57 protein-coding genes and 9 pseudogenes (1 of these 66 cut by a window edge) are annotated in these 54,889 nt (G+C 61.8%); 25 read left to right on the top strand and 41 right to left on the bottom strand.

What is annotated here, in order from left to right; all coding sequences use genetic code 11:
• The 13 genes and pseudogenes from QNO18_RS24290 to QNO18_RS25875 all read right to left on the bottom strand — a co-directional run.
• Window positions 1-320 carry the 5' portion of an ABC transporter ATP-binding protein gene (locus tag QNO18_RS24290; protein ID WP_283180028.1) on the bottom strand. The gene continues 478 nt to the left of window position 1, outside the view, so the window shows 320 of its 798 coding nt (coding positions 1-320); it begins with the start codon at window positions 318-320; its stop codon lies beyond the left edge, outside the window.
• Window positions 317-892, bottom strand: coding sequence for an ABC transporter ATP-binding protein (locus QNO18_RS24285; RefSeq protein ID WP_283180027.1), 576 nt, complete (start codon window positions 890-892; stop codon window positions 317-319). Before QNO18_RS24285 ends, QNO18_RS24290 begins: the two co-directional genes overlap by 4 nt.
• Complete coding sequence (locus QNO18_RS24280) at window positions 846-1,346, bottom strand: ATP-binding cassette domain-containing protein (protein WP_283180026.1); 501 nt, start codon at window positions 1,344-1,346, stop codon at window positions 846-848. The genes QNO18_RS24285 and QNO18_RS24280 overlap by 47 nt, the downstream gene beginning before the upstream one ends.
• The gene (locus QNO18_RS24275) at window positions 1,321-1,806 is read right to left on the bottom strand and encodes an ABC transporter permease (protein ID WP_283180025.1); all 486 of its coding nucleotides are present in this window, start codon (window positions 1,804-1,806) and stop codon (window positions 1,321-1,323) included. Before QNO18_RS24275 ends, QNO18_RS24280 begins: the two co-directional genes overlap by 26 nt.
• 8 nt (window positions 1,807-1,814) lie before the next feature.
• Complete coding sequence (locus QNO18_RS24270) at window positions 1,815-2,204, bottom strand: hypothetical protein (protein ID WP_283180024.1); 390 nt, start codon at window positions 2,202-2,204, stop codon at window positions 1,815-1,817.
• The gene (locus QNO18_RS24265) at window positions 2,188-2,595 is read right to left on the bottom strand and encodes an ABC transporter permease (protein WP_349293951.1); all 408 of its coding nucleotides are present in this window, start codon (window positions 2,593-2,595) and stop codon (window positions 2,188-2,190) included. Before QNO18_RS24265 ends, QNO18_RS24270 begins: the two co-directional genes overlap by 17 nt.
• Window positions 2,520-3,131 carry an ABC transporter permease gene (locus tag QNO18_RS24260; RefSeq protein ID WP_283180023.1) on the bottom strand — a complete coding sequence of 204 codons (612 nt, stop codon included), beginning with the start codon at window positions 3,129-3,131 and terminating at the stop codon, window positions 2,520-2,522. Before QNO18_RS24260 ends, QNO18_RS24265 begins: the two co-directional genes overlap by 76 nt.
• 9 nt (window positions 3,132-3,140) lie before the next feature.
• Window positions 3,141-3,386: a hypothetical protein gene (locus QNO18_RS24255; protein WP_283180022.1), complete on the bottom strand. Its 246-nt coding sequence runs from the start codon at window positions 3,384-3,386 to the stop codon at window positions 3,141-3,143.
• Window positions 3,335-4,717, bottom strand: a complete 1,383-nt coding sequence (locus QNO18_RS24250; protein ID WP_283180021.1) for an ABC transporter substrate-binding protein — start codon at window positions 4,715-4,717, stop codon at window positions 3,335-3,337. Before QNO18_RS24250 ends, QNO18_RS24255 begins: the two co-directional genes overlap by 52 nt.
• A gap of 41 nt (window positions 4,718-4,758) precedes the next feature.
• Complete coding sequence (locus tag QNO18_RS25890) at window positions 4,759-5,208, bottom strand: hypothetical protein (RefSeq protein ID WP_349293947.1); 450 nt, start codon at window positions 5,206-5,208, stop codon at window positions 4,759-4,761.
• Window positions 5,209-5,270: 62 nt separating this feature from the next.
• Window positions 5,271-5,315, bottom strand: a pseudogene (locus QNO18_RS25885) (hypothetical protein); the annotation flags it as partial.
• Between the two features lie 112 nt (window positions 5,316-5,427).
• Window positions 5,428-5,553 carry a CocE/NonD family hydrolase C-terminal non-catalytic domain-containing protein gene (locus tag QNO18_RS25880; protein ID WP_349293946.1) on the bottom strand — a complete coding sequence of 42 codons (126 nt, stop codon included), beginning with the start codon at window positions 5,551-5,553 and terminating at the stop codon, window positions 5,428-5,430.
• Window positions 5,547-6,749 (bottom strand): CocE/NonD family hydrolase, encoded by a 1,203-nt coding sequence (locus tag QNO18_RS25875; protein WP_349293945.1) that lies wholly within the window; start codon window positions 6,747-6,749, stop codon window positions 5,547-5,549. The genes QNO18_RS25880 and QNO18_RS25875 overlap by 7 nt, the downstream gene beginning before the upstream one ends.
• A gap of 139 nt (window positions 6,750-6,888) precedes the next feature.
• Between QNO18_RS25875 and QNO18_RS24240 the strand changes: the two genes are divergently transcribed.
• On the top strand, window positions 6,889-7,683 hold the full coding sequence (locus tag QNO18_RS24240) for an XRE family transcriptional regulator (RefSeq protein WP_283180020.1): 795 nt from the start codon (window positions 6,889-6,891) through the stop codon (window positions 7,681-7,683).
• Window positions 7,684-7,796: 113 nt separating this feature from the next.
• Here the strand turns inward: QNO18_RS24240 and QNO18_RS24235 are convergent.
• Both QNO18_RS24235 and QNO18_RS24230 read right to left on the bottom strand, forming a co-directional pair.
• Window positions 7,797-8,554 (bottom strand): IS5 family transposase gene (locus QNO18_RS24235; RefSeq protein ID WP_283180019.1). Its coding sequence is split into 2 segments (ribosomal slippage): window positions 7,797-8,230 and window positions 8,230-8,554, totalling 759 coding nucleotides; the frame shifts between segments, so codons are not numbered across the junction.
• A gap of 103 nt (window positions 8,555-8,657) precedes the next feature.
• Window positions 8,658-9,394, bottom strand: a pseudogene (locus tag QNO18_RS24230) (IS5 family transposase).
• A gap of 98 nt (window positions 9,395-9,492) precedes the next feature.
• On the opposite strand from QNO18_RS24230, the gene QNO18_RS24225 reads away from it, so the two are divergent.
• The 3 genes from QNO18_RS24225 (at window position 9,493) to QNO18_RS24215 (ending at window position 11,101) form a co-directional block, all read left to right on the top strand.
• Entirely contained in the window at window positions 9,493-9,828 is a 336-nt protein-coding gene (locus QNO18_RS24225; protein WP_283180018.1) for an FAD-dependent oxidoreductase, read from the top strand.
• Entirely contained in the window at window positions 9,786-10,553 is a 768-nt protein-coding gene (locus QNO18_RS24220; protein WP_283180017.1) for an FAD-dependent oxidoreductase, read from the top strand. Before QNO18_RS24225 ends, QNO18_RS24220 begins: the two co-directional genes overlap by 43 nt.
• A 188-nt stretch (window positions 10,554-10,741) precedes the next feature.
• On the top strand, window positions 10,742-11,101 hold the full coding sequence (locus QNO18_RS24215) for a hypothetical protein (RefSeq protein ID WP_283180016.1): 360 nt from the start codon (window positions 10,742-10,744) through the stop codon (window positions 11,099-11,101).
• Between the two features lie 73 nt (window positions 11,102-11,174).
• Here the strand turns inward: QNO18_RS24215 and QNO18_RS24210 are convergent, their stop codons facing one another.
• A complete protein-coding gene (locus QNO18_RS24210) occupies window positions 11,175-11,465 on the bottom strand; it encodes a hypothetical protein (RefSeq protein ID WP_283180015.1) in 291 nt (96 codons plus the stop codon).
• Window positions 11,466-11,593: 128 nt separating this feature from the next.
• On the opposite strand from QNO18_RS24210, the gene QNO18_RS24205 reads away from it, so the two are divergent.
• Both QNO18_RS24205 and ligD read left to right on the top strand, forming a co-directional pair.
• Window positions 11,594-12,442: a Ku protein gene (locus tag QNO18_RS24205; protein ID WP_283180014.1), complete on the top strand. Its 849-nt coding sequence runs from the start codon at window positions 11,594-11,596 to the stop codon at window positions 12,440-12,442.
• Between the two features lie 3 nt (window positions 12,443-12,445).
• Window positions 12,446-14,875 carry a DNA ligase D gene (ligD, locus tag QNO18_RS24200; RefSeq protein ID WP_283180013.1) on the top strand — a complete coding sequence of 810 codons (2,430 nt, stop codon included), beginning with the start codon at window positions 12,446-12,448 and terminating at the stop codon, window positions 14,873-14,875.
• Between the two features lie 92 nt (window positions 14,876-14,967).
• Here ligD and QNO18_RS24195 read toward each other — a convergent pair whose 3' ends face one another.
• The 5 genes and pseudogenes from QNO18_RS24195 to QNO18_RS24175 all read right to left on the bottom strand — a co-directional run bounded on the left by QNO18_RS24195 (window position 14,968) and on the right by QNO18_RS24175 (window position 20,464).
• On the bottom strand, window positions 14,968-15,765 hold the full coding sequence (locus QNO18_RS24195) for a Ku protein (protein WP_283180012.1): 798 nt from the start codon (window positions 15,763-15,765) through the stop codon (window positions 14,968-14,970).
• A gap of 10 nt (window positions 15,766-15,775) precedes the next feature.
• Window positions 15,776-16,081, bottom strand: a complete 306-nt coding sequence (locus QNO18_RS24190; RefSeq protein ID WP_283180011.1) for a hypothetical protein — start codon at window positions 16,079-16,081, stop codon at window positions 15,776-15,778.
• Between the two features lie 413 nt (window positions 16,082-16,494).
• Window positions 16,495-17,181, bottom strand: a complete 687-nt coding sequence (locus QNO18_RS24185; protein ID WP_283180010.1) for a YetF domain-containing protein — start codon at window positions 17,179-17,181, stop codon at window positions 16,495-16,497.
• Between the two features lie 333 nt (window positions 17,182-17,514).
• Window positions 17,515-18,174: pseudogene (locus tag QNO18_RS24180) on the bottom strand (formate/nitrite transporter family protein).
• Window positions 18,167-20,464, bottom strand: coding sequence for an FdhF/YdeP family oxidoreductase (locus QNO18_RS24175; protein WP_283180009.1), 2,298 nt, complete (start codon window positions 20,462-20,464; stop codon window positions 18,167-18,169). Before QNO18_RS24175 ends, QNO18_RS24180 begins: the two are co-directional and overlap by 8 nt.
• Before the next feature lie 437 nt (window positions 20,465-20,901).
• On the opposite strand from QNO18_RS24175, the gene QNO18_RS24170 reads away from it, so the two are divergent.
• Window positions 20,902-21,453, top strand: coding sequence for a DNA-3-methyladenine glycosylase (locus QNO18_RS24170; protein WP_283180008.1), 552 nt, complete (start codon window positions 20,902-20,904; stop codon window positions 21,451-21,453).
• Window positions 21,454-21,580: 127 nt separating this feature from the next.
• Here QNO18_RS24170 and QNO18_RS24165 read toward each other — a convergent pair whose 3' ends face one another.
• From QNO18_RS24165 to QNO18_RS24120, 10 genes are all read right to left on the bottom strand, one after another.
• A complete protein-coding gene (locus QNO18_RS24165) occupies window positions 21,581-22,192 on the bottom strand; it encodes a cysteine hydrolase (protein ID WP_283180007.1) in 612 nt (203 codons plus the stop codon).
• Window positions 22,193-22,197: 5 nt separating this feature from the next.
• A complete protein-coding gene (locus QNO18_RS24160) occupies window positions 22,198-24,285 on the bottom strand; it encodes a catalase (protein WP_283180006.1) in 2,088 nt (695 codons plus the stop codon).
• Window positions 24,286-24,931: 646 nt separating this feature from the next.
• A complete protein-coding gene (locus QNO18_RS24155) occupies window positions 24,932-25,651 on the bottom strand; it encodes a hypothetical protein (RefSeq protein WP_283180005.1) in 720 nt (239 codons plus the stop codon).
• Window positions 25,615-26,133, bottom strand: a complete 519-nt coding sequence (locus QNO18_RS24150; RefSeq protein WP_283180103.1) for a hypothetical protein — start codon at window positions 26,131-26,133, stop codon at window positions 25,615-25,617. Before QNO18_RS24150 ends, QNO18_RS24155 begins: the two co-directional genes overlap by 37 nt.
• 22 nt (window positions 26,134-26,155) lie before the next feature.
• Window positions 26,156-26,926 (bottom strand): glycosyltransferase family 4 protein, encoded by a 771-nt coding sequence (locus QNO18_RS24145; protein WP_283180004.1) that lies wholly within the window; start codon window positions 26,924-26,926, stop codon window positions 26,156-26,158.
• Between the two features lie 157 nt (window positions 26,927-27,083).
• Complete coding sequence (locus QNO18_RS24140) at window positions 27,084-27,386, bottom strand: hypothetical protein (RefSeq protein ID WP_283180003.1); 303 nt, start codon at window positions 27,384-27,386, stop codon at window positions 27,084-27,086.
• Between the two features lie 61 nt (window positions 27,387-27,447).
• Window positions 27,448-28,188, bottom strand: coding sequence for a hypothetical protein (locus QNO18_RS24135; protein WP_283180002.1), 741 nt, complete (start codon window positions 28,186-28,188; stop codon window positions 27,448-27,450).
• 1 nt (window position 28,189) lies between these two features.
• On the bottom strand, window positions 28,190-30,265 hold the full coding sequence (locus QNO18_RS24130; protein ID WP_283180001.1) for a glycosyltransferase: 2,076 nt from the start codon (window positions 30,263-30,265) through the stop codon (window positions 28,190-28,192).
• Window positions 30,266-30,268: 3 nt separating this feature from the next.
• Window positions 30,269-31,462: a glycosyltransferase gene (locus QNO18_RS24125; RefSeq protein WP_283180000.1), complete on the bottom strand. Its 1,194-nt coding sequence runs from the start codon at window positions 31,460-31,462 to the stop codon at window positions 30,269-30,271.
• Between the two features lie 34 nt (window positions 31,463-31,496).
• Window positions 31,497-32,597: a glycosyltransferase gene (locus tag QNO18_RS24120; RefSeq protein ID WP_283179999.1), complete on the bottom strand. Its 1,101-nt coding sequence runs from the start codon at window positions 32,595-32,597 to the stop codon at window positions 31,497-31,499.
• Window positions 32,598-32,777: 180 nt separating this feature from the next.
• Between QNO18_RS24120 and glf the strand changes: the two are divergent.
• Window positions 32,778-33,953 (top strand): annotated as a pseudogene (glf, locus tag QNO18_RS24115) (UDP-galactopyranose mutase).
• A 40-nt stretch (window positions 33,954-33,993) separates the two neighbouring features.
• Here the strand turns inward: glf and QNO18_RS24110 are convergent.
• Window positions 33,994-35,100, bottom strand: coding sequence for a PHB depolymerase family esterase (locus QNO18_RS24110; protein ID WP_283179998.1), 1,107 nt, complete (start codon window positions 35,098-35,100; stop codon window positions 33,994-33,996).
• Window positions 35,101-35,120: 20 nt separating this feature from the next.
• Window positions 35,121-35,543, bottom strand: a complete 423-nt coding sequence (locus QNO18_RS24105) for a CopG family transcriptional regulator (RefSeq protein WP_283179997.1) — start codon at window positions 35,541-35,543, stop codon at window positions 35,121-35,123.
• A 203-nt stretch (window positions 35,544-35,746) separates the two neighbouring features.
• Between QNO18_RS24105 and QNO18_RS24100 the strand changes: the two genes are divergently transcribed.
• Complete coding sequence (locus tag QNO18_RS24100; protein WP_283179996.1) at window positions 35,747-36,328, top strand: PRC-barrel domain-containing protein; 582 nt, start codon at window positions 35,747-35,749, stop codon at window positions 36,326-36,328.
• A 160-nt stretch (window positions 36,329-36,488) separates the two neighbouring features.
• On the opposite strand, the gene QNO18_RS24095 is transcribed toward QNO18_RS24100, so the two are convergent.
• Window positions 36,489-36,914 carry a VOC family protein gene (locus QNO18_RS24095; RefSeq protein ID WP_283179995.1) on the bottom strand — a complete coding sequence of 142 codons (426 nt, stop codon included), beginning with the start codon at window positions 36,912-36,914 and terminating at the stop codon, window positions 36,489-36,491.
• Window positions 36,915-37,290: 376 nt separating this feature from the next.
• Here QNO18_RS24095 and QNO18_RS24090 point away from each other — a divergent pair.
• Window positions 37,291-37,628: pseudogene (locus QNO18_RS24090) on the top strand (integrase core domain-containing protein); the annotation flags it as partial.
• 124 nt (window positions 37,629-37,752) lie between these two features.
• Here QNO18_RS24090 and QNO18_RS24085 read toward each other — a convergent pair.
• Both QNO18_RS24085 and QNO18_RS24080 read right to left on the bottom strand, forming a co-directional pair.
• Window positions 37,753-38,112 (bottom strand): response regulator, encoded by a 360-nt coding sequence (locus QNO18_RS24085; RefSeq protein ID WP_283179994.1) that lies wholly within the window; start codon window positions 38,110-38,112, stop codon window positions 37,753-37,755.
• Window positions 38,113-38,123: 11 nt separating this feature from the next.
• On the bottom strand, window positions 38,124-39,125 hold the full coding sequence (locus QNO18_RS24080) for a PAS domain-containing sensor histidine kinase (RefSeq protein ID WP_283179993.1): 1,002 nt from the start codon (window positions 39,123-39,125) through the stop codon (window positions 38,124-38,126).
• 185 nt (window positions 39,126-39,310) lie between these two features.
• Here QNO18_RS24080 and QNO18_RS24075 point away from each other — a divergent pair, with 185 nt between their 5' ends.
• The 3 genes from QNO18_RS24075 to QNO18_RS24065 all read left to right on the top strand — a co-directional run bounded on the left by QNO18_RS24075 (window position 39,311) and on the right by QNO18_RS24065 (window position 40,472).
• Window positions 39,311-39,535: a hypothetical protein gene (locus QNO18_RS24075; protein WP_283179992.1), complete on the top strand. Its 225-nt coding sequence runs from the start codon at window positions 39,311-39,313 to the stop codon at window positions 39,533-39,535.
• A gap of 281 nt (window positions 39,536-39,816) precedes the next feature.
• On the top strand, window positions 39,817-40,056 hold the full coding sequence (locus tag QNO18_RS24070) for a type II toxin-antitoxin system VapB family antitoxin (RefSeq protein ID WP_283179991.1): 240 nt from the start codon (window positions 39,817-39,819) through the stop codon (window positions 40,054-40,056).
• On the top strand, window positions 40,056-40,472 hold the full coding sequence (locus tag QNO18_RS24065) for a type II toxin-antitoxin system VapC family toxin (protein ID WP_283179990.1): 417 nt from the start codon (window positions 40,056-40,058) through the stop codon (window positions 40,470-40,472). Before QNO18_RS24070 ends, QNO18_RS24065 begins: the two co-directional genes overlap by 1 nt.
• 749 nt (window positions 40,473-41,221) lie before the next feature.
• Here QNO18_RS24065 and QNO18_RS24060 read toward each other — a convergent pair.
• Window positions 41,222-41,725 carry a hypothetical protein gene (locus QNO18_RS24060; protein ID WP_283179989.1) on the bottom strand — a complete coding sequence of 168 codons (504 nt, stop codon included), beginning with the start codon at window positions 41,723-41,725 and terminating at the stop codon, window positions 41,222-41,224.
• Window positions 41,726-41,764: 39 nt separating this feature from the next.
• Entirely contained in the window at window positions 41,765-42,697 is a 933-nt protein-coding gene (locus QNO18_RS24055) for an IS5 family transposase (protein ID WP_283179988.1), read from the bottom strand.
• Window positions 42,698-42,718: 21 nt separating this feature from the next.
• Between QNO18_RS24055 and QNO18_RS24050 the strand changes: the two are divergent.
• The 5 genes and pseudogenes from QNO18_RS24050 to QNO18_RS24030 all read left to right on the top strand — a co-directional run bounded on the left by QNO18_RS24050 (window position 42,719) and on the right by QNO18_RS24030 (window position 45,725).
• Window positions 42,719-43,634, top strand: a pseudogene (locus tag QNO18_RS24050) (IS5 family transposase).
• A 519-nt stretch (window positions 43,635-44,153) separates the two neighbouring features.
• Entirely contained in the window at window positions 44,154-44,504 is a 351-nt protein-coding gene (locus QNO18_RS24045; protein ID WP_283179987.1) for a hypothetical protein, read from the top strand.
• Complete coding sequence (locus QNO18_RS24040; protein ID WP_283179986.1) at window positions 44,468-44,920, top strand: hypothetical protein; 453 nt, start codon at window positions 44,468-44,470, stop codon at window positions 44,918-44,920. Before QNO18_RS24045 ends, QNO18_RS24040 begins: the two co-directional genes overlap by 37 nt.
• Window positions 44,917-45,363, top strand: a complete 447-nt coding sequence (locus QNO18_RS24035; RefSeq protein ID WP_283179985.1) for a sulfotransferase — start codon at window positions 44,917-44,919, stop codon at window positions 45,361-45,363. The genes QNO18_RS24040 and QNO18_RS24035 overlap by 4 nt, the downstream gene beginning before the upstream one ends.
• The gene (locus QNO18_RS24030) at window positions 45,360-45,725 is read left to right on the top strand and encodes a hypothetical protein (RefSeq protein WP_283179984.1); all 366 of its coding nucleotides are present in this window, start codon (window positions 45,360-45,362) and stop codon (window positions 45,723-45,725) included. Before QNO18_RS24035 ends, QNO18_RS24030 begins: the two co-directional genes overlap by 4 nt.
• A 567-nt stretch (window positions 45,726-46,292) precedes the next feature.
• Here the strand turns inward: QNO18_RS24030 and QNO18_RS24025 are convergent.
• Window positions 46,293-46,741: pseudogene (locus QNO18_RS24025) on the bottom strand (transposase); the annotation flags it as partial.
• A 331-nt stretch (window positions 46,742-47,072) separates the two neighbouring features.
• On the opposite strand from QNO18_RS24025, the gene QNO18_RS24020 reads away from it, so the two are divergent.
• Both QNO18_RS24020 and QNO18_RS24015 read left to right on the top strand, forming a co-directional pair.
• The gene (locus QNO18_RS24020; RefSeq protein WP_283176386.1) at window positions 47,073-47,390 is read left to right on the top strand and encodes a transposase; all 318 of its coding nucleotides are present in this window, start codon (window positions 47,073-47,075) and stop codon (window positions 47,388-47,390) included.
• The gene (locus QNO18_RS24015) at window positions 47,387-48,208 is read left to right on the top strand and encodes an IS3 family transposase (RefSeq protein WP_283176385.1); all 822 of its coding nucleotides are present in this window, start codon (window positions 47,387-47,389) and stop codon (window positions 48,206-48,208) included. Before QNO18_RS24020 ends, QNO18_RS24015 begins: the two co-directional genes overlap by 4 nt.
• Before the next feature lie 35 nt (window positions 48,209-48,243).
• Here QNO18_RS24015 and QNO18_RS24010 read toward each other — a convergent pair.
• A pseudogene (locus tag QNO18_RS24010) lies at window positions 48,244-48,943 on the bottom strand (DDE-type integrase/transposase/recombinase); the annotation flags it as partial.
• A gap of 57 nt (window positions 48,944-49,000) precedes the next feature.
• On the opposite strand from QNO18_RS24010, the pseudogene QNO18_RS24005 reads away from it, so the two are divergent.
• Window positions 49,001-49,326: pseudogene (locus QNO18_RS24005) on the top strand (transposase); the annotation flags it as partial.
• A 784-nt stretch (window positions 49,327-50,110) separates the two neighbouring features.
• Here the strand turns inward: QNO18_RS24005 and QNO18_RS24000 are convergent.
• Window positions 50,111-51,163, bottom strand: a complete 1,053-nt coding sequence (locus QNO18_RS24000; RefSeq protein ID WP_283179983.1) for an acyltransferase — start codon at window positions 51,161-51,163, stop codon at window positions 50,111-50,113.
• A gap of 367 nt (window positions 51,164-51,530) precedes the next feature.
• Here QNO18_RS24000 and QNO18_RS23995 point away from each other — a divergent pair, with 367 nt between their 5' ends.
• Genes QNO18_RS23995 through QNO18_RS23980 form a run of 4 tightly spaced genes read left to right on the top strand, consistent with a single transcriptional unit; the run spans window position 51,531 to window position 54,173 of the window.
• The gene (locus tag QNO18_RS23995) at window positions 51,531-52,457 is read left to right on the top strand and encodes a condensation domain-containing protein (protein WP_283179982.1); all 927 of its coding nucleotides are present in this window, start codon (window positions 51,531-51,533) and stop codon (window positions 52,455-52,457) included.
• Window positions 52,447-53,802, top strand: coding sequence for a condensation domain-containing protein (locus QNO18_RS23990; RefSeq protein ID WP_283179981.1), 1,356 nt, complete (start codon window positions 52,447-52,449; stop codon window positions 53,800-53,802). The genes QNO18_RS23995 and QNO18_RS23990 overlap by 11 nt, the downstream gene beginning before the upstream one ends.
• Before the next feature lie 13 nt (window positions 53,803-53,815).
• Window positions 53,816-54,004, top strand: a complete 189-nt coding sequence (locus QNO18_RS23985) for a hypothetical protein (RefSeq protein WP_283179980.1) — start codon at window positions 53,816-53,818, stop codon at window positions 54,002-54,004.
• A 4-nt stretch (window positions 54,005-54,008) separates the two neighbouring features.
• Complete coding sequence (locus QNO18_RS23980) at window positions 54,009-54,173, top strand: hypothetical protein (protein ID WP_283179979.1); 165 nt, start codon at window positions 54,009-54,011, stop codon at window positions 54,171-54,173.
• Window positions 54,174-54,889: the final 716 nt, after the last annotated feature.

Genomic DNA, 54,889 nt, shown 5'->3' with positions numbered 1-54,889 from the left:
GTCAGGCGCGGGCTGAGCGAGCTGACCGCGTCCTGAAAGATGAATGCGATATCGCGGCGGATCTGCCGTCCGGAGGTGTTGAGGGGGGCTCCGTCAAAACGGATTTCGCCCGAGACGAGGCCGCCCAGCCCGGCAATCGCGCGGGCCAGTGTGGTCTTGCCAGAACCGCTTTCGCCGACAAGCGCCATGGTTTCGCCCCGGGCGAGGTCAAAGCTGACCCCGGCGACGATCTGCAACTGGCCTGCGCCGCGCAATTTAGCCATCAGCCCGCCGACCGGGTAAGAAACATCGAGATTGCGCACGGAAAGAAGCGGGGTCATGTGGAAATCTCCAGCCTTGGGGCCAGCGGGTAATGGCAGCGCACCAGGTCGGACTGGCCGGCCTTATGATCGGCGGGATGGCCGGTCGTGCAGGTCTCATCCGCGCGCGGGCAGCGCGAGGCAAAGATGCAGCCTGGCGGCGGCGCGGTCAGATCCGGCAGATTGCCGCCGATAGAGGGCAGATGCCGCAACGGCTTGGCGATCTGCGCCGGGTCGCAGGCAAAGAGCAGCTGCGTATAGGGATGGCGCGGGTCCTGGAAGACGGCCCCGGTTGCGCCGCTTTCGACAATCTCGCCCGCATACATGATGTCGATACGATCACAGAGTTCAGCCACCACCCCCAGATGGTGGGTAATGAAAAGCACCGCGCAGCCAATTTCGGACTGCAGCTCGCGCAAGAGGTCAATCGTGGCGATTTCCAGCGTGGCATCCAGCGCCGTGGTCGGCTCATCCGCCACCAGAAGCGCAGGCTTTGCCATCACTGCCATGGCAATCGCCACACGCTGACGCATTCCGCCCGAAAACTCATGCGGATAGCGGTCGATCCGGCTTTCGGGGTCCGGGATACGCACGCGGGCCAGCATCTCGATGGCGCGGGCGCGTTTTTTCGCGGCGGCTGAGTTTGCTGCGATGCTGGATGTCGATCATCTGCCGCCCGATGGTCAGAACCGGGTTCAGTGCGGTCATCGGGTCCTGGAAGACGACGGAAATCCGGTCGCCCAAAAGTCCCCGCATCTGTCTGGAGGAAAGGCCGGTCAGATCCTGTCCCTCGAACCGGATTGAACCTGACCTGATCTGCGCAGCCCCCGGCAAGAGGCCCAGAATGGCCTGCATCAGTGTCGATTTTCCCGAACCGCTTTCGCCCACCAGCCCGACGATCTCGCCTTTGCCGATGGACAGGTTCACATCGCGCAGCGCCTTCAGCTCGCCTGCGGGGATGTCGTAGGAAAGGGTCAGACCGCTGACCGTCAGGACCGGATCGCTGGCATCCAGGACATGATCACCTCTTTGCCAGTTTCGGATCAATCGTGTCGCGCAGCGCCTCGCCAAGGAAGGTGAAGCCAAGCGCGGTGATGACGATGGGCAGACCACCGGCCACAACCATCCAGATGCTGTCGCGGATATAGGAGAACCCGTCGAACAGGATGGTGCCCCAGGACGGCGTCGGCGGGCGTACCCCAAGGCCCAGGAAGCTGAGCCCGGCCTCGATCCCGACCACGATCGGGATATCCATCGCCGCAAGGATCAGCGGCGGGCCGATGATATTCGGGACAACATGCAGGCTTGCGACGCGCAGGAAACCGGCACCAAGAGCGCGTTCTGCCTCGATAAATTCGGCATTCCTCAGCGCGAGGACCTGGGTGCGCACGATCCGCGCATAGGTGGGGCCATTGACCAGCACCACAACCAGCAACACCGCCCAGAGGCTTGGCCCCGTCCATGTGATCAGGACCAGTGCCAACATGACGGTGGGCACGCTTTTCATCGCATCCATCAGCAAAAGCAGGATACTGTCCAGCCAGCGCGTCCGAACCCCGCCAATACGCCGAAGAGCAGCCCGACCAGCAGTGACGCCACTGTCGCCCCGATAGAAATCACCAGCGCAATCCGCGCACCATATAGCATGCGGGTAAAGAGATCGCGGCCCAGATTGTCGGTGCCCAGCCAGTGTTCGGCCCCGGGCGCGGCGAAACGCACCATCGGGTTCAGCTTGACCGGGTCATGCGGCAAAAGCCCCGCCGCAAGGGCGGCGAGCACCGTCACCACGATCAGCCCGAGCCCAAGCGCCCCCAGAGGGTCACTGACAAGGCGACGCATGGCGCCTCTGGCTTTGCGCGGCTTTTTCACCACAGCTGCGGTGGCGGTATCAACGGCTGACGACATTGCGCACCCTCGGGTCAAGGAAGGCGATCAGCAGATCGGCAATCAGGTTAACAAGACGAAGAAGCCGGTGGTCACCAGCAGAGTGCCGACCACGATGGGGTAATTCCGCGCTGCGATGGAATCGTAGACCAGCTTGCCGATGCCGGCGGCGGCCAAAGACGATTTCGGCAAAGACCGCGCCGGACAGCATCTGGCCGATCCCCATGCCAAGGACGGTGATCGTCGGCAAAAGCGCGATGCGCAGCACGTAATCAAACATGATCCGCCGCTCCGACAGTCCAAAGGCGCGGGCGGTGCGGATATGGTTTTCGCCCATCACCTCCAGCATCGAGGCGCGCAGGATCCGTGCGATATAGCCGATCCAGGCCAGCCCGAGCGCGACCGAGGGCAGGACCAGCCGGTGCAGCCGGTCGGCAAAACCCTCGCCCGCGCCGATGGCGGGAACCAGGACAGGTGGATGGCGAAGATCAGCAGGAGATAGATCGCGATCACGAAAGACGGCACCGCCATGACCGAGACCGACAGGACCGAGGTCACCCGGTCAAAAAGGCTGCCGCGATGCGTGGCGGACATCACGCCCAGCCAGATGCCGGGCACCACTGCGACCACCATCGCACCGGCGACGAGGTAAAGCGTATCGGGAAGCTGCGCGAGGATGATCCGTGCAACCGGTACACCCGATATGGCATCACTGCCCAGATCCCCCTGCAAAATGGTGCTGAAAAACCGCCAGATCTGCACGAGAACCGGCTGATCCAGCCCCATTTTCACGCGATAAGCCTCGACCATTGCCTCGCTTGCGCGCGGGCCAAGCGCGGTTCTGACCGCGTCACCGGGAATGGCATGCATCATCGCAAACAGGGCTGCGATCACGGTGAGGACTACCGCGACCGACAGAAGGATGCGCCTGGCAAGATAGCTGAGCATCGCAGGAAATCAGGCCTTTGTGAAACGCGACAGGATCGGCCAGCCATCGGGCCGCATCGCGGGCATGACGCCTGCGGCGGTCAGGGTGCCGATCGGCTCGAAGGTCAGGAAGACGAAATCGCCAGATTCCTCCATCAGCTCCTGCATGCGGAAATACATCGCGCCCCGCTTTTCCATGTCCAGCTCGGTCGAGGCCTCCTGGTTCAGCCGGTCGAATTCCTCATTGCTGAACCGCTGCCAGTTCCAGACGCCCACCTGCTCCGAAGTGAACCAGGCGGTGGCCCAGCTGGGATCGGGTTGCATGGTGAAGCTGAAGAGGAAGAGCTGCAGGCTCTTCCACTGATCGCCATCGGCCTCGATCCCGAGGCTCCAGAAGCTGCCGCTTTCATACTGGTCAATCTGCACGGTGACGCCGATATCGGCGAGCAGCGCCTGGATAATCTGGGCGGCGGCCAGATCTTCGGCGGTCTGCTGGATTGAAAGCGTGACATTGAGATTCGGCACCCCGGCCTCGGCCAGCAGGCTGCGGGCAAGATCGGGGTCGTAATTATAGGTGTTTTCCGCGCGGTGCCCCGCAAGGCCCGGCGCGATGATCCCGGCGGCGGGCGAGGCAGCCCCAGATAGGCGGCCTCGACCACCGCATCGCGGTCGATCCCGTGCTGGATGGCGCGGCGCACTTTCTGATCTGTCAGATCGGCATTGGCCTCATTCATGCCAAGCCAGTAATAGTTCAGCGCCGTAAACTCATCAAAGCGCCCGCCATTCGGTGCGACGGCAGCAAAGCGCGGGATCGACGAGATCGAGGTCTGCGCATGATCCAGATCGCCCGCTTCAAAGCCCAGCTCGGCGGTCTTGGGGTCTTCGATCGGGATCAGGACGAGCTCATCGAATGCGACATCGAACAGCGTGAAATCGGGGTTCTTTTCCAAAACCAGCCGGGTGCGCGGCTGCCATTCGCGGATGCGGTAGGGGCCAGAGGTCACAGGCGGTTCGGTCGAGAACTGACCACCCGCCGCCTCAATCGCGGCTTTGGGCAGGATGATGCCGCTGGTTGCGGGCAGGGTGGTGGTGAACAAGGGCGCGAAGGGCGATTTCAGCAAGATGGTGCCGCTATAGCGACCGGTCACCTCGACATGATCCAGCTGCGCCCAATCCGCCGCATAGGGCGATTGTACCGCCGGATCCGCGATGCGTTCCCAGGAGAATTTGGCATCCTCGGCGGTCATTTCGCCATATTCGCCGGAATAGAGGATGCCCTCATACAGCTCAAAGCCGATATGGGTGTCATCGATCACATTCAGCGCTTTCAGCGCCAGTGGCAAAGCGTTGAATTCATTCGTGCCGGTCTCGAACTGCATTGCGAAGGCGAAGATGCATTCCATCACCAGCGCATCCGAGCCCGAAGTCCAGAAGGCCGGATCGAGATTCGAGATATCGGCATAAAGCCTTGCGCGAAGGCGACCGCCTTCCGTGCTGACCTGGGCCAAAGCCGGGTGGCCGCGCAGCGCAAGCCCCGCTGCCCCGAGCGCAAGTGATGAGGCGATGAAACCACGGCGCGATACGCCGGTCATCTCTTTCACGGTCATTGTTCCGGTCCCTTCCTGTCTTGCATCCTGAGGATGCTTTTTTATCGGATTGTCAGCGGCTTACAGCCTGCGCACAGAATCCTGGTGATGGCGGTCAAAGACCAGCCTCTCGCCTCCCAGGCCTGGATGCGCTGAACGATGTGGAAATCTTCCGCGTCGCCCCAGAGACTGGTCAGAACGCGACTGCGGGTCTGCCAGTCTCCCCGGCCAAGGCTGCGATCCCAGGTGATATCGACCCTCGCGCTGGCGGGGTCGCCGTCCCGGATCGACCAGATTTCCTCGATTTTCGATCCGGTGGTCAGGCCGTGCGTCAGATCCTCGGTCAGTGGTGTGGTGCCGGAGATGATGATCCGGGTTTCGCCGGTCGCGGGGTCGGTCTCGACATGTTTCGATTCGAGTGTTTCCGAATGGTATTTAAGCGCCAGAGGCGGAGCGCCGGTCGGTTCAGGAAAGCTGATCTCGTCACCTGTCGCCAGCGGGCGCAGCGGCAACGAGAGGCTGCCCCCGAGATCGTCACCGTCAGAGGCTCGGGTTCGGGCCAGATGAAGGGCCAGTAGCTGGTGGAAACAGCAATTCGCATCCGGTGGCCTTCGGGCAGGCGGTAGGCGATCTGGTCCAGATCCAGCGTGACCTCTGTGGGCTGGCCCGGACGAGATCCTTCATTGCCTCAAACCCGTCACGGTGGCGCAGGTTCAGGACGCCCATCGTGATCAGCGCCGAACTGCCATCGGGCGCAGATCGCAAAGCCGCACGGCGATTTGTCCGCGATGCTGATCGGCGCTGAGCGTCAGGGTGACACGCGGTGCACCGACAATGTCGCAGGTGTCATTCAGCATGTCGAGTCAAAGCAGGCCGAAAGCGCGTCATCACCCTGCTGGTCATCGGGCAATTCACCCGGGCCGAAGCCAAAGGGGAAATACTCCCCCGTCGCCATCCCGACCGCCGTCGAGGGGCGCGCCTGCTGCACGAAAGCGGGGCAGGGTGTCGCCCAGCCGGGCCTCGCCAAGGTGGAAGATGCGTGGCGTGATCCGGGCGAGGGCCATTCGGCCTCGGTAATCCAGCGCCCGGGACGATGCCCGAAAGAGGTTGCGGGCTTTACGCTGTCCATCAGCCAGGCGGTATAGGCCGGGGCCCGGTCGGCGCCGTTCCCGATGCCTTTCAGCCAGTGATCCCACCAGGCCAGCGCCTCTTGCAAAAAGCCGATCCGGGGTCCGGGCACCGCCATATGCGGATATTTGTGGTTCCAGGGGCCCATCAGCGCGCGCACCGGTGCGGTCAGATTGGTCGCGAGATGAGAGGGAGTGTTGCGATAGCCGTCATGCCAGCCGCCAATGGCAAAGACTGCCGCCGTGATCGCATCATAATTCTCGCAGACCGAGCCATGTTTCCAATAGGCATCGCGGTTCTGACGCTCGTGCCAGGTCTGTGCAAGGAAGGGCATTTTCTCCAGCCGGTTCAGCCAGATATCGCGCCAGGCCTCGCCTGCCAGCGCCGGGTCCGGCGGTGGCGAGAACCAGGAAGCCGCCGTCGCAGCCCAGCCGATATTCTCGCCCAGAAGGCAGCCGCCCTTGAAATGGATGTCATCGGCAAAGCGGTCGGTGGTCGAGCAAAGCGTGATGATCGCCTTCAGCGCGGGCGCGCGATTGGCCGCAGCCTGCAGCGAATTGAAGCCGCCCCAGGAAATCCCCATCATGCCGACATTGCCCGAGCACCAGTCCTGGCGCGAGATCCAGTCGATCACATCCAGCGCGTCCTGCATCTCCTGCGGCGAATATTCGTCGTCAAAGAGCCCCTCGGATTCGCCACAGCCGCGCATATCGACGCGCAGGCAGGCGTAGCCCCGAGCGGCAAACCAGGGATGGGTGATCTGATCGCGCTCTGCGGTGCCATCGCGTTTGCGATAGGGCAGAAATTCGAGGATCGCCGGAACCGGCTGCGCCACTGCATCCTCCGGGATCCAGCTGCGCGCCGAGAGCCTGGTGCCATCGGGGAGATTGATCGCCATATCGACGGTTTCATGGATCACGGTCATGCCCGGCACTCTTCCCTGGTTATTCTGGCCTCGCAGCGAAGCACTGCCGCGCAGAATGAGGGTTGAGGACTTCTTGCCAATTGCGCGGATTTGTATCAATTTGTGCTGGTTTACGCGAACAGATGCAAAGGAGCGTAAAATGTCCGTGCTGTCAGCGCGCATCGGCGAAAATTTTTCCCGTAATTTGCGAAATCTCTGTGCAACAAGGGTGTCAGTCTCGCTGATCTGCCGCGAAATCGGCATCAACCGGCAGCAATTTGACCGCTATCTTACCGGCTCCGCCATGCCCTCGGCGCATAACCTGCGCCGTATCGCGGCCTATTTCGCGCTGAGCGAAAAGGAACTCCTCTCGCCCCGTCTTGAGGATTCGCGCAGCGGGCCTGGCCTCGATCCGCAATCCTCTTTCGCCGCCGCCCTGCGCCCCGAGCCGGGCGAACTGGCATCGCTGCGGAACTATCTGGGCTTCTATCATTACTATTTCCTGACCCCGTCATGGCCCGGGCAGGTGCAATGCGGCCTCTTGCAGCTTTATGAGCGCGATCATCGGGTGTTGACCCGCTATGTCGGGCGTGTCGAGAATCCTGATTACGGCAGGATCACCCGGTCGCGCTTTGACGGCCATGCTGTGCTGCGCGGCGACCGGATCTTCATTCTGGAACATGCGCGCGGCCCGGTGGATGGGTTTGGCCAGACAATTCTCTATGCCGCGCATCGCCATCAGGCCAATTACCTGACCGGCATGGCGTCCGGGATCGGCTGGCATCCGCATCGCGGGCCCTTTGCATCGCGGCTGATCATCCGGCGATTGCGAATAACGCACTCGCTGCGCGAGGCCATGGCGCAATGTGGGCTTTTTCGGGTCGATGGCAGCAATCTCGACCCGATTGTGCGCAACTTCTTCAGTTCCGGGGAAAGCATGTTGATGACGGGATAAGCATCAGTCCTGATGCGGCCGTCACAGGCGGATTTTAGCCGCCCGGGACATCCCCGCGCGGCCTCCCTGCTCATAATTATGGCAAGGATCGTAGGCTCCAGACTCATTGAGTTTCATAGCCAGAAGAGGACGGTCGCAGCGAGCATGATCGCGGAGAAGAAGGTTTCCGGGCACCTGTCGTACCGCGTGGCGACGCGTCTCCAGTCTTTCAGGCGCCCGAACATGATCTCTATGCGGTTGCGCCGTTTGTAGCGTCTCTTGTCATATTTGACGGCCTTTTTACGGGACTTCCTGCCGGGGATGCATGCTTTTATCCCCTTGTCTTTCAATGCTTCTCTGAACCAATCAGCGTCATAACCTCTATCGGCCAGCAGCCAGTCCGCCTTCGGCAGGCTGCTCAGCAGAGCCGCTGCGCCGGTGTAATCGCTGACCTGGCCGGCCGACATGAAGAACCCGATCGGCCGCCCCTTCGCATCGGTAACGGCGTGCAGCTTCGTGTTTATGCCACCTTTGGTTCGCCCGATCTGACGCCCGCGCCCCCCTTTTTCACCCGCAGGCTCGACGCCGTGCGGTGCGCCTTGAGGTAGGTCGCGTCAATCATGATGGTCTTGTGCTCGGCGCTCTCAGCGGCCAGGCCGACCATGATCCGGGCGAAGACCCCGCTGTCACTCCAACGCTTCCAACGGTTGTAGAGGGTCTTGGCTGGTCCGTATTCCTTCGGCGCATCGCACCACCGCAACCCATTGCGATTGATGAAGATTATGCCGCTAAGGACACGGAGGTCATCAACGCGCGCCTTGCCATGGCTATTGGGGAAAAACGGCTGCAAGCGCGCCATCTGCGCCTCGGAAAGCCAGTAAAGATTGCTCATCGGTCAGTCTCCTTGCAGAGCCTGAATCACGCACAGAACCGGAAATCAATGGGTCCTGAACCTAATCGGCTGGAAGCGGATCTCTGCCTTTCCCGCGTGACGTTCAGCCCACGGCAATGATCTCGGCGGTGCCGCGAGCATTATACTTGTTCATGCGGAGCAGGTGAACGCCACTGGTTCGAGAGGACCTGCGACACAATGCGGATCTGGATCTCTGCGGTTTGCCGATCTGGGTCGCGTGAGGCGATGCGCTGGCCAAAGGCCTTGAGGCAGTTCATCCGCGCCTCGACCCGACTTCGGACATGGCAGCCGGCTGATCGCTTCCACTTGGCGCGTCCGGGGCGTCGTGTTTCGTGCAGGATGTCGTTTCGGACGCGGGCAGCAGGGCAATCCTCTTTCCACGCGCGGCCGTTGCAGCGGAGAGGGATGCTTGCGCGCGAGCCATTCTCCATCGCCGAGGAACTTGATCCCTGTGCTGTCCACCAGCAGGTTGAGAGGACCGGACGCACGGCGGTTCGATATCTGCACCGTGATGCGTTTCTGTCGGCGGCTCAGGGTCGAAAAGTCCGGCACCGGCCAGTCGAGGCCAGCCATCGACAGAATACTCTCCACCATCCCGGTCGTTTGTCGGAGCGGAAGCCCGAACAGGACCTTCACCATGAGGCAGAACTGAATGGCCGCATCGCTGAAGACTGCAGGCCGACCGTTACCCCCGGTCCGGGGACCGCGCCACGACATCTCTTTGTCCAGCCAGATCAGCAAAGAACCACGCTGCTTCAGCGCCCTGTTGTAGGACTTCCAGTTGGTCGTGCGGTAGCGGGCGGGTTCAGGCTTGGTCATCCCAGCTCTTTAAACCCATGGGTTCAAAGTGTGAATCCTGCTCGCTGAGGAGTTCTGCAACAACGCCGATCCGCAGCCTTATGGAAAGGCGGCCGGATGTGACGACCTTGCTGGCGCGGGTCGCTGGTATCGATCTCGACCGCCGGGTGGTGATCACCGATGACGGGGCGGCGATTGGCTATGACACCCTGGTGATCGCCACCGGTGCCACCCATTCATGGTTCGGCCATCCGGAATGGGCGCCCCATGCGCCCGAGTTGAAGACCATCGAAGATGCGACACGGATCCGCAACCGTATCCTGCTGGCCTTCGAGCGGGCAGAACGCGAAGCCGATCCGGAGATAAGGCATGCGTTGATGACCTTTGCCGTGATCGGGGGGGGCCGACCGGGGTGGAACTGGCGGGCATTCTGGCGGATCTGGCCCGCAATATGATCCGCAATGAGTTCCGCAACATCGACACACGCCAGACCCGAGTCGTTCTGATCGAAGCGGGTAAAAGGATACTCTCGTCCTTCCCCGAAGATCTTTCAGATTATGCGGCCCGCGCGCTGGAACGGCGGGGGGTGGAGTTGCGCTTTGGTGCCCCCGTGACGGATTGCACCGAAGAAGGCGTCCAGCTGGGCGATGACTTTCTGCCATGCCGGACGCTGATCTGGGCAGCGGGCGTCGCGGCGTCACCGGCCGCCAAATGGCTGGGGGTGAAGGGCGACCGGGCGGGCAGGGTGCCTGTGCAGTCTGACCTGACGGTTGCAGGCAGGCCTGAGATCTTCGTAATTGGCGATACCGCTGCGGTGCTGCAAGAGAATGGCGATCCGGTCCCTGGAATCGCGCCAGCCGCAAAGCAACAGGGCAGTCACGTCGCCCGTCTCATTCGCGCGCGGCTGTCCGGCCAGGCCACGACCGAGCCTTTCCGCTATCGCCATCAGGGTGATCTGGCAACCATCGGCAAGCGCGCGGGGGTGGTAAAAATCGGGATGCTTCGCCTGAAAGGCGCACTTGCCTGGTGGATCTGGGGTATCGCGCATATCTTCTTCCTGATCGGCACCAGGAGCCGGGCCGCTGTCGCATGGAACTGGCTCTGGACCTACCTGCGCGGCCAGAACAGCAGCCGCCTGATCGCGCATCCGAAACCCGGAGACGAGCCTGCCATCGACTGACCCCGCAGCAGCAACTTCCGGCGGCATCAGGCACCGACCCGGCGCCTGACCGGCGGGATCGGTTGCTGTAGTCAAGTGACAGTCACGCAGGAGTGCGGTCAACGCCTCGCTCTTCATATTCGCTGGAGCGGAACATCGTATTGCTCTGCAGGTTGCACTTAACGCACGTCTGCAGAGGAGATAGCCAGATGGTGGAAAAGAAGATCCCCGCGAAGGAAAATGCAGCATCGTTTAAAGATCCGAAGGGCCCTTCGGACCCGGGGGTGAAGGTTGACGCTGGTGAAGAGCATCACTTGAAACAGGCCGCGGCTTCACTGAATGAGCCTGATGCCTCTACGGCTCAGGGTCAACGCGAGGATCAGCCCTTGCGGCATGTCAATGACGCGACCCAGCCTGAAGAGAATGCAGGTAAGGCTGCGGATGTGCCTGATGATTATGTCAGGGTAGCCGGGCGCAAGGAAATGCTGATGCCACCCAAAAAATGGGACAAGGTGGATGAAGAGAGCGACGAGTCGTTCCCGGCCAGCGATCCTCCCGGAAACTACTGATCCCTTTGGTATCCGTCGCGTCTGGAAGCCCCGCTCGGTCGTTCAAATAGTGGTCTGAGGTTCCTCAGCGGCTTTAACGGCTGAGATAATAGCCCAGGACGGCGGCAAGCAGGATCGCAGCTCCGAGGAGGAGCTTAACGCCGCCATTTCCGGTCCAGCCGTCCAGCTCCGGTCGCGGCGTCGGTTCTTCTTTTACCTCATGTCTGCGTGCCATTGCGATCTGTTCGGGTGTTGGCGGGTGGCCGGCAGCTTCGTCATCGGTTCCGAGAGGCGCTGCTGCGGGATCCGGAAACGACACTTTGTCTCCAGCCTGACCGTGGTCGATCTCGTCACGAAGTTTGGCGGAGGTCACTGGGTCTTTCATAGCTCATTCTCCTTCAGCTCCCGGATCGAACCCCTGGCGACTGAACATGTTCCTGACCTGCCGTTCGCCCGGAACGATCTGTCGCATCGCCGGTTATGCAAAGGAACCCGAACTGGAGGTGATGTCCCATGGCCCCACGCGCGAATTGGAAAGGTACGCTGAAGATTGCCGAGCTGGCCTGCCCGGTGGCGCTTTATACGGCGGCCTCCACCTCGGACAGGATCGCCTTCCACACGATAAACCGCGCCACCGGCAACCGGGTGCGGCGGGAATTTGTCGATGCCGAAACTGGCGAGCCCGTGGATCGGAACGATCAGGTCAAGGGCTACGAGGTCTCGGACGGAGAGCATGTGCTGCTTGACCCCGAAGACATCGCAGCCGCGGTTCCCGACAGCGACAAGGTGCTGGCGATCGAAGCCTTTCTGCCCTGTGGAGAGGTGGATGATGTCTATTTCGACAAGCCGTATTATCTGGCGCCCGCTGATCATTCGGGCATGGAAGCGTTCGGTCTGATCCGTGACGGTCTGGCGGCAAAGAAAGTCGCCGCCATCGCGCGTACGGTGTTGTTCCGGCGGATGCGGACGGTGCTGATCCGTGCTGATGGGCAAGGGCTGGTCGCGACCACGCTGAACTTTGATTATGAAGTCCGCTCAGTAGAGGCTGCCTTCAAGGACATTCCTGCCCCCAGGATCGCGGGCGAGATGCTGGACCTGGCCCGCCACATCATCCAGACCAAGATGGGCACATTCGACCCTGCCGCGTTTGATGACCGATACGAGGCCGAGCTGGAGGGACTGGTCAAGGCCAAGATCGAGGGCCGCAAGATCAAACCGCGCGCAACCGAGGCGCGCGGCAAGGTGGTCGATCTGCTGGAGGCGCTGCGCGAAAGCACAAAACTGGACGGCAAGCCCGGCCCCGCCCGAAAGCCGCGCGCCAAGTCGACTGTAAAGCCCGGTGCAAAGCGCAAGGCGGGTTAAGCCATGGCGCTGGAACACTACCACCAAAAGCGTGACTTCACCGCTACCTCCGAGCCAAAGGGCAAAAAGGGACGCAAACGCGGCGACAGTTTTGTCATCCAGAAACACGCGGCGCGCCGCCTGCACTATGATCTCCGGCTGGAAATGGACGGTGTGCTGCGCAGTTGGGCGGTGACGCGCGGACCCAGTCTGGTAGCAGGGGAAAAGCGGCTGGCAGTGCATGTCGAGGATCACCCGCTGGCCTATGGCGCGTTCGAAGGCACCATTCCCAAGGGTGAATATGGCGGCGGCACCGTGCTCCTGTGGGACCGTGGCACGTGGTCCCCTATCGGTGATGCAGCCAGGGGCTATGCCAAGGGACATCTGGAATTCGAACTGTCGGGCGAGAAGTTGCAGGGCCGCTGGCATCTGATCCGGATGCAGGGCAAGCCGGGCGAAAAGCGGGAGAACTGGCTGCTGATCAAGGCGGATGATGAGGTCGCCCGACCGGGCGATGCACCCGACATCCTGGAAGAGCTGCCACTGTCGGTCAAAACCGGTCGCGACCTCTCCGAAATCGCAGGCGATGTGTCAGGTCAGCCTGCGAAAGACGGGACACCCCGGAAGACCCGCGCAAAGGCCGAATCCGCAGAACTCGACGAAACCGAAACTCGGCTGCCCGATCCCGCGACGATCAGGGCCGCAAAGAAGGAACCTCTGCCGGATTTCATTCCGCCGATGCTGGCGACGCTTGCCCCCGCTGCGCCGAAGGGGGATCGTTGGCTGCATGAGATCAAGTTCGACGGCTATCGACTGCAAGCCTGGATTGACGTCGGGCAAGTCAAACTTCTGACCCGCAGCGGGCTGGACTGGACCGACCGCTTCGGCAAACAGGTGCCGACGGCCTTGCGCGACCTTCCCGTCGGCACCGCATTGATTGACGGCGAGATGGTGGTCGAAAGCGGCAATGGCGCCTCGGATTTTTCCGCCCTTCAGGCAGATCTGAGCGAGGGGCGCGAGGACCGATTTCTGTTCTACGGCTTTGACCTTCTGCATCTGGATGGTCACGATCTCCGCGGGCTGCCGCTGGTGCAGCGTAAAGAGATACTGGAGCACCTTCTGGCCACATCAGGCGGCCCGTTGCGCTACAGCAGCCACTTCGAGGAAAGCGGCGCGACGGTTTTGCGACATGCCTGCCGCCTGAGTCTTGAAGGGATCGTGTCCAAACTGCGCGACTCGCCTTACCGGCAGGGACGCGGCAAGGCCTGGATCAAATCCAAATGCTCGGCCCGGCAGGAATTCGTCATCGGCGGCTATATGCCCTCGACCGCGTCGCCAAACGCCATCGGCTCGCTGGTCCTCGGTGTGTATGAGGGGAATGATCTGATCCATGTTGGCCGCGTGGGCACCGGGTTTTCGGCCCGCATGGCGCAGGATCTGTTCCGGCGGCTGGAGAGGATCCGCAGCGAAGACAGCCCCTTTGCGGCCCCTTTGACGGCGGAACAGGCGCAGCAGGTGCGCTACTTGCGGCCCGAACTTGTGGCCGAGGTCGAATTCCGCGCCTGGACGGCGGATGGCCATCTGCGCCATGCGTCGTTCCGGGGCTTGCGCGAGGACAAGCCCGCCTCTGAGATCCGCAGTGAGGCTGCGACCGCCGTGGCGAAACCGGCCAAAGCCGCGCCGCGCCCCAATTTCAAACTGACGCATCCCGACCGGATCTACTGGCCGGACGAGGGGATCACCAAAGAGGGTCTGGCGGATTACTACACTCAGGTCTGGCGGCAGATCGCGCCTTTTGTGGTCAATCGCCCCCTGGCGCTCTTGCGGTGCCCCGAAGGGATCAGCGGCCAGAGTTTCTTTCAGAAACACGCCTGGAAGGGGATGAACAGCAATATACTGCTGGTCGAAGACCCGAAGGACCCAGGTGATCCGCTGATCAGCATCGACAGTCTGGATGGTCTGATCGGGCTGGTGCAATCGGCGGCGCTGGAGATCCACCCCTGGGGGGCTTCGCTTGAGGATTCAGAGCGGCCCGACATAATCACTATGGATCTGGATCCGGGCGAGGGTGTGGAGTGGCCGCGTGTGATCGCAGCAGCGCATGAGGTGCGCCAGCGGCTGACCGAGGCCGGGCTAACGGCATTCGTCAAGACCTCGGGCGGCAAGGGGTTGCATGTCGTGGCGCCGATCAAACCCCATGCCACATGGCCCGAGGTGAAGGCGTTCACCAAGGGTGTTGCGCAGGCGATGGCCTCCGATGCCCCCGGCGACTATGTGGCAACAGTTGCGAAGGCCAGGCGCAAGGGGCGCATTCTGATCGACTATTTGCGTAATCAACGCGGTGCGACGGCGGTAGCGGCCTATTCTACCCGCGCGCGGCGCGGGCGGCGGTGTCGACTCCGTTGGAGTGGCAAGAGCTTGGGCCGGAAATCGGCCCGGCGCATTTCACCCTGACCAATCTGCCTGCCCGACTGGCCGCGATGACAGGCGATCCGTGGGAGGGGTTTCGCAAGTCAGCCGCGCCGATGAAAGTCAAGGCGCGATAGCTATTTGCCCTTCTTCTCTGCGGCAAGGCTGCGTTTCAGCGCATCCATGATGCTGACGACGTTGTCCTTGGCCGCAGGTTCAGCCTTCGCCTTGGGCACACGCTTGCGGCCCCTTTTCTTCGCGGCGATCAGATCAAGTAGCCGCGCCTGGACAGGGTCGGACGCCATGTCAGGCGACCAGGGTTTTTTGCGCTCATCTATCAGATGCTTGACCAGCGTCATCAGTTTGGGATCGGGCTTCTTGTCCTCGACCTTGCCGAAATATTCCGCCGCGCCGCGCACCTCATCGCCATAGCGCAGGGTCCAGACCACGATGCCATTGCCGCGCGGCTCCAGCATCACAGCGCGTTCGCGGCGATAAAGGACCAGCCTTGCGATGCCGACCGTTCCGGTATCGGCCATGGCGGCGCGGATGACGGAAAACGCCTCCTCGCCCACCCGATCCGCCGGCGAGAGGTAGTGCGGCGTATCATACCAGATCCATCCGATGGTATCGGCAGGGACAAACATGTCGATGTCGATGGTGCGTGTGCTTTCCAGCGCGACCTGATCGATCTCGTCATCCTCAAGGATGACGTAATCGTCTTCACCCCGGGCATAGCCCTTGACCTCATCCTCGTCGCGCACTGGCTTGCCGCTGACACTGTCGACATACCGGCTGACCACACGGTTGCCGGTTTTGGAATTCATCGTGTGAAAGCGCACCTTTTCGGCCTCGCTGGTCGCTGGGGCCATGGTCACCGGGCAATTGACCAGCGAGAGTTTCAGATAGCCTTTCCAGAACGGCCGGGGTGCCATGCGTCACTCCTCAGCAGTCGTTCTCTTTGTCGACCCGGCCGGGATGGTCGCGGTCCTCGCACATGGCTGTGTCAGGGTTGCGCCCGCGCGGGATCGAGGGTTCGTCGGTCCCCTGTGCGATTGCATGGTTGCGCACTTCCTCCGGGGTGACGCGCTTCTGTTCGGGCGTCAGTTCATCTCCGCCAGGGACAGCAGCTTCAGCCTGCTCTGCCGGGCTGGTTGCTTCCCAAGCCTGACTGGTCAAATCGGCCTCAGGGCTTTGCCCCAGTGATTTCTGCTTCGGATGAGTGGCGGGGTCTTCGGTTTTACGGTTCATCGTACCTCTCCGATTGATGGATATCCAACCATTCAACACGCGCCTTGTTCCCGTGGTTCTCCCCCGCCCCCGCTATCGATGTGGGAAGTGGCGCTGACGGGACAATGAGCTCACGGTCCCGCTGGCTCGTGTCGCGCGGTCTGTCTGCGAAACTGGAGCGGGCATTTGCAGGGTCGGGATTCCGAGCTCCGCCAGCAACGCCACGCATGTTCTGGATCTTTGATCACTCAGCGGAAGGTCAGCTATCCTTGCGCTGAAATCTGCCCGCTCTCCTTCAGCGACAGCAAGGGCCGCAGCCCGTTCCAGGATCAGACCGACAATGTTGAACCCTCGCGCTTCGAGATGCGCCGCCATTGGAATAGCGACTTCAAGCCGGTCCTCAATGATCACCACATTTCTGGTCATGGGATCGCTCACTGCCTCCACTTAGGCGCAGGTGTGGCGCGGACCCAACTGTCTCCGCCACAGTTCGGGCAGGGCGCGTGGGGGTCAGCAACCATCCCGCAGTGCTCGCAACAGGCAGTAGCGCCCCGGTCAGGCACATCGCCTTTAACTTCCTCCCTCGGCGGCATGATCGAGAGGCCAGGCTGCGGGTTTTCTGCCGGAAACATCGATAACTTGCCGGAAGGCTCGAGATACACAACGCGGAGGGAGGCAAGGTTCTCAACGCCTTTAAGGCGCAGCATTTCCATCAGCTCAAGTGATCCGAGCTGGCGGGCGCTCAGGCCATCACAAAGAATAACGCCATTGCGCAGGATCGCCACAGGTTGTCCTTCAATGATGCGTTTCGCGAGGCGGTACCGCCGGATTGCATAATCGACAGCTTTGTCCAGCACCACGAGGACGGCAATGACCAGCATGGCATGGGCGAGCGGCACCTCGGGGTAGAACATCGCATCTCCGACGGCGGCGCCGAGTGCGATGACAAGCAGGAATTCGACGACCGAGAGTTGCGAGATGCTGCGCCCGCCAATCCAGCGCAGCAGCGCCATGGTCCAGATCCAGATGACCAGGATGCGAAAGACGATTTCCAGGTAGAAGAGCGGCGGATCTTCACCAAGGAACAGGCGAACCCAGTCAAAGGGAGTTATCGCTTGCATGTGGCGGATTTCCTTCCCCGAGCACTGCGGTGAGAGATTCAGTGCGAGGTCAACTGGCTGACCGTGCAGACATCTGGTCAGTCAGCAGTCCCGGCCCACCAACAACGGTCAAGAGGGCAGTGAGGTTCCTGTACTGCCAGAGTCGGAGGGACATTGGCCGTTCGCTGAAGAAGCGTTCTCATTTCCCATGATCCGGCTGTGCCAATTCAGTCCGATACGCAGCGACATAAGCCAATGCGACCAAGGCACCGCCGATCAGATTGCCCATCGTTGCAGCGAGAAGATTGGCGAATATCCCGATGACGGTGACGTCATAGCCCGCATGGTCGCCCTTTATAAAAAGGCATATGGCAGCAGATACATATTCGCGACCGAATGCTCGAGCCCGGCGGCGACGAAAGCTGCAATGGGCAGGAGCAGGGCTGCGAGTTTCTCAGTCACAGTCTGACCGCCATAGGCCATCCAGACCGCAAGGCAGACGAGCATGTTTGCCAGAATGCCGCTGGCGAGCGTGACGCCAAAGGATTTGTCGAGCTTGGTCAGGGCGAGATCCAGCGCCGCCCTGCCGACCGCTCCTTCGCCGCCCGCATGGACGTCGGCGAGGGCGATCAGCCCGGCAAGAGTCACCGAGCCAACAAAGTTCGCGATATAAACGATGCAAAGCGCGAGCAATGCCCGAGATGCCGCCAGCTGGCCGAGGGCAACCGGCCCTACCATCAGGGTATTGCCCGTGAAGAGTTAGGCACCTGCGACCAGAACCAGCACAAGGCCGAGCGCAAAGACCAGACCTGCAAGGGCCTGCGCCACACCGAAGGGCAGGTCATCGCCTTGTGCAAGCGCAATCGTGGCAAACAGCCCGCCCAGCCCGATGTAGATGCCTGCAAGGACGCCAAGCACAACCATAGGACGTAACGACAGATTGGCCTTGTCGGTCACAGCGTCGAAGACTGCCTTCGTCAGGACGGGCGGTTCCGGCAGCGTAGTATCAGACATGTGCCTGGGCCTCCGAACTGACCCGCACCGGAACCGATTTAGCGGCCGGTGTCTTGCTCTCCTGTGCATATTGCCACAGCGGGATCAGCGCGTTGCATTCGGGGTAATAGGCGGCAATGGTGCCTTCAGGGATATCATAGTCGATGACCTGCAACCCGCCGACACTCCGCGACACACCATCTTCCGCCGCAGTGGTCAGCCTTGCCAGGCCGTCCTTTGCAATCTGGAAACGCATCCGGTCGTTCGGGTTCATCATCACGATCATGCGCGAGCCGTGTATGCCGCGCAGCCGATCGGCATTTCCGTAGATGGTGGTGTTGAACTGGTCGTTCGACCGCAACGTGATAAGGCGCAACACACCGGGATCATCGTCGGTATCAAAGCTGGCATGCAGGGCCGAAGGCGTCTTGAAGTTCGCTTTACCGGTGTCGGTCTCCCAGATGCGTTCACGAGCCGGAACAGGGCGCGGGAAGCCGCCGGGCAGGTCGAGGCGGTCGTTGAAATCGTGGAAGGCGTCGGGAAAGATCGCTGCGATCTCGTTCCGGACCAGCCCGTAGTTGGCGACCCAGAGATCCCATGGCACCAAAGGGTTCTCTGGCAATGTGGCTTTGGCAATTTCGGCCACGATCTTGGGCTCAGACAGCAGTTGGGGGCTGGCCGGGCGGTATTTTCCGCGCGATGCGTGAATGCAGGTGGTCGAATCTTCCATCGTGACGATCTGTGGCCCAGACGCCTGTTCATCGATTTCCGAGCGCACGAGGGTCGGCAGCAGATAAGTCGTGCGCGCGGTTATCAGATGGCTGCGGTTGAGCTTGGTGGCGATCTGCACAGACAGATCGAGATCGCGCCATTTGCGCTCCATCAGCTCGCGCTCGGGGATGGCCCGGACAAAGTTGCCGCCCAGCCCGATGAAAGCGCGGACCCTGCCGGCGACGATACCCTCGCAGGCCTCGACGGTGTTCATGCCGTCTTCGCGCGGCGGTGTGAACCCATAGCGCTCTGCCATCGCGTCGAGCGGCACCAGCGCGGTCTTTTCGGCAATGCCCACCGTGCGTTGGCCCTGCACATTCGAATGCCCGCGCACAGGGCAGATACCTGCGCCGGGCCGGCCCATATTGCCGCGCATCAGCAGCAGGTTGACCAGCATCTGCACAGAGTCGACGCCCAGCTTGTGCTGTGTCAGGCCCATACCATAGATGGCGATGACCGATTTTGCCTCTGCATATGTCCGTGCTGCCGCCTCGAGAGCCTCGCGCGGCAATCCGCAGGCGGCTTCGATCTCGGGCCAGGTGGTGGCGCGCACCATGGTCTCGAATGTCGCGAACCCGGCGGTATGGGCGTCGATGAACTTGTCATCAAGCACGCGCGGCTCGCCCGCAGCCTTTGCGGCATCGTCCCAGGCGAAGAGTGCCTTGGCCATGCCGGTCATCACCGCGATATCGCTGCCCGCGCGCGGTTGGTAGTATTGCGTTGCGATCTGCGTGGCCTTGTTGGTCAGCATCTGTCCCGGCCGCTGCGGATTGACGAAGGCTTCCCAGCCTCGTTCGCGTAATGGATTGAACACCACGATGGGCACGTCACGTTCGCGCACCTCCTGCAACGTGTGCAGCAGTCGTGGCGAGTTGGTGCCGACATTCTGGCCGAAGGACAGAATGCAATCCGTGTCCTGAAAATGCTCGAGCAGAACAGTGCCAACGGGGGTTCCGATGCTCTGCGGCAGCGCCACGGAGGTGGTTTCATGGCACATGTTGGAACTGTCGGGCAGATTGTTGTTGCCATAAAGCCGCGCGAGAAGCTGATACATATAGGACGTTTCCAGTGAGGCGCGCCCCGAGGCATAAAAGACAACATCTTCAGCGGCATATGACCGCAGATGGGTGCCGATGTCGGTGAAAGCCTCGGCCCAGGATATTTCGATATATCTGTCGCTGGCCGCGTCATAGCGCATCGGGTGGGTCAGCCGCCCCTCGTTCTCAAGGTCATAATCCGGCCACTGGAGCAAATCTGAAACGCGATGCCGGGCAAAGAACTCTGGTGTCGTGCGTTTCGAAGTAAGATCCCAGAATGTTGCCTTGGCACCGTTTTCGCAGAATTCTGCAAAATGGGGTTCTCCAGGTTTCGCCCATGCGCAGCTGGTACACATGTAGCCGCCGGTTTTGTTGTGGTCCCGCATCAGACCGATACCTTTAGACATCGCGCCTTGCCGAACGGAATGCTTCAACAGCGATTTGACCGATCCCCATCCGCCGGTCGGTTGGTGATAGGCTTTATGGCTGGCGCGATCTGACATGGTTCTCTCCTGACGTTGTTTTTATTGAAAGTTCCGCCGGTCGCAGATGTTCCCGCCCGTTGATGACAACGCCTGAGATATGAGACTGCGCTCTGGCATCTCACCGATCAGTGGGTCAGATTTGTGTGCTGAAGCAGCTGCGCTGGCTATCGCTGGCCAGTCCTGCGAGCGAGATGAATGTCTCAACGTGCCCCTGGCAGAAATCGTCCGCCCCGGGTCGGTCAACGCCCTCGTCCAGCGTCAATGGCCGCTGCCTTTATTGCCGTGCGAAATATGCTGTAATGTGCCAGCAGGTTTAAGCATGCCTTTGAGGGGTGGGGGGCTTTGGCGTGTTCAGGCCGTTAAGGTTAAGGCACTCCGCGATCAGCCGACATTTCTTCGCGCGAGGCGGCCTGCTTGCCAGCTTAAAGTGAGGAGCAGCACAGAGGGCATGCGCCATGACCTTATCATTCACGCCGCCTTTCGATCCTGAGCTGGACGCATGTGCGCTGGCTCGCAAGCTCATTGGCGCAGCTCTGTTGGTGCGTGGCGTGGGAGGAATCGTCATCGAGACGGAGGCCTACGCTGCAGATGATCCGGCATCCCACAGCTTTCGCGGGCCAACCCTGCGTAATAGTGCGATGTTCGGCCCTGCGGGCCATGCCTATGTCTATCTTTCCTACGGGATGCATCTCTGTCTGAATGTGGTCGGTCGCCCGGGTGAGGCAGTGCTGATCCGCGCATTGCGCCCGGAATGGGGATTGGATGTGGTGCGGAAGCGCCGCCCGACGGGACCTCTGTGCGCTGGACCGGGACGATTGTGTCAGGCCCTGGATGTACGGAGTTCCGACAATGGCAGGCCCTTCGACGGAGCCGATCTGGTGCTCAGACCCGCAGTCCGGCCGACCGGGGAAGTGATCAGCGGTCCTCGCATTGGGATCTCTCGCGCGGTGGACCTGCCATGGCGCTTCGGGCTGACGGGTGAGACCGGACTGAGCCGGAAGTTCTAAACCCCGGCCACCCGGAGCACGGGTCAATCTCAAGATCGGCGCCACATCGTGGAAAAGTGTGGCCACAGAGATTTGGGCACACCTGCTGCAAGGAACAGAAGCGAAGGGAATACGCGTTACGCGCTGCTCAGCCCTTTGGCCAGTTTTCCAAAGTTTCCTCGGTATCTGCCACCTCAATCTGCGTATCGAAACGGCTGGAGTAGAGATCCATCAACTCACTATGTGTGCGGTCGGATGAACTGCAAAGTGCATCCCTGACCATGACCACCCGAAAACCTCGATCAATAGCTCCCAATGCCGTGGCCAAAACGCAGATATCGGTCTCGCCTCCGGTCAGGAGGATCGAATTCACCTTTGCCCGAGCGAGGAGACGGTCCAGCGCCGGATCAAACCATGGCGAATAGACCATCTTGTCGATGATCTTCGCTGGCGGGGTGTGGCGCACCAGTTCGGGCAGGAGGTGTACCGCCTCGGCTCCGATCCTGTCCAGAGTGACGCAGTCCCACTTCCGATAGTAATGTCGCCATGCTCCGATTGTCTCGTCGGGGTTGGCAGGGGGCAGGAAGCGAGTGAAGATGGTGCGTGCAGAATTGTGACCGCATATCGCTTCGACATTCGGCATAATCTGGTCCAGCCACGGTACCGCCCAGGGATAGCCGGGGCCAAACAGACGTTGCATATCGACACAAATATGCACGCAGTCGGGCCCCAGTGAACCATGTCTCAGCCCCTGTCCCATTCGCGTCAGGGCTTTAATGCGCGTTCGCGGGCCCAGAGACGTATCTGCCGACAGGTGGCGACAAAATCGGCGCAGGTTCCAAGGTCCAATGGCAGCAGCCCCTCATCCGCCGTTGGCTCAATTCCGACCGCTTCCAGCAGCGCCGTAGCCCCCTGCGTATGCGCAATGAACTTGCAGTGGGCAAAAGCGTCACTGACAAAATCGCGCGCCGCCACATCCCCGGCCAGCCTTTCGGCTCCTTCCGGTGTCAGGATCAGTGCCACCGCATCGAAGAGCACCGACGGCCCGCCATCCACCATATGCATGGCGGGGATGAGACTGCCATCCGCAGCCCTGGCGCCGCCGATCTTAGGGGCGATCACTTCCAGCATGGCGCCTTCGCTGGCCAGCGCATCCGCCAGTTCCTGCACCAGCGCCGCGTCCACGCCGTCGCAGATCAGCGCACCGACCTTGCGGCCTGCGAAGCTTTCAGGGGGATTGCTGAGGATGCTGAGGGCCGGGGATTCCGGAAGATCGACAGGTGCCACGGCGGCATCTGCCGGATCGGGCAGCATCTTGATCCCCAGCTTTTCGGCAACCGTCTCGGCCAGCGGTCCGTCGATGTTCAGGAGATGCGCGATCATGCGCTCGCGGATCACCGGCAGCTCGCATTTCGCCAGCTCGAAGACCAGAGCGCTGGCGATGTGCTTCTGCTCGACCGCCGTTTGCGACAGATAGAACTGACGTGCCTGGCTGTAGTGATCGGCAAAGCTTTCAGGACGCAGGCGCTGTTTCGGGCCTTCGGGCGGGGTAGCATGGCTGCGATGGCCACGTTGCGGGTCTTCGCGGGGGCCAAGCCCGTGCGAGTTCGGCTGGTAATTCACCCGGCCTTTCGGGTTGCGCATCGCCATATGCCCGTCTTGCTGGAAATGCGCGAAGGGGCATTTCGGCGCATTCACCGGGATGTGGGTGAAGTTCGGGCTGCCAAGCCGCTTCAGCTGGGTATCAAGATAGCTGAAATTGCGGCCTTGCAGCAGCGGATCGTCGGAGAAATCGATCCCCGGCGGCACGTTCTGCGTCATGAATGCGACCTGCTCGGTCTCGGCGAAGAAGTTGTCGGGCATGCGGTCCAGCACCAGACGTCCGACCGGGATCGGCTTGATCAGTTCCTCGGGGATCAGCTTGGTCGGGTCGAGAACGTCGAAGTCAAAGCTGTCGGCGAAGTCCTGATCGAAGAGCTGCAGGCACAGCTCCCATTCCGGGAAGTCCCCGGCCTGAATGGCGTTCCACAGATCGCGGCGGTGAAAGTCGGGATCGGCACCGTTGATCTTGACCGCCTCGTTCCACATCACCGATTGCATGCCCAGTTTGGGCTTCCAGATGAATTTCACGAAGGTGGACTTGTCATTCTCATCCAGCAGACGGAAGGTGTGGACCCCGAACCCCTCCATGAACCGGAATGACCGGGGGATGGCCCGGTCCGACATCACCCACATGATCATATTCATGGATTCCGGGGTCAGACTGATGAAATCCCAGAAATTGTCATGCGCCGATTGCGCCTGCGGAAAGCCCCGGTCGGGTTCGGGTTTCACCGCATGGATGATGTCGGGGAATTTGATCGCATCCTGGATGAAGAAGACCGGGATGTTGTTGCCGACAAGATCCCAGTTGCCTTCCTGCGTGTAGAACTTCACCGCAAAGCCACGCACATCGCGGGCAAGATCGGCGCTGCCCTTCGATCCCGCCACGGTCGAGAAACGCACGAAGACCGGGGTGATCTCTCCGGCGCGCTGGAAAATGTCGGCGCGGGTGAATTCTATCAGCGGTTCATAGGTTTCAAAGAACCCATGCGCGCCGTAACCCCGGGCATGGACCACGCGTTCCGGGATACGCTCATGGTCGAAATGGAACATCTTCTCACGAAAGTGGAAATCCTCGATCAGGGTCGGGCCGCGAGCCCCGATTTTCAGCGCGTTCTGGTCATCTGCGACCGGCCCGCCCTGTGCGGTGGTCAGGGTATCGAACCCGTCCTCCGCCGTCTGATGCAATTCGCCACCCGCACCGCGGGTCAGTGTCTGGTCATGGATCCTGGCGCTTTTGAACTTCGGCATCTTATTCTCCAGAGCTTGCGGGGGGCTTGCTGGCAGTCCCGAGCGAGCCGGGCTGCTTGGTATTGGTGTCGGGCCGGGCATTGGGGTCGATCCGATGCTTTCCGGCCGGGTCTATCTGCTGTTGGCGCTGATCTATGACGTTCGGTGCGACGCGACGCTGAACCTCGGGCGGGATGGGATCGGGCTTTGGATCGCGGTCAGTCATGGCGCGCACCACCCATCAGCCCGTCGTCTGTCGGTTCGGCTGCAGCGATGAACGCCATCAGCCCGAGGATCATGGCCGTCAGAAAGGGTTCGAAAATCATGACATTCTTCCCTGGTTGGGCGTCAGCGCTGTTACTGGCCGGTGACTTCAGCCTTGGCCAGAACGGGGCCGCGTATGGCTGGTCGCGGCTATCAACAGGGGATCGCTCAGAATGTTCCTGCCTCTGGGTCAGAGAAGTGAGGCTTCCGCGATTTCTCAGGGTTTGGCTGAAACAGGCGGCCCATTCTGAGCAAAAGGCAGCACCAGATTGCTGATTGCGCGGGCGAGTGGAGCGTGGACGCTTCTGGTGCCCTGATCGACAGCGTGCCCCAGCAGGCCATTCTGGCACAGCCGGTCGTCATCCCAGCCCGGATGGTTCGCAATGGGGTAGAGGCAGATCCCTCAACCCGCACACCCCGCCGGGACGCCCGCGCCGTCTCTGCCACGACATAGTCCAGCCAGGCGGCGCGGCGATCCCCCTCGATCCCGGTTTCGGCGATCAGAAGGGGCGGTTGTAGCGGGCAGCCACCTGGAACAGAAGGTCGGACAAAGGCGCGTAGTGGAGGGAATCCACGTCAACGGGTGGCCCGCCATGCACCCATTGATTGTTGAAGTAATAGTTGACCCTACAATATCCAGGAATTCTGGCGCCCCGTCGATTTGCGGCCAGATGCGCCCCGCGATCAGGTCAAAGGCCTGAAACTGGGCATCATGCCAGCCCTGCGCCTCCCACAGCGGGCGGCCGCTTTGGGGATCGTGATGAATGGCGATCAGCGGCTCGGCATGCACAAACCGCGCGCGCGGATCGACGTCGCGCAAGGCCCGCATCGCGGCGATGGCCGCACGGGCCAGCTGGACCTTCAGCTCAAACCCCCGCCCTGAGGCAAAGGGGTTCAGATAGCGGGCATCACCGCCCGCCCATGAAAAGAAGCTGATCTCGTTGATCGGGCACCAGAAAGGCACGGCGTCGCTGCGGTCGCGCAGGTGCAGAGCGGCGGCACGCGCGAAGGCGGCGAAACAATCGACAAAGGCAGGCGACCAGATGTCCAGCCCATCGGGCCAGCCATAATGCATCAGATCCCAGATCACCTGCGTGCCGGTGCGGGTCGCGGCATCCAGCATGGGGGTGAAAGATGCGAAGTCGTAGCGCCCGGTTCGGCTTCAATCAGATGCCAGCGCAGGGCATCGCGGCAGGCGCGGATGCCAAGACCTGACAACTGGCGATAGTCACCCTCTCCATTCGTGTCGTGGTGGGTGGCGGCGATCACATCCAGCCGCGTGCCGCTGCGCAGACGGTGGGTGGAGCTTTCCCATCCGCCGAGGATGAAGCTCTGGAACAGTCCGCTGGGCGGGGCTGGGGGGCGTTCGTCTAGAACCTGCGCGAACAGCCGCTCCCACTGCGGCACCACCACGGCGGCGGAATAGGTGTTGCGGACATGGGCCTGCAGGGCCATCCCTAGGCGGGCGCGAAGGGCCGGGTCCGCGATCAGCCGCCGCAAGGCCGTGGCGAGTTCAGCGGGCGCTTCATGCGGCACGAACACCCCGGTGTCGTCTTCGCGGATCTGCTGCAATGCGCCGTTGTCGGGCGTGGCGATCACGGCCAGCCCCGCCGCCCGGCCTCGGCGATCACATGCGGCATCCCTTCCCCGCGTGACAGCCAGCAGAAGATGTCCATGGCGGAGAGCAGCGCGGGCACATCGGCCGGTCGCCGATGAAGATCAGCCGTTCCGACAGCCCGAGGGTTTGCGCCAGCCGATGCAACGCATCGGCATAGTCCGGCATGAAGGCATCCGGGCCGCCCACTATGACAAACCGCGCCAACGGTTCGGTCCGGGCGACGTCGGCCGCCGCACGGAGGAAATCCTCAACCCGCTTCTTGCGGTCCAGCCGCCCGACCCAGCCGATCAGGATCTGGTCCGGCGCAACGCCAAGGCTGTGCCGCATCGGCCCGCGGGTCGCGGGATCGAACTCGGTCAGATCCACCATCGAGGGGATTTCGATCGCATGCTGCGGGCGATCCGGCATCCGGCCCGCCGCAGCCGCGCGGATGGTGTCGCAGACGCCGACATAGCGGGTGGTCAGATGCTTTGGCCCGGCCAGCGCCTCTGACACCAGCCCGCCATGTTCGATCAGCGGCGGATGCAGGGCCAGACCGTCCATCGCGGGGTAAATATCGGCCACATTCTGCGATGAGATCACGATATCCGCCCCGGTGATGCGGCGGCGCAGATAGGCCACGGTATCCTCGAACCCGAGCGTATAGGCGGTGGTGTCGACAGTCACACCAAGCGCGCGCAGCTGATCATGACTCTGGTCCGGCATCCCGTCTTTGCGGAAACAGGGCAGCACCTCGATCCGGTATTTCGCGGGGTCAAGCGTGTGGGCCAGAAGCCGCACCTCCGTTTCCTCACCCCAACGACCAGCCAGGCAAAGACCCACAGGATACGGATCTTGCCCGCATCGGGATGCGGTTCGGGGATGTGGCCAGTGGCGAGGCTGGCGGCCGCCGCGCGGTCGTCGCGTTCGCGCTCGGTCAGCGGAACGGGGCCGTCCATCAGCGATGCTCCAGCACGATCTGGCAGAACTCAGGGCGATCTTGCAGCAGATGCCGCAGAAAGCCCGGCGCTTCATAAAAGGGGATGACATGAGTGATCATGTGCTGGCGGATTGCGGGGCCATCCGAACCCAGCAGGGCCAGCGTCTCTTGCGCCAGCCTGCGCTGGTCCCATGACTGGGCCAGAGCGCGCGGCATCCGGTTGATCTGGGCGCATTGAAGCGACAGGCCATTATGGTGGAATTCCTCGCCCAGCCGGGTGGCCTCCATGCCGCCCTGATAGAAGGCGAGGTCTATGACCACCCTTGTGGCCGCAGGGCGCGCAAAGCCAGATGCAAGCTCTCGGGTCGTGCCCGGGTCTGGATCACCACCTCAGCCCCCCGCCCACCGATGGGCGAATGCCAGCGCGCCTTGGCATGGCGCCAGGCGGCATCCTCATCCAGCGCGTCAAAGCCCATCCGGTTGGCAAGGCCGCGCCGCCAGTCCGACGGTCAACCACCACAACCTCGGACGCGCCGGCACGGCGGGCAAAGAGGGCGCAGAAGAGGCCCACCGTGCCGCCCCCAGACCAGCACCGGGCGTCCGGCGAGGCCAGCCCCCAGATGCGGCACATGTGGGCCGAATTCCAGGGTATCGGCATGCAGGATGCCATTGGCCGCAATCGGCCCCATCTGCGCGGCAAAGATCCCAGCATCGGATCCATGTCACCGGGAAGGTGCAGCAGCAGATCGTGGTCGGGATGGGCGGTATGGCCGGTCTTGTGGCCAAAGGTCGTGGCCAGCACATCGCCATCGGCAAAGCCGGGCGCGCGGGTGTCGATCACCCGCGCAACCTCCATATAGCCGAGGAAGTTCACGGGGAACCGGGCTGAGGGTTCGCCTTCGACAAAGACGCCCTGACCCGCATCCCAACGGCTGTGGAGATAGGGGTTGGTGCCTTTCAGGAAGGTCAGCTCGGTGCCCGCGCTGATGCCGCTGAACATCAGGTCAAGGCGCAGCTGGCCATCACCAGCGGGACCCTCGTCATATGCAAAAATGAACGGCGCGCCGGGGCGTTCGACGCCAAGGCTGCGGATGCGTCGGGGCTGATCCGGCAGGGCGGGCATCCTAGGCAACGACGCGGCGAAAAAAGGGCTGCGGGTTGGCCCGCAGCACCTCCATCTGCACGGGCGCACCGGTGAGGGCGGACTGTTGCACGGCCAGCGCCACGCGATGGGTTTCCAGCGCCTGCGCATAGGGGCAGCGGATGCGGTTCTCGCCCCCCTGCACCGCGTCGATAAAGGCGCGGTCTTCGCGCCAGACCGGATCGCCTTCGGCCCGGCGAGCGGGGCGGCCGTGGCCCACGTCGATCATAAGGTCGTGGTCGGTGATCTCCATCGCCAGCGCATCGGCGAATACATGCAGGGCGACCCCGTGGTTCCATCGCAGCAGGCAGGTTGAGGCCAGGGTTGCCACCGCGCCGCTGGCAAAGCGCAACGTGGCGGCGGTGGCGGTTGGCACGGTCAGCCCGGCGAAATCCGGGCGGTCGCGGCGGGCGGTCATGGCGGACACCTCTGTCACCTCACCGGCGAGACACCGCGCCATGTCGATCACGTGGGTCGCCTGTTCAACGATCTGCCCGCCCGAGGCATCCTCACGCCACCACCATTCCGGCGGCGGGGTCTGGTCCAGCCAGAAGCCGGTCATCAGATGCGCCGGGTTACCCGCCAGCTGCGCCCGCGCCTCATCCACCGTGTCGAGGTAGCGCCAGTGATAGCCGACGGCAGTGATCAGACTGGCCGCCGCAACCTCTGCCGCGATCGCTTCGGCCAGGGCCAGATCCAGAGACAGCGGCTTTTCCACGAAGAACGGCAAACCGCGCGCTATGCAGGCGCGTTCGGCATCGCCATGGGCAAAGGGCGGCACGCAGATATAGACCGCATCAACGTCGACCTCGGCCAGCATGGTGGCGTGGTCCTCAAAGGCGCGGGCGTCCAGCCTTTGTGCGGCCTCTTCGGCGCGGGCCAGATCGGGGTCGGCTACGGCCACGATGCACACATCCGGCATCTGCGCCAACACGCCAAAATGGCGTTGCGCGATACCGCCCGCGCCGATGAATGCCAGTCTTGTCATAGCGGGGCCTGTCCTTTTTCTGCGGTCGCGTGTTTGGGCATAAAGACCGGCGGTGCGGTCTGCCATGTGACGCGCGGTGAAGAGATGGCGGAACCTGTCCGCCTGCTGCGCGGCGACTTCCTCGCGCCGTTCGGGTTGGTCCAGGGCCGTGGCGAGGGCTGCGGCCAAGGCGATCGGATCACCGGGTGATACCAGCCAGGGGTGATCTGGCCCCAATGCATCAATGTTGCCGCCGATGCGGCTGGCGACCACAGCGCGATGCGCGGCCATCGCCTCAAGCACGAAAAGTGGCAGACCCTCAAACGCCGAGGGCAGGACCACGATTGCTGCGCCCGCGATAAGGGTCGGCACATCGTCGCGCTGGCCCAGCAGCTCGACCGAGGTCAGCCCGAGCTGGCGCAGCTGGTCGCAGATCGCCTGTTCTTCAGGACCGCTGCCCACTAGTTGCAGCCTGGCCGCCGGGTGGCTGTGCCGCAACCTGTGCATGCCATCGATCAGAACGCTGTGGTTCTTCTGCGGCGTGAACCGGGCGACGCAGAGGATGATCTGGCCTTGCGACACATTGGGCGCGCCTGCGGGTGGGGTGATGCCGTTTGGGATGGTGATCACGGGCAAGTCGATGCCGCGCATCCCGCCGATAGCAGCGTGCCAGCTTTTCCCGGCAGCCTCGCCCACTGTGGTGATCGCATCAACATTCCCCAGCATCTGGGCATAATCGGCGACCTGTCCCGGATCGGTAATAAGCCAGGGCAGATGCTCGGTGCGGATCACGGTTGCTCCGGCGCGGCGGGCGGCGGCGCAGATGCCATGCCCCTCCCATCCGATGCCGGCATGGACATGCACCAGAGATGCGCCTGCTACCGCCGTTCTCCAATCATTCTCGGGAACCGTTCCCGCCTGCAGCCCAAGATCGGCGGCTTGCCGGACAAGGTCATGGCCTTCCATATGGTCGCCAAACAGCAGCCCTGGCCTCCATTCGCGAGTCAGGGCCGTGGCAAGCGTCAGCATCACCCGCCCCACACCCGAGGGGGCGGCGCTGTCTGTCGCCAACAGAGTTTTGACTGCGGCCATGACTTAGACGCCATCATGCGCAGCGGGCGCCTCTTCAATCGCATGGGCAAGAGCGGCTGCCGCCAGAAGGTCGTTCATCTGCCGAAAGTTGGCGTCCCAGCTGACGCTGGAGAGCATCCGGTCAACTTGCGGCAACCAGGTCGCGGAAGCGCCACGCCGGGCCAGAAGTTCTGCGCAGGCGGCGATAAAGGCGGGCGTGGTACCTGCGATCTTCAGGGCGTCGAGATCAGAGTAGTGCCGCACCACATCGCGCACCGGAGTCGAGACGACCTGCCGCCCGCCCGCCAGATATTCCAGCGTCTTGGTCGGGCTGATATGGCGCGTTGCCTCATTGATCGCAAAGGGCATCAGGGCCAGATCCCAGCCCGACAGATAGGCGGGCAGCTCTTCATAGGTTTTCTGTCCCAGCCAGTGGATGTTCGGCGCGTGCGGCAAATCGGCGGGGTCAAGCTTGGCCACCGGGCCGATCATGACGATCTGCCAGTCCGGCCGTGCCGCGGCCATGTCGCGCAGCAGGCCAAGATCCAGCCGTTCATCGATCACGCCGTAATAGCCCAGGCGGGGCTGCGGGATCGTCGCCTGATCCGCCGGATCGGTCAGTCCCGCGCGGGCGGTGGCGAAATGCGGGGTATCCACACTGGAAGGAAAGGGATGGATATTGGCGTGCTGGTCGCGCTTTGCCTCGTAAAGGCTGTAGCCCCCTGTAAAGACCACATCTGCCGCCGCCAAAAGCGCCGCCTCGTTCTGACGCAGATCCGGTGGAGCAAAACGGAAGGACGACAGCTCATCCATACAGTCATAGACGATGGCCGAGGCGGTGATGTGCCGCGCCAGGGGCCACATCTGGGGCGTATAGAACCACAGCACGGGCGCGTGGATGCCGGTGATCAGCAGCAATTGGTCCAACCGCCGCGACAAAGCCAGCGCAGCCTCTGCCGGAGCGAAGCGGATCGGCACGCGGGGGCGGATCGCCTGAACGGTGGTTCCGGCGAAGGCATGAAACTCCAGATACGGCAGGTGGTGATCCGTCGGGATCGCCTCCTCCCAGAACCAGACCGGACGGTGCCGGGCAAAGCGCCGCATCAGATGCTGGGGCCGCTGCAAGACGAAATCCCACCGCAGATGCGAAAAGCAGATCAGCGGGGCAGGCGTATCACAGGCCGCAAGGGCGGCAGTTTTGGGCGACAAGACATTCATGCGCTGATCTTCTTTCTCAGCCGGGCCTGCTGGATCAGCCGGCCAAGGCGCCGCACCGAATGCGGCCATGTCCAGTGCTGCTGGACCACAGGTCGGGGGAATAGAGATGGGCCGTCTCGATCAGCCGGTTCATGGCGGCAGGGAAGTCCTGCTCGGTCGCGGTCAGGCCGGTGTCAGGGCGGATGTATTGGCGGCCGCAGACCAGCCCCGCATTGGCCAGCACCGGCAGGCCCGCCAGCATATATTCGGTCAGGATCGCAGGCGCGCCATCGTGAACGCCGCAAACGACGCCGATCTTCGCCCGATTGATCAGACGGTTCACCTCGTCATGGCCAACGGGGCCAATCCAGTCGATTGCCAGACCGCGATGATCCGCCTCACCTTTCAGGCTGTCGGTCAGGTGACCGTAGCCGACGACGCAAAGTGCACGGCGCTCCGGCAGATGTGACAGCGCATCCAGCAGCAGATCATGCCGCTTGTAGGCTTGGGTGGCCGCGACATAGACCACGTCATAATCCTTGGCTGCCCCGGTGGGATGGAAGGTCTGGTCCGAGGCGAATTCCGGCCCGATCGGCATCACCTCACACAAGGCATCAGGATGGCGGGCGCGGATGTCCTGCGATTGCCATTCAGCCCCGGTCAGGAAGAGGTCAAAATGGCGGCTGATCTCGAAGGGGATGCGCAGGGCGGGCGCGTCGATGGAATTGTAGATCTTCACGCTGTTGGCGCAGGCGGTCAGAATGTCCTCGGTCACGCCCAAACCCCAGACGCACAGGATCGCCGGAGCTCCGCGTTCCCGGATGGCGGCCAAAGCTTCAGCAGACCCGTAGGGCGCGCCGTGACCGTCGGCGCGCAAGGTCCGGTAGGTCAGCCCGGAAGGGCCGCTTTTGCCTGCGATATCACGACCGGCATCCGTGCCCGCAAACCGCCAGACTTCGGCAGAGGTGGCCAGACCTGCGGCAACACAAGACAGCGGCAGCCGTTCAAGATAACCACCCACAACTTCGGGCCGCAGCGACGGGCAGGACGGCGGCAGATTGCGCCAGCTTTCGCAAAGCGCTGCCGGGCCGATCCCGCTTTCGCGGGGCGGGACAGGATCGCAGAAATCCGAAATCGCAATGATGCCCGCGTCCATTGGTTCTCTCGCTGAGGATGCGCGGGGTGCGGCCTGTCTTCTGGGCCATTCCGCAGCCTCTCAACCGGGCCGGCACGCCAATGTTCCCGCATATGATCGCTGGCGCAGTTTGGCTGTCTGCCGGAACATAATGGCAGCATTCCTGTTGGAGCGACCAAGCATGTGGGCCCTGGGTTGCGCATGCGCTGTAAGCCTCATCAAACAGCGGAGCATCGCGTGGCGGGAACGATCATGATCGTCGGAGCGGGCCTGTCGGGCGCCGTCATTGGTCGCACATTGGCCGAGCAGGGCGTGCAGGTGCGCATCGTTGATCAACGCGACCATGTGGCTGGCAACTGCCACACGCTCAGGGACCCGGACACCGGCGTGATGGTCCATACCTACGGGCCGCATATCTTTCACACCGATGATGCCGGGGTCTGGGACTATGTGAACCGCTTTGCGACGTTCCGGCCGTTCCTGAACGGGTCAAAATCACCTCAGGGGGCGCGGTTTATGCGCTGCCCGTCAACCTCCATACGATCAACCAGTTCTTCGGCGCGACGATGAACCCGGAAGAGGCCCGCGAGTTTTTGGAGACCAGGGCTGATCTCTCGATAACCGATCCGCAAACCTTCGAGGAACAGGCGCTGCGCTTTGTCGGATCTGATCTTTATGAGGCGTTTTTCAAGGGTTACACCCAAAAGCAATGGGGCTGTTCACCGCGCGATCTGCCCGCCAGCATTCTCAAACGGCTGCCGATCCGCTTTAACTATGACGACAACTATTTCTTCCATGCGTTTCAGGGCATGCCGAAGATGGCTATACCGCGCTGGTCGAACGCATCCTGGATCATCCCGGCATCCATGTGGACCTGAACAGCCGATTTGATCGCGGTGAGGCCGGGCAGTTCGACCATGTGTTCTACTCAGGCCCGATAGATGGCTGGTTTGGCTATGACATTGGCCGTCTGGGCTATCGCACGCTGGATTTCGAGCGATTCACCCATCTGGGGGACTGGCAGGGCTGTGCGGTGATGAACTATGGAGAACTGGCCGTTCCCTACACGCGGATCACCGAACACAAGCATTTCGCCCGTGGGAGGATCACGCAGGTTCCGTGCTTTACCGTGAATACAGTCGCGCCTGCGGCCCTGACGATATCCCCTACTACCCCATTCGCCAGATCCGCGAGAAAGATCTGCTGAGACAATACGTCGCCAGAGCCGATGCCGAGACCCATGTAACCTTTGTCGGACGGCTGGGCACCTACCGCTATCTGGACATGGACGTTACCATCCGTGAGGCGCTGGACTGCGCCAACAGATTTCTTGTCGAGGGTGGCGCAGCCCTGCGGTTCTCGGCGGCGCCGCTGTGAGGCTGGCTCGGGCTACTTCGGCATCTCTCTGCGATCTGTATCAGGTGTCTGCCGGGTTTCTGGCATCTGATGCGGCGAAAAAGAAGCGCACCATGGCGGTGCTGGCGTCGGGGCCCTGCGCATCGGTGTAAGAGCCGCGGGCAGAACCGCCGGACCATGCATGACCCAGGCCTTCAATTTCCCAATGCTCGACCAGCGGCGCTCCCGCACTGTCTTCGGTCACCGTGCGGCGATAGGAGCGGCCGCCTGCCTGGCCGCGATCCTCGGACTGGAGGGTCTGCCGAGGCCCAAGAGCCAGCACGCGCCGGGCGATCTGCTCTCCATTCACCGGACAGACCGTGGTGTCGGCCGTGCCGTGCAGGATGATAGTGGGCATCGGCGTGGTTCCCGCCAAAGGCGTAGGGTCTCCCCCGTTTCCGGCCATGGCCGCAAAGGCAGACGGCACATCTTTTGCCGCACCGCCAGGAAGGCCGGAATGCGCGCCCACCGCAGCGAAGACATCCGGGTAGGTCTCACCCAGGATCACCGCCATCGCAGCCCCGGCGGACAGGCCGGCGACAAACGTCTTGCCCGAGGGCACAAAGTGTTCTGTGGCCAGCTTGCGCGCCAGACCGGCAAGAATGGCAGGCTCACCCAAGTCACGCCGCTGGTCACCCCGGCGGAACCAGTTCCAGCAGGATTGCGCATTCTCGCCGCGGGATTGATGCGGGTAGACCACGATGAAGCCATGCGTCTCTGCCAGAGCGTTCATCCCGGTGCCCGCCGCGAAATCCTCGGGCGTCTGGGTGCAGCCATGCAGCATGACGATCATGCCCGTGGCACCGCTTTGCGCCGATGCCGGGATATAGGTGCGATAGCGACGGCTGCCCGCTGCACAGCTGAACTGATCCTCAGAGAAACGGGCGCCTTCGGGTAGAGCCGGCTCTGAAGCTGTGGTCTCTTGCGGCCGAAAGCGGGCCATCATCTGCTGCAAGGAGCCTGCAGCCTGAGGGTTGGGCGCAGTGCTGGCCCCGCCCTGAACGAGGCCGTGTTGCGCCAGGGTCCGCATGACCAGATCATTGGCAGAGGACGGGTTGGCAATTAATGGGGCGCCTGCGCGCAGCCGGGCGATCGCCGCGCGCGATGCCCCTGTGGGAAAGGCTTTCATTTCATATTTCCTTTTCGGGGCTACCGGATGCGGTCGATGAGGGCCTTCCTGACTTCTGCAGATGCCTGCAGCCCGCCAAGAACGGTGATCGAGCCGATCACGGCCCGTGCGAGCTCGGGTGAGACGTCAGATGCGATGCGCGCAAGGCCCAGCACCCTGACGTGCAGGATCTCTCCGGCATCGCGCAGCGCCTCGAGGTCTGCCCGGGTATAGTCGCGCAGCCCCAACTCCAGCGTATGGCGCTGGATCGAGGTGTTGACCGCGTCCCCATGGGCATCAAGCTGCTTGCGGATCGCCGTGCGGATGAAATCGCTACGGTTGGAGTAGAACCCTTCCTGGACCAGCAGATCGATCCGACCGAGGTCGACATAACCCAGATTGATGGTGATCTTTTCGCTCTCGGGCTGCGCATCCCGTAGCTGTTTGACATTACTCAAAGCCATTCTCCATCCGTGCGGATGGTATATGGATGTATATTTATGGGTTTCAAGAGCTGTGAGTATTTGCCTCTGCCATTCGAAAGAGCCAAAGACGCCGCTTCACGAGAGGCGGTTCGTCCTGTCCCGGGGTACGGGCGTCCCCCGGAACATTTCTCGCAGCGGCAGGTTGAGGGGATATCAAGTCCTTACAACTTCAGGAGTTCCCCATGACCAGGCTTCTTGCTTCCACCGCACTGCTCGCAATCCTTGCGATGCCGGCAGTTTCGCAAACAACAGATGATCCTGCAGCACCAGCAACCACAGATGCGCCGGCAACCAGCGATACACCTGCTTTGGATGGCACCACGGCGCCCCTTGATGGTATGGCACCAGCGCCTGCCGATGGCAGCACGAGCACCGGCGACGCTCCGTCAGGTGAAGTTTCTGCCACCGGGTTTGGCTATGCCTCGGCAATGGGCGACATGTCTGCCAATACTTTCATCGGCAAGCGCCTCTATGTGTCAGAGGCTGATGTCGATGCAGCCGTTGAAATGACGGAGGCCGGCGAAGGCTGGGATGACATTGGGGAAATCAGCGATCTCGTCATCGGGCAGGATGGAAATGTGAAAGCCGTTCTGATCGATATCGGGGGCTTCCTCGGCATGGGTGAGAGAACGGTTTCTGTCTCGAAGGACCAGATCGACGTGATCCGGGATGGCGACAGTGAAGATGACTATTTCCTCGTTTTCAAGGCGGATCGTGCGGCCCTCGAGGGTGCCCCGGAATATGTGTGGCCTGCTGATCAGTAAGGCTGACAGGGAGCGGCGGCTGCATCCAGCCACCGCTCCCAAACGGAAGCCTTCAAGGCGCGTAAACCTGTGCAAGGCGCTCGATGGGGAGGAACATCGTGTTCGGCGTCCTCCATCCTCGCTGGCCCGGGTCCTTTGACAGTGATTTCCGGACGGTTGTTCATTCCTCCGGTGGAAGCAACTCCGGGTTCCAGACGATTTCCCAAAGATGACCATCCGGGTCTCGGAAATAGCCCGCGTAGCCGCCATAGAAAGTTTCCTTCGAGGATTTGATCACCTCGGCACCTGCCCGTGACGCAGCCGCCATCGCCTCATCAACCTCTTGCCGACTCGCGACATTGTGCCCGAGGGTGACGGCGGTCGGGCTCACCGGCTGCATCGGCAAACCGGTGTCATGGGCTATATCGCGTTGTGCCCATAAGGCGAGTTTCAGACCGCCCGACAGGTCGAAGAATGCAACTGCCCCATGTTCGAACTCCTTACCGGCGATACCCTTCGTCGGCAGTCCGAGCCCGTCACGGTAGAAGATAACCGACCGCTCCAGGTCGGTAACCCCAAGCGTTAAAACAGAAATTCTGGGTTTCATCTCATGCCCCCTCTACCGGCATCCACATCGCGCAGACGCCTTGATAGTCTTGGGCCGCTGGGTTTCAACGGAAGGACCCGACTTGCGGGGGCCGGGCCAACCTTCCCGAGCCTTACCTGTTTCAGACAGGTAAAGCCTATGCCGGGTGCTCGGGGCGGTCAATGCCTCCATGGGACCTCATAGTCACCGTCGTGGCCGGGTTTTTGCAACGCTACCAGACGGTCGGGAATATTCTGGACTGCGGAGTAGCAGCATTGTTTGCGCCCGACCGTCCGGAAAGGGCCGCGCCTTCCACTGCGTCAGCAAGGAAAATCGAAATGCGGCTCTTCGCGCCGATCTGAGCGCTTTCGGCCCATAACAGCGCCAGCCTATCCACCGCTTCGGCGCGCCGGGGATCATGAATACCGATCAGGGCAGCCAGTTCACGTCCTTCGCCTGGACTGATCGGCTGAAGCGCGGCGGCACCCGCATCTCGATGGACGGCAAAGGACGCTGCATCGACAACGTCTTCATCGAGCGCCTGTGGAGGTCCCTGAAATACGAATGCGTCTACCTGCACGCCTGGGAGACCGGGTCGCAAGCAAAGGCCGCCATCGGATCTTGGATCACTTTCTACAACCATCGGCGCCCACACATTGCCCATGGCGGGTTGCCCCCGCCGTGGTCTACTTCAACAGGATCGAAGCCGACCGGCAGGCACTGGCAGTAGTTTAAATATCTCCGAAAACTGTCCAATGGTCGGGGAGTAGCTCAGAGGCAGATCCTGCAACCTTCAGCCATGCTTATTCGCACCGTTAAGATGGCAGCGGACAAAGCGCCAATCCGGACTGACGGCCTTCTAAGTTTGGCGGACCAGCTGCTCGAGAACGTTGAAGAGGTGGCTCTCGTTTGTCGGCTTGCCGACGTTCGGGACACTGGCAAGGATGGCGCCTCCGAACAGCTCTGGGCGATCATATGCACTGGCGAGGGCGAACGGCACGCCTAGAGATTTCAGGGCTTCTGCAACAGGGGTAACCATTTCGGTGCCGAGATTCACGTCGAGCAGCGCCACTGCAGGGCGCTCGAGCTCCAAGAGGCGGAGCGCATCCTTTACGGAAGGGGCGAGGCCAGTTACGCGCCACCCTCGGTCCTCGAACATGGTCTCTAAGCTCATGGCGATCATGAACTCGTCCTCGACGATCAGAACCGTTTTTTCCATTTGATAAAAAGCTACTTGGACAGGCTTTCCTTGAGCGGAATCGTCACCTCGATGCTCAAACCATCAGGAGCATAGGATGGTTCCACGGTGCCGCCCAATGCGTAAACAATCGCAGCTTTAATGACCTTGGTGCCGTAGCCTGTGGTCTCCGGAGTCCTAACAGTCGGCCCCCCACGCTCAGCCCAAGTCAGTTTCAGAACTCCACCGTGGTCGACGACCTGCCATCCGATCCGCACTTGACCGCCCGGCGCCGACAGCGCGCCATACTTGACGGAATTTGTTGCCAGCTCGTGCATCACCATGCAGAGCGTCATTGTCTTCCGAGGCCCGAAATCGACTGGCGGACCCGGTTCGATGACGACCCTCGCTGGTCCGCCCATGTATGGGGCCAAGACACGTTCCAGCATCTGTTCGAGGCCGAGGTCTTCGTCGTCGGAGTAAGCAAGCTGCTGCGCTCCAACGAGCGCACGGAATCGGCCCAAGAACGCATCACGATACTCTTCTGCGGAGATGCCCTTCACTGGCATCTGCCGAGCTATCGACTCTGTCACTCCGAGCAGGTTCTTCATCCGGTGAAGAATTTCGCCGAACAGCAAGTCTTTGCCAACATCGCTGCGCACGTTCTCTGTGACATCAGCGAACGACAACAGCATCGTGTGGTTGGCGCCGTCCGGATGATACAAAGTCCGCGCAGTCAGCAGCATGGTCCTGCGCCCGAGCGTCGGGAAATCATGATCGACACGATAGTTGATGATGACCGAGGCTTTCGGAATGACATCCGTCAACAGGCGCCGCAGGTCTGGTATATCCCACTGACCATTGCCGAGTTCATAGATGCCTTTGCCGATCGTTTCATCCCGGTCCACCCCAAAGATGCTGAAGAAGGACCGGCTGGCCGCCTGCACGCAGAGGGCGGAATCGAGCACAAGCAAAGGGTCTGAAATGGTATCGACGATGCCTTGCAGCTGGACATGCCCCGTCCGCAAGATGCGGTAGAGATCTTCTGTGTACATGGTGCAGGCCTCCGTCCGTTGCTGCCCACTCTGCGCGCGCAGGCCGATCCAAGCAAGCAAGAGGTCCGGTACAGCCGAGCATCCTCACAGCTTTCTCGAGATCATATCGGAAACTTGCCCGGTGCCGACGTCTTCCATCACAGCCGCGCAGGCGCGGCGCTCGCCGCAATCGTCATCTACTGATTATGAATCCTGACCCTAAAAAAGGGAAGGCAGCCGCTTATTTCCGGCCAAATAAAACACAGATCCACGCGCCGACCCTTCACTTTCTTGATTTGAAGCCGCTGTCTGACCTGATCGTAACTGCGCTTAGTAAAGAACTGGAACGTCGCTCAAAGATCAAGCGCGGCAAGAAACTTGCACCAGCGAAAGTGACCATCACCCGTGAGGGCCGAGACGCCGCGCCCTGAATGACCATGCCGCTACGGTTCGCCATGGCTCAACGAGACATGGCGGGACGTTTTCAAGCGGCAGGGAGGGCAGGGTGCTGTGGCTCGGGTCGTCGGCCGGTTTAGCCGGCGCACGACCAGGGCACGGCCCGGCTTGCCGGGGTTCGTCCAGCATAGATCAGGAAAAAGAACGGCCCCACCGAGGCGGGGCCAGAGTACTTCCCTCACCACGAAGGAATTTGTGTTGCGCGGACGGATAGCATATATGAATATTCAAGAAACGTGAAAATGGATATTCTCACATGCCGCTCTACATCCGCAGTGAAGAGGTCGACACCCTCGCGATCAAGCTATCCCTCATGACCGGCAGCACGAAGACTGATGCGGTCAAGACAGCACTTATCGACGCCATAGACCGCGCGAAAACGAAGCCTGCCGTCCTCGATCAGATAGCATCCCTTCAGGCCAAGGTGAAGGAAGACGGGTTCCGGGCCATGCCCGACCAGAAGGCGTTTGACGATGAAATGTCGGGCGGAATCTGATGTTTCTCGACAGCTCTGTTTTGATGGCGATCCTTCTGCAGGAACCTGATGCCGAGGATCTGGTAAGGCAGATCATGGGGTCGAAGAAGAAGCCGACGACTTCGCCGGTCGTCCGGTATGAGGTTGTGGTATCGTTGGCGCGCAGCCGCAGCGGGGGGAAGAAAATCACGCCTGAAGACACAGAGCTGGCGGCAGAACGCTATGAGGAACTGCTGAAGCTACTGGACTGCACAGAGGCAATGATCACCCCTAACGTAGCCCGGCAGGCGGTACAGGCGGCATCCACCTATGGCAAGGTCTCGGGGCATCCTGCCGATCTGAACATGGGAGACTGTTTCAGCTATGCGATGGCATCGGCATACAAGATCCCGCTGCTTTACAAGGGCAATGATTTTGCGAAAACCGACTTGGGCTAAAGCTCCGTTGATAGCCCCAAGCCTGATGCTGTCATGCCTTCCCGCGGTTGCGACTGAAGACCTGCGAGGCCGGGTTTCCGTGATCGACGGGAACATTCTTGAAATGCACGGTCAGAGGATCCGCCTATTTGGAATGGATGCCCCGAAGGGCGGCAGACGTGCAAGACTGCCAGCTACAGGCCTCGATGGTCCGACAGCCGGGAAAACGGTGATCTGCGAACAGCGCGATATAGACCGTATGCCTGGGTTGTCGCGGTCCGCCGCATAGCTGACAATACTCTGGGTGCGATGCTGGTGGCTAAGGGCCTTGCAGTAGCCTGCCGGTCCTACAGCCGTGACTATGTGGCCGCAGAGGAATAGGCTCGCACCGCCGGTATGGGCACGTGGTCAAGCGACCTCAAGAACCCCATGGAATGGCGCAAAATCAGTAAATTATTGATTTGTTTACATAATAACCCTTATGCGACGCTGCTGTGTAAGCGGGGTGGGTTCTATTTAGAAACGCGACACGCCATAGTTTTCAGGCTGTTGCAATTCGAGGAGAACCCCGCTTGGCACCGCATCTCACCCTTAATGAGCGCCGGATCGTCGCCGGGCTGCTGCACCGCAAAGTCAGCATGACGCAGATCGCGGTTCGGCTCGGTCGCCATCGCTCGACCATCCACCGCGAGATCCGGCGCAATTTCTGGCATGATCCCGAAGTGCCGATGGCGACGGGATATTGGCACCTGAATGCCCAGCATATGGCTTCAGCGCGACGGTCGCGGCAGCGCAAACTGATCTGGCACGATGACCTGCGCCTGGCTGTGATCGATCGGTTGAAAGACGGCTGGTCGCCAGAACAGATCGCTGGCCGTTTGCGTCACGAAGGCCACCTGCCTCGGGTCTGCCACGAGACGATCTACAGCTACGTCTACTCGAAAGACGGTCAAGCCCTGGAGCTTGGTCGCCATTTGCCTGAACGCCGGCGCAAACGGAAAGCGCGCTATGCTCGCAAGCCACAAAGCCTTGTATTTCCAGAGCGTTGCATGATCCGCTATCGTCCTGATCTGGTCGGGGCGCGTGAGGTTTTCGGCCATTGGGAAACGGATCTGATGATTTTCCGGCGTGAATTTGGCCCGGCCAATATCGCAACCGTGGTGGAGCGTGTCAGCCGCTATACGGTCCTGTTTCGCAATAATGACCGCCGTTCGAAGCCGATCATGAATATCCTGATCGGCCTGCTGTCGCCCCTGCCCGGCTTTGTTGCGCAAATCCGGTTATGTCCGGAGTTCCCCTTTCCCCTGACAGACCTATCCCGCGCGCAGCGTGAGGGGCGTTCCAAGGGCGGTGAAGCGGTTCAGGATGGCCGCCCTGATCTGAAGCTCGGCCACCTGTCTGTCGAAGTCGCGCGACATGACGCGCTCTCCCAAGAGTTTGAAGCAGCGCATCTTTGCCTCGACCAGGCTTCGTCGGTGATAGCCGGCCCAGCGTTTCCAGATCGCTCGGCCAAGACGGCGGCAACTGCGCAGGGCGTTGTTGCGCGCGACCGCCCCTGCCGTGTGTTCCTTCCACGGCTTGCCGTTCCTGCGGGGCGGGATGACTGCCGCTGCCCCGCGCGCCGCAATGGCGGCGTGACAGGCCCGCGTGTCATAGGCCCCATCGGCGGTGACCATGCCCAAGGGCTGATCGCCAGGGATCTGGTTCAGCAGGTCGGGCATAACGGGCGCATCGCCGATCCGGCTGCCTGTGATCTCGATAGCCCGGATTTCCAGCGTCTCAGCATCAATCCCGAGGTGAACCTTGCGCCAGTCCCGCGGCTTCGACGGGCCGTGTTTCTTGGCCAGCCACTCGCCATCGCCCTCGGCTTTCACGCCAGTGCTGTCGATCAGCAGGTGCAGAGCGCCTGAGCTGGGGCGGCAGGGGATGTGGACGATCAAGGTCTTTTGGCGACGGCATAGGGTGCTGAAGTCCGGCACCGGCCAATCAAGCCCGGCAAGCTCAAGCAGACTGGCGATCATGCCAGTCGTCTGCCGTAGCGGTAGTCCGAACAGGGTCTTCAGCGTCAGGCAGGTCTGGATCGCGGCATAAGTGAAGACGGGCTGACGACCACGCTTGCCGGTTGGCGCGGCAAGCCACTGCGTCCTGGGGTCAAACCAGATCGACAGCGACCCACGCCGCGCAAGCGCAGCATTGTAGTCATGCCAGTTCGTGGTGCGGTAAGTCGGCGGCTTCGGTCTGCTCATACCGCCTGACTAACAGAGTGGATTCGTGAGGTGAATCCTACGCTGCATTTGCCCAACAAAGCCTCCCTGAAGCGGCGTGGCTCCCTGATGGTGTGGTTTGATCCGGAGATGGCCTGGTTCGCGGTCCCGAGCGGCAAGGCGGGTCACCCTGAGAGGTTTTCGGCGGCGGCCATACAGTTTTGCCTCTCTATCAAAGTTATGTTCGGGTTGCCGCTTCGTCAAACGACAGGGTTTGTGGAGAGCCTTCTGGCCCTGTCAGGGCTCGACTGGCCCGTGCCAGATTACACAACGCTCTGCCGCAGGCAGAAGCACCTTAAGGTGCAGATCCCGTATCGTGCGGCGTCCGGGCCGCTGCATCTGCTGGTGGACAGCACCGGAATCAAGTTCTCGGGCGAAGGCGAGTGGCAGGTCCGCAAGCATGGGGCCAGCCGCCGTCGCCAGTGGCGCAAGATCCACATAGGTGTTGATGCTGATACGCTGGAAGTCCGGGCCGTCGAGATGACCAGCAACCGCATCGGGGATGCGCCTGTTCTGCCCGATCTGTTGGCGCAGATCCCGGTGCATGAGCGGATCGGCAGTGTCACCGCCGACGGCATTTATGACACCAAGGGGTGCCATGCCGCCATCGCAGCTCGAGCGGCCGATGCCATCATACCGCCACGACGAAATGCCCGGGACTGGAAGGACATGATCCAGCCTCCAGGCGCGCAACGAAGCCCTGCGTGCCTGCAAGCGCTTCGGACGGGCCAACTGGAAGAAATGGTCCGGATATCATCGACGAAGTCGCGTGGAGGCCAAAATTAGATGCCTCAAACTGCTGGGCGAGCGCATCATGGCCAGAGACTTCGACAGGCAGGATGCAGAGGTTCAGATCCGCATCGCACTCATGAACCGCTTCACTTCACTCGGGACGCCCGAGACCGTGCGCATGCGATGACACAAGCCGGGAAAGGGGCACATGCGGCCTCAATCAGAATAGCGCAACAAAGCCCCGTTGAGGCGACATCAGAACGCGGTTCGCGGCAAAGGGCGGACCGTCAGCCTGATGAAAAGTCAGAAATATTCCAATAACACCAAACCTCGCCTGACGGGCCTTCCCTCTACATCGACCCCAATTTATCGGAATCTTGCCATTCCGCTACGAGGGCCTGAAAAAGCCACGCCACGGGCGTCGCGCGCGCCATCGGCGCGCCCAGCCCCTCCCCCCGCAAGGCCCAGCTGACGCAGCGGAGCCTTGCGGGGGGCATTCAGGGAAATCTTCGCTGCGACAGCTCGCTTGTGCGGCCAACCGGGCGCGGCTATCACACATGGTAACTTTACCAGATGCTCTCAACAGCTGTGATCAACTGCTCTATCGGACCGATAAGCGCCTCTGTCCGAAAGCGGCCGGAGCGGTCACGGAGCACCTGCGAGCGCATTCCGGAAAAGGCAAAAAGAGGCCTCGGAGCGATACAGTATGCTGGAAATCAAAATCCCGGAGTCGCTGAAGGCCCTTGATGATCGACTGGGCCGGAGATTTTCCTCCGCTCCGGATACGGCTGACTTCCTACCGGAAGAAAAAGTTGACCTCGATGCAATGGAAAGCATGACTGTCGAAAAGCTGACATCCAGTAAGGATGGCCGACGGGTCGACATGGCGCATCAGATCAGGCTGTTGTCAAAGATTTTCGCCGGCCGATCTGAGCTTGAATTCCTGCATGCAGTTGTGATCTCATACCTGCGGCGGGACACCCCCCACACTCGCAAAGCTTGGCACCTTTTCAGAAGGCTTTGGCAGAGAAAGCCGATTTCCTTGTTGAAAATCTGAGCGCCCGCTGGCTGATCTCAGCCCTTCAGACATTCTATGATCATAGTGAGGTTCCGGAAGAGCGCATCGCGGGTGGCCTGGGGTTCACCTATGGCAATCTCATCAAAATCTATGAGACGGAGCATCATGCGAGGCGGCGCAACAGGCCGCCCGAAGCGCATGCGTTCAGGAATAAGAGCGTTCCAGGAATGTTCGGTTTCAGCCCCGGGGACGATATTCTCATTAACCTCAACGTGCTCGTGCTGGATGCCGCGAAGCGGGGCGGGCTCGCCGCTCCTGCCCTTATTCGACTGATCGCGGCCGTCGCTGCAGGCAATACGGTGTTCCAGCGCACAGACGCCCTTGCCACTGTCCCTCCCTTTTCGGATCACCCACACTTCACATACTCCTTCGATGGCAGGAAGAACCAGTCATGAGCCAGTTACCCGGAATTCTCTGCATTGGCGCTCAGAAAGCGGGAACATCCTGGCTGCATGAGAACCTGTCACTGCACCCTCAGGTATGGGTCCCTCCCTTCAAAGAGCTTCATTTTTTCGATTTCAAGTTTGTGGAGGACAGCAAAAAATGGGCGAGATGGCATGTTAAATCAAATGTCAAAAAGCTCCTCGCGGGTGGCAACCTGACCGCAGCTCGGGAAAGCCATTTTCGTTCCCTGATCGAGGAGCCAATTCTCAACGGCACCTGGTATAAGAAGGTTTTCAGTGAGATGCCTGATGACAGGGTCGGTCTGGACGTGACCCCGGAATATTGCACGCTTCCGGAAGAGGGCATTACCTTCATGAGGAAGTATCTCAAGGATCCAGTATCATATACATTATTAGGGATCCCGTGGAGCGGGCGATCTCACAGGCCAAGATGAATATGAAGCGCAAAGGCCTTCCCTTGCACGACGAGGCGTGCTGGCTGGAAGCGGTTCGCGACCCGGTTATCAATGCCCGTGGGGACTATCGGAGCTATGTGCCCTTGTGGGACGCGGGCGGCATGAAAATATCCTATATGGCATTTGGCGATATCGCGAGCAGACCTACAGAATTCCTCAAGGAAGTCGAGCAGTTCTGCGGCCTTGAATTCGGGCATTACCCTAACGCTCACAGGCCGGTCTTCGCGACAGGGCAAGGGAACCCGCCCGCCTCGGTCAGAGCACTGCTGGAGCAGCAACTCACCACACAGCGGCAGTTTCTGATCGAGAGGTTCGGCCCCGATTTTGTGAGCCGGACCTGAGTGGGGAACGGCTTCTGTCGGCAATGCTTCATCCTGCCTCGCCGAGGCCGTTAACTTATTATTAATATGGCGCATTCATGATCAGGGAAGCGAGAGCGGCTCCGAATGCCCGGTGCGTTCGCACGCATGCCAGGATTACGGCTGGCATACACCATAGTTTCGGGAGGTTACTGAGCGATGGATACGTGTCTCACCAGATTACTGGAGAAGGCCCTCCTGGAATATGTTGAGCGTTATGGGGTGACAGAGATGGCGCGCTCTGCTCTTATAGCGTTGGGTCGAAGGGCTTGTATTGAGGGGGCCCTGCCCTACCCAGGTGTTGAAGATGGACATGCTTAGGGCTATGCGGGATTTTACGGATCGCAGTAAATGTTATTAACATGTCTGCCTTTGCGATCCATGAAGATCTTAACTCTGCTCCTGTTTGAGGTTCAACCACAGGAGTAGACTTGGGGGATAATCACGGCATTGTTGCACTTATCGGTGAGGCGTTGGCCGGAAGCGCCTCTTTACCCTTTGGGTTCAAGCCATGCGTTCGATTTAGATCTCGGCAGTGACGAGCAAATTTTAGCAGTTCATGAGCGCGCTGCGGATCTGGACTTCGGCTGTCTTGCGGTCCGGGTCGTGTAATGGGATGCGTTCACCGAAGGCCTTGAGGCACCGCCTCTTTGCTTCGATCCTGCTTCCGATGGGATTTCGGACCACCGTTTCCACGGGGCTCGGCCAGGGCGCTGCGTGGCCTTTAGGACCTTGTTGCGAGCTTTGGCGGCGGGGCGGTCCTCCTGCCATTGTGGTCCGTTCCTGTGGATGGGTATGACCGCCGTTCCGCAGCGCTTGGCGATCGAAGTGTGGCAGCGGCGGATGTCGAAGGCACCATCGCCGGTCACAGTGCCGATCTGCTCATCGGGCGGGATCTGGTCAGGCAGGTGGGGCAAAACCGGACTGTCACCGTTGTCGGTCGAGGTGAATTCTACGGCACGGACGTCGCCGGTGGCCGTGCCATCGCACGCGGCATGGCGGTCGGCGCCTCACTCCGCCAGCTGGCGCGTGACTTGGGATGGGGACCGTCAACTATCAGCCGCGAAGTGGCTGGGAACTGGGGGCGACGGCGGTATCGGCCATCCCGAGCTGAAGAGCGCGCATCGCAACAAGCCCTGCGCCCCAAGCCATGTCGGCTCGCGACCGATCCCGTTCTCTGTGGCATCGTAGCGGACAGGCTCGGGAGACGTTGGTCCCCGCAGCAGGTCCCGGGTTGGCTGAAGGCCACGTATCCCGGCAGGAGTGAGATGCAGCTGTCCTGTAACGCCCCACTGAACTTCTGCTCATGCTATAAGGAGACAGGTAGCAATGAGTGTGAGTATGGAAGACGGCGTCAAACGGTGGACCGCGAAGCGCAAGACAGCGCTGGTGATCGAGATCATTCAAGGCAAGACGACCGTTGCGGAGGCGAGCCGGTCGTCTGATCTGTCGCCCTCGGAGATCGAGGGTTGGGTCGATGACGCGAAGCGCGGGATGGAGAATTCTCTGCGGGCGAACCCGCTCGACATCCGGGAGCAATACGAGAAGCAGCTGAAGGACCTGCAGGAGGCCTATGGCGAGGCGATGCTGGAGCTGCGTGCGCGAAAAAAGTTCCAGGCCCTGCTGGATGCTCAGGACGAGAAATGATCCGCAGCATTCACCGGGGCCTGCTCGCGGAAGGGTTTGCCGTGCCGCTGACGAAACTCTGCGCCTGGTTTGGCGTCCCGCGGCGCACGGTCTACTATCTGCCGACGAAGGGGGCGCCGAAGATCGCAGCGCGCTTCGCCGAACCGATCAAAGCGATGATCGAGAGCAATCCGTCCTTCGGCTACCGCACGGTCGCCTGGCTGCTGGGGTTCAACAAGAACACGGTTCAGCGGATCTTCCGGCTCAAGGGCTGGCAGGTCCGCAAGCGGGTTCTGGGCATGCGACCGCGGATCGAAGCGATCCCTTCGGTGGCCGCCGCGCCGAACGAGCGGTGGTCGACCGACATGTGCCGGGTCTGGGCCGGGCGCGACGGCTGGACTACCCTTGCCCTCGTCATCGACTGCCACACACGCGAACTGCTCGGCTGGCACCTGTCCCGATCCGGCAAGGCCACGACGGCCGCCAGTGCGCTGGAGCATGCGCTGATCACCCGGTTCGGCACCCTCGGCCGGGTGCCAGAGCCATTCCTGCTGCGGTCGGACAATGGTCTGGTCTTCACCAGTCGCAAGTTCACGGGTTTGGTGCGCGGCTACGGGCTGAAGCAGGAGTTCATCACTCCGCATTGCCCGCAACAAAATGGCATGGTCGAGCGCGTGATCCGGACGCTGAAGGAGCAATGCGTCCATCGCCAGCGCTTCGACAGCATCCAGCACGCCGCCCGCGCGATCGGTGAATGGATCGGCTTCTACAACCATCAGCGCCCGCATCAGGCGCTGAAGATGAAAACGCCAGCACAGGCATTCGCCTTAGCGGCTTAACTTGAGCAGAAACTGATGGGTCATTACAGGTTGGGCTTGGTCAGCCTGTGCTCAATCCCGTTTGCCTCACAAATCATGTCGAAGCGCATCGGCCGGGAACAGATGGTGTTCCGGTTGCGAGGCTGCTCTGCGAACTGAATGCCGTTGTCGGTGAGAATGGTGTGAACCTGATAAGGCACGGCTTCGAGCATGTGCTGAAGGAATTCCCAGGCTGTCTTCCTGTCAGCTTTATCGACGAGTTGGGTCACGGCGAACTTGCTCGTGCGGTCGATGCCGACGAACAAATATAGTTTGCCTTCAGCGGTCTGCACCTCAGCGATGTCGATGTGGAAGAAGCCGATCGGGTAGCGTTTGAACTTCGACCGCTTCGGCTTGTCGCCCTCCATATCAGGCAGGCGCGAGATGCCGTGGCGCTGCAGGCAGCGGTGCAGCGCGGATCGGGTCAGATGGGGAATGGATGGCTGCAGGGCGTAAAGGCAGTCATCCAATGGCAGCAGCGTATGGCGGCGGAATGCTACGGCCATTGCTTCTTCCGCCTCGGTTAGGACAGTGGATCGTGGCTCCGAAGGCCCCGTCTTCATATCCTCGACGCTCGCCCGCTTGCGCCACTTCGCAACGGTCTTGGGATTGATGCCCAACTCACGGCTCAACTGCGCGAGCGAAGCTTGCGATCGCTGTATTGCTGCTCGGACAGCGTGCGTTGGTCTTGGCGCTGCCGTGTCGAACTTGTCCCATAGGGTATCCTTCCACTCCAGAGAAAGGATCGCACCATCAAACCGTGCGATCAAACACGATGCGACTTATCTGAAAGCGCATCGCACGGCCTCCAGCCTGCGGTTAAAAAAGGGGCGCGCGGCAGGCTGATCGGGCGCACGAAGGGTGGGATGAACACGAAGCTTCATGCCGTCGCCGATGCTCAGGGCCGCCCGATCCGTTTGTTCGTCACCGCAGGCCCCGTCAGCGGCTACACCGGAGCCGCTGCCATGCTGAGCAGCCTGCCGCAGGCAGAATGGATGCTGGCCGACCGGGGATACGATGCTGACTGGTTCAGAGATGCGTTAAAAGACAAAGGGATAAAGGCATGCATCCCCGGCCGGAAGGGCAGGAAGAAAGCCATCGTCCTGACACCGGACACGGTGAGCGGTGAACTTCAGATTGAGGTCCGAGGCGATCTGGCGGGCATTCTGACGATTTCTTTGGAACGCAAAAATCCCGCCTTTTGGCGGGCAGTTCGCAATTTGTTTTGGTTGCGGGGACGCACTTCCAGAAATTCTTGCCTTTGCATCATGAGTCCGGCAGTCCCCTCCGGAACTTGCGGCCTAGCCTTCTGTCCAAGGCTGGCAGATCAATTTTTCAATAGTTTCTCGACCGTCATCCCCGTGCATGCTTCAGCCTCCAGGACAACCAGTGCAGCCGCGCGCGCGTCCTCTCCGGCATCATGGTGTTCAAAAACGAGATTCGGTCGCTCCTTCAGATGGGCGAGACCATGGCCGCCGTTGCCGCGGAACTCGGGCCAGGCGTAGCGCGCTATCCTGACACTGTCGTGCCAGCGCCAGCGCGACGGATCCAGGCCGCCACGGAACAGGCGCCCAAAATCGCCCGCCGATCAAAATCGCTGTGTTGGATCACCTGATGCCTGTCGAGCAACGGCGCCAGCGCCGCAATCACCGGCGTGAAACCCGGAGCGCCACGCGCCTCATTGGGTCCGCTTCCATGCAGCCGGGAATTGAAGGCCGAGAGATCTGTGCCCGGATTGACATAAACAGCCCACGCCTCGACCAGATAGTCCGCCCTGAGTCAGGCAATGCCGATCTGACAGATGCTCGCGCTGTCGCTGTTGGCCGCTCAGGCAGAAAACCAGGGATCAGCCTGCGCAACGGCCCGGGCGTGCGCGGTGCGGTGTCACCTACTGCGCGCGCGCGCCGCCCGCTCGGCTCGCAGAACCAGAACGCCTATTAGACCCACCGCGACCAGCGCAGCACAAAGGGCCACTCCCCCGGATAGGCCGGCGCGATGCAGCAGAAACGTCACCGCCATGCCCGTGGTGTAGTGGTTCAGATACAACGGATAGCTCAGATCCCCCAGAAAACGCAGGACCGGCTGCATCCGGCGCGGCGCATCCCAGTGCAGAGACCTGATCAGCACTGCCAGCGACAGAAGCCAAATCAGGACCGACGCCACCCTTGCGCCCACTCCAGCCCCGGCCTGCAGCGCAATGTCTACGAGGCCAAGCGCTGCAAACACGCCCATGGCGCAAAGCATGCCGATGTCGGGCCGGGCACGCCGCGAGCCATGGATCATCATGCCAAGCGCGAAGAACACCCCGTGTTGCAACAACAGAAGCTTAAAGGGGAAACGGCCCAGCAGGGCCTGAAGCACTTCCATCCCACCCAGAGTGGCCCAGAGCAGCAGGGCCAGATGCACCGCGCTGAGGCCTCCGATCACCAGTGCCACACGCAGCAGCCGTCCTGTGCGACCGCAAAGGATGACCAGCGCGATCCAGGTGTAGAACACCGCCTCGACGACCAGGGACCACACGACCCCGTCGATATAGGGCCCAACCGGCAACAGCAGCGCCGAGTGCAGGAATCGGGGCAGCAGGGGCAGAAGATCAGCCCCCGTCAGCCAGAGTGCTGCTACGCTGATCGCACCGGAAATCCACAGGGCAGGCAAGATGCGCCAGCCCCGCGCCATGACAAAGCGCGCCGCACCCCGGGCACCGCTGCGGCCCTCCGCGCTCATCGCGATGACAAAGCCCGAGATGACGAAGAAGATCTCAACGCCGACCGCCCCGGTGCCGATCATCGGCGCCAGCCAGGGCCAGGCGCGCGCGTCCGGCACGAGCGTCACCTCCGGCACACTGGCCCGATAGACGGCGAAATGGTTCAGCAGCACCAGCACGGCAGCGAAAAAGCGCAGAAGGTCGAGGCCATGAAGATGGTGTTGGGGGGGCATTCTGGCCGGGCAGAACTTGCAGCAGCAGACATGGTGCTCTCCCGCAGAACCGCGCGAAGATGGGTGCCTTTGCGGGCAAAGCTGCGGCTGTTCCGACAGGCTAGCGCATCAGGCCTGTTATGGCGAATCCAAAGCCGCAACTGTCGGTCAGAAATTCCTGCGTTTTTCGCCTCGCAACAGTCCGGATCCGCCCGCCTTTCCGCTATGAAACCATGGCGATTCCCGTTATTCTTTGCCGCGGAACGATCCTGACGCGAGCCGCCTGCTTCAGACGGATCCGCAAAAGATGAACATGCGCTGAATATCCTTACTACATCTGCCTGAGACGCCCTTTTTTCAAAGGTTCGTATTACCGGGAGACAAAGGAATGAAGGCCCAGGAAGACACAGCCGTGATCGCGCGCTTTCCGGTCTCGGTCAATCAGCAGCGATGTCTGGTGATGGAGCAGGTGAGCCCCGGAACGAAGGGGCTGAATCTTGCTGTGCGGTGGGAAATCCGTGGCGCCGTCCCTGATGATCTGGTGGAAGAAGCGTTCCAGCGTATCACCGACCGGCATGAGATCCTGCGCAGCCGTTTTGGCAGTCTCGACAAGGACCCTCAGCAAGAGGTGCTGGGCCATATCGCCTTTCGGCTGGCCCGGTTCGACATCCGCGCGATGCCAGGCCCGGATCAGGAGGCCCGGATCCGGGCGATTGCGGTTGAGCACGCGGCCGAACGCTTCGAGCTGACCGCAGCCGGGCTGATGCGGGTCGCGCTGGTGCGGACCGGCCAGGACCGGGTGACCCTGCTGATCGCCGCGCATAACAGCGTGTTCGACGGTTTCTCCATCGGGATTCTGGGCCATGAATTCGGCACCATCCTGGCCGCGCTTATCGCCGGAGAGAAGCCCGACCTGCCGCCCCTGCCGCTGCAATATGGCGATTACGCCTTGTGGCAACAGGATCTTGACCGCTGCGGGACCCTTGCGGCCGAGGCTGAGATCTGGGCAGACCACCTGCAAGGCATGACGTATTTTGAGGTGCCGGGTGATTATTCGCGCCGCCGGGTGCCGCCTGCCTCGGGCAGCGTTGGCCGCGACCTGCCCGCCGGTTTCGAGCAGCGCAGCGCCGAAGCCGCCCGCCAGAATGACGCTTCGGTCTTCGCACTTGGCACGGCCGCGGTGACGGCGGCCCTGGCACGCTTCACCGGACGGCAGGATGTCAGCTATGCGATCCAGATTGCCGGGCGGGACGAATCCGATCTTGAACCGCTGATCGGCATCTTCACCAACCCGCTTGTTTGTTTTGCGCTTTGACCTGGCCGAGGGGGCCACGCTGCAGGATCAGATTGCCCGCACAAGGGATGAACTGGCCTTCGCAATGGAACATGCGGTCCTGCCGTTTGACCGGCTAGTGGCGCGCATCAATCCTCCGCGCGATCCGCTGCGCATTCCGCTGGTCTCGGTTATGTTCAACCTGCAACGGGTGTTTCTGCGGGAAAAGAATTACGGAGCCTTGGCGCTGGTCTCAGTTCCCTCGCATTCACCAGGCTCGCTGTATGATCTGAACATCAATGTAATCGGGCGCAGTTCGGGCTGGCGCATTGCGCTCGATTACAACGCCGCGATGTTCAGTGCAGAAACCGCAGGGGCGCTGGTGGATCTTTACGCAACCGTGCTGCAGCTGATGCTGGATCGCCCCGCAACCCGCATCTCCGACCTGCCCGGCCCGATGCCGGAGGTGACCGCGCCGGGAGTCGCCGCACCGGAAAGCCAGGCTCCCGCTCCCGCTCCCGCACCCTTTGCCGTTCCCCCGGCCCATGATCTGCGGCTTGCCCGGATCTGGGCTTCTGTGCTGGCGCGCGAAGAAACTGCGGTCCGCGGCAATTTCTTTGATCTTGGCGGCTATTCGGTTCTGGCCCTGCGGATGCTGTCGGCGGTGCAGGAAGAATTTGGCAAGCGCCCCTCGCTGGCGCAATTCCTTGAAGACCCCAGCTTTGACGGGCTGGCCAACTGTCTGGCCGAGGGCCGGGCCGAAGCGACGGGAAACCCCATCTGGCAGCTGATCGAATTCCAGCGCGAGCTCGCCCCTGCCCCGGTGTTGCTTACACTGAACCAGACCTTTCTGTTCCAGTCGGTGACCCGCCAGATCAGGGCCCGGGCCACCCTGGCTAATCTCGCAATCCCCGGCGCCGAGGCGCTGATGCGCGAGGCCGATCTTGGGTTCGAAGCCGCCATGCAGGAGGCGGCGGCGCTGATCCGGCAAATCTATGGCAAGCGTCCGCTGATCCTCTTCGGGCTCTGTGTCGACGGACGGCTGGCCCTGCGCATCGCGCAACTGCTGGAGCAGGCGGGGTGTGCGCCACCCATGGTCGCGATGATCGACACCTGGGCGCCCGGGGTCGCACGCCGCCTGCCCGCCGGGCGGCGGTTGCGCCATGCGCTGCGTCGGCGACTGGCTCGGCTGAGCTATTTCACCCGGCTGCGGCTGCGCGGCAGGATCCCGACCGGAGAGTATCTGCGTCAGTTCCGCCTGACGCGGCGCCTAATGGCGGCATTCGGCCAGCATGGGGGGGCGCCGAGATGGAACAACATGTCGCAGCGGTTGTGGATGTCATGGTCAGACAGACCCGTGACTACCATTTCCCGCCTATACGGGTGAGGTGCTCCTGTTCGTGACCGAAGAACAGGCGCGGCTTAACGCGGGCGGGCGGATGGGCTGGGACGATCTGCTGGCACCGGATACGCCGGTCTTCCCGGTTTCGGGATGGCATGGCGACGCGCTGTCGCGCAGCGGCTATGAGGGCATCCTGCGGGTGATCGAAACAAGGATGGGCCGGATCGCCGCGGCACAGCCGGGTTAGGGCCTTGCGCATCGCCCTTGTCGCCGCGCCGGACTGGCAACCCGCCCCCTGGCAGGCCCGGATCATCGACCGCATCTCGCGCGATCCGCTGCTGCAGCTGGTGGCTCTGATCCCCGGTGTGCCACGGGGGCTCCCCGATCCCGCGCTGGCGCTGCGGGGCTGCTCCTGACCGAAGGGGCGCTGCTGCACCGGCGGCTGCCGCTTCCGGACCCCACGGCCGCCCGAACACTGGTGCGGGACCTGCCGCGCAAAACGGCAAAGGGGGCAAGCGCTGATCTGGCGCTGGCGCTGGATCTTTGCGCGCTGCCACCGGCGGATCTGGCCGCCTGCCCGATGGGGGAATGGTCGCTCTCATTCGCGGGTCTGCCACCGGGTGCCCTGCCCGAGAGACTGCTTCCCCGATCATCGGACCCAACCGGCCTGCTGCCGGTCTCCGTCACCGCTCGGACAATGGACAGGGCGATGTACGGGGCGCATGACATCCTGCGCCGGGCTTTAACCCCAAGGCGCTGACCAGTCTCAACGCGTGTTTTCTGACGGAAAAGGCAGGGCTCTTATTGATAAAGGCGCTGCGCCTTGCGGCCCTGGATCAGCTGCCCCGCCCGTTGCGCCCCTGCACCCGCCCGCTCTTCGGGCCTCGCGGCCGTGCTGGGCTATGGCACAGCGACGGTCGGCCAGATTGCGGCCCGCGCCTGACGCGGCTCCGCGAGAAGAGGTCGCGCGGGCGGGAGCTTCTGGGCGCTGGCCGCAGGCTCAGGCGGTATCGCCGACCTCGCGCCCCGCTCGGCAGAGCCACTGCCGCGACTTCGCCATGCCATGGCGGACCCGTTCCTCTTTGATCACGAGGGTCGGCTGTACCTGTTTTATGAGGCGCAGAATGCTGAC

Origin of the sequence: Gemmobacter sp. 24YEA27 (genome assembly GCF_030052995.1) — a bacterium.
In the GTDB taxonomy this organism is placed as follows: domain Bacteria; phylum Pseudomonadota; class Alphaproteobacteria; order Rhodobacterales; family Rhodobacteraceae; genus Pseudogemmobacter.
The sequence above is the reverse complement of the archived record's forward strand: the minus strand, read 5'-3'. Positions and strand labels throughout refer to the sequence as shown.

Bases quoted from the DNA above. Each gene is read 5' to 3' on its own strand.
- QNO18_RS24085 (WP_283179994.1), bottom strand. From the start codon at position 38,112: ATGGAAAAAACGGTTCTGATCGTCGAGGACGAGTTCATGATCGCCATG.
- QNO18_RS24270 (WP_283180024.1), bottom strand. From the start codon at position 2,204: ATGTCGTCAGCCGTTGATACCGCCACCGCAGCTGTGGTGAAAAAGCCG.
- QNO18_RS24075 (WP_283179992.1), top strand. From the start codon at position 39,311: ATGAATCCTGACCCTAAAAAAGGGAAGGCAGCCGCTTATTTCCGGCCA.
- ligD (WP_283180013.1), top strand. From the start codon at position 12,446: ATGGCGCTGGAACACTACCACCAAAAGCGTGACTTCACCGCTACCTCC.
- QNO18_RS24240 (WP_283180020.1), top strand. From the start codon at position 6,889: ATGTCCGTGCTGTCAGCGCGCATCGGCGAAAATTTTTCCCGTAATTTG.
- QNO18_RS24045 (WP_283179987.1), top strand. From the start codon at position 44,154: ATGCTGGAAATCAAAATCCCGGAGTCGCTGAAGGCCCTTGATGATCGA.
- QNO18_RS24055 (WP_283179988.1), bottom strand. From the start codon at position 42,697: ATGAGCAGACCGAAGCCGCCGACTTACCGCACCACGAACTGGCATGAC.
- QNO18_RS24155 (WP_283180005.1), bottom strand. From the start codon at position 25,651: ATGCTGGATGCCGCGACCCGCACCGGCACGCAGGTGATCTGGGATCTG.
- QNO18_RS24125 (WP_283180000.1), bottom strand. From the start codon at position 31,462: ATGAATGTCTTGTCGCCCAAAACTGCCGCCCTTGCGGCCTGTGATACG.
- QNO18_RS24105 (WP_283179997.1), bottom strand. From the start codon at position 35,543: ATGGCTTTGAGTAATGTCAAACAGCTACGGGATGCGCAGCCCGAGAGC.
- QNO18_RS25875 (WP_349293945.1), bottom strand. From the start codon at position 6,749: ATGACCGTGATCCATGAAACCGTCGATATGGCGATCAATCTCCCCGAT.
- QNO18_RS25880 (WP_349293946.1), bottom strand. From the start codon at position 5,553: ATGCTGAATGACACCTGCGACATTGTCGGTGCACCGCGTGTCACCCTG.
- QNO18_RS24160 (WP_283180006.1), bottom strand. From the start codon at position 24,285: ATGCCGAAGTTCAAAAGCGCCAGGATCCATGACCAGACACTGACCCGC.
- QNO18_RS24030 (WP_283179984.1), top strand. From the start codon at position 45,360: ATGAATATGAAGCGCAAAGGCCTTCCCTTGCACGACGAGGCGTGCTGG.
- QNO18_RS24065 (WP_283179990.1), top strand. From the start codon at position 40,056: ATGTTTCTCGACAGCTCTGTTTTGATGGCGATCCTTCTGCAGGAACCT.
- QNO18_RS24205 (WP_283180014.1), top strand. From the start codon at position 11,594: ATGGCCCCACGCGCGAATTGGAAAGGTACGCTGAAGATTGCCGAGCTG.
- QNO18_RS24195 (WP_283180012.1), bottom strand. From the start codon at position 15,765: ATGGCACCCCGGCCGTTCTGGAAAGGCTATCTGAAACTCTCGCTGGTC.
- QNO18_RS24210 (WP_283180015.1), bottom strand. From the start codon at position 11,465: ATGAAAGACCCAGTGACCTCCGCCAAACTTCGTGACGAGATCGACCAC.
- QNO18_RS24250 (WP_283180021.1), bottom strand. From the start codon at position 4,717: ATGACCGTGAAAGAGATGACCGGCGTATCGCGCCGTGGTTTCATCGCC.
- QNO18_RS24015 (WP_283176385.1), top strand. From the start codon at position 47,387: ATGATCCGCAGCATTCACCGGGGCCTGCTCGCGGAAGGGTTTGCCGTG.
- QNO18_RS24080 (WP_283179993.1), bottom strand. From the start codon at position 39,125: ATGTACACAGAAGATCTCTACCGCATCTTGCGGACGGGGCATGTCCAG.
- QNO18_RS24100 (WP_283179996.1), top strand. From the start codon at position 35,747: ATGACCAGGCTTCTTGCTTCCACCGCACTGCTCGCAATCCTTGCGATG.
- QNO18_RS24000 (WP_283179983.1), bottom strand. From the start codon at position 51,163: ATGCCCCCCCAACACCATCTTCATGGCCTCGACCTTCTGCGCTTTTTC.
- QNO18_RS24110 (WP_283179998.1), bottom strand. From the start codon at position 35,100: ATGAAAGCCTTTCCCACAGGGGCATCGCGCGCGGCGATCGCCCGGCTG.
- QNO18_RS24175 (WP_283180009.1), bottom strand. From the start codon at position 20,464: ATGTCAGATCGCGCCAGCCATAAAGCCTATCACCAACCGACCGGCGGA.
- QNO18_RS24020 (WP_283176386.1), top strand. From the start codon at position 47,073: ATGAGTGTGAGTATGGAAGACGGCGTCAAACGGTGGACCGCGAAGCGC.
- QNO18_RS24070 (WP_283179991.1), top strand. From the start codon at position 39,817: ATGCCGCTCTACATCCGCAGTGAAGAGGTCGACACCCTCGCGATCAAG.
- QNO18_RS23995 (WP_283179982.1), top strand. From the start codon at position 51,531: ATGAAGGCCCAGGAAGACACAGCCGTGATCGCGCGCTTTCCGGTCTCG.
- QNO18_RS24165 (WP_283180007.1), bottom strand. From the start codon at position 22,192: ATGGGACAGGGGCTGAGACATGGTTCACTGGGGCCCGACTGCGTGCAT.
- QNO18_RS24275 (WP_283180025.1), bottom strand. From the start codon at position 1,806: ATGAAAAGCGTGCCCACCGTCATGTTGGCACTGGTCCTGATCACATGG.
- QNO18_RS24130 (WP_283180001.1), bottom strand. From the start codon at position 30,265: ATGGCCGCAGTCAAAACTCTGTTGGCGACAGACAGCGCCGCCCCCTCG.
- QNO18_RS24185 (WP_283180010.1), bottom strand. From the start codon at position 17,181: ATGCAAGCGATAACTCCCTTTGACTGGGTTCGCCTGTTCCTTGGTGAA.
- QNO18_RS24095 (WP_283179995.1), bottom strand. From the start codon at position 36,914: ATGAAACCCAGAATTTCTGTTTTAACGCTTGGGGTTACCGACCTGGAG.
- QNO18_RS24190 (WP_283180011.1), bottom strand. From the start codon at position 16,081: ATGAACCGTAAAACCGAAGACCCCGCCACTCATCCGAAGCAGAAATCA.
- QNO18_RS24170 (WP_283180008.1), top strand. From the start codon at position 20,902: ATGACCTTATCATTCACGCCGCCTTTCGATCCTGAGCTGGACGCATGT.
- QNO18_RS24035 (WP_283179985.1), top strand. From the start codon at position 44,917: ATGAGCCAGTTACCCGGAATTCTCTGCATTGGCGCTCAGAAAGCGGGA.
- QNO18_RS24120 (WP_283179999.1), bottom strand. From the start codon at position 32,597: ATGGACGCGGGCATCATTGCGATTTCGGATTTCTGCGATCCTGTCCCG.
- QNO18_RS24215 (WP_283180016.1), top strand. From the start codon at position 10,742: ATGGTGGAAAAGAAGATCCCCGCGAAGGAAAATGCAGCATCGTTTAAA.
- QNO18_RS24260 (WP_283180023.1), bottom strand. From the start codon at position 3,131: ATGCTCAGCTATCTTGCCAGGCGCATCCTTCTGTCGGTCGCGGTAGTC.
- QNO18_RS24135 (WP_283180002.1), bottom strand. From the start codon at position 28,188: ATGCCCGCCCTGCCGGATCAGCCCCGACGCATCCGCAGCCTTGGCGTC.